Origin of the sequence: Thalassospira australica, assembly GCF_044790785.1 — a bacterium.
Taxonomy (GTDB): domain Bacteria; phylum Pseudomonadota; class Alphaproteobacteria; order Rhodospirillales; family Thalassospiraceae; genus Thalassospira; species Thalassospira australica_A.
The window spans coordinates 2435001-2492671 of sequence record NZ_CP085258.1; the positions used below are offsets into that span (position 1 = coordinate 2435001).

Sequence of the window (57671 nt, forward strand, 5' to 3'; positions counted from 1 at the left end):
ATCGCCCGACAAAATACGGGCACGCAAATCTTCGGTAACCTGATCGGTAATCGTGCGGCGGGTAAAGCGCGGTGATGCGGTCATTTTTGCTCTTTATCTCTGTCCTGTGCGGTATCGGGTCCGGCTTCATATCCCCGAACGTCACCGCCCCTTTTCCTAGTCATACCGATGCGTTGGTTTAGGCGCAATATAATTGCAATCATGCCGCTACGGTATCAGGGGCTTGTGAACAGAAACCGGACCCGATCAAACGCCTATTTCACGATAAACCCATGCGCGTAAGGATCACGATCATCAATGAAAATCGTGTTGTAGCCATGCTTGCGTGCCCAGCCCTCGATCCCGGGCACAACCGCGTCATAGTCGCCGACCTTTGTTTGCTCCACGACAGTGACACGGAACTGCGATCCGATAATGCTTTCATGAACCAGCTCATGCGCCGGGTCCCACTGCCCCTTGCCAACCAATTGTGCCAGACGGGCAGATGAGCCCGTCCCGCAAGGGGATCGATCAATCCCCTTATCCCCATAAAACACCGCATTACGATGGGTGCTGTCAGGCTGGGTCGGTTTTCCGGTCCACTGGATATGTGACAGGCCCTTGATATCCGGGTGAAGCGGGTGAATGAACTCGCCAACCTCGTTCAGGCGACGACGAAGTTCCGGACTGATGCGCTGAAAATCACCAACCGTGTATTCAGCCATGTCACGGAAGTTTTCCTGTGGCTCGACAATCGCATAGAAATTGCCGCCATAAGCAACATCAACCTTGATCGGGCCAAGATCGGGGCAATCAACTTCGATATCGGTTTTATACAGGAAGGACGGCACATTGGTCAGCTTGACCGACTCCACGTAATCGCCAACCTGTTTATATTCGGCAATCACCAGCCCGGCTGGTGTTTCAAGACGCAGCACGCCCGGGGTTTTCGACTTTACCAAACCTTCCTCGATCGCCATGGTGACCGTTCCGATCGTACCATGTCCGCACATCGGCAGGCAGCCGGACGTCTCGATAAACAGGATGGCAACATCGCAATCATCGCGGGTCGGTTCGTAAAGGATAGAGCCCGACATGATGTCATGGCCGCGCGGTTCGAACATCAGTCCGGTTCGTATCCAGTCATATTCCGCCAGAAAATGCGCACGCTTTTCAAGCATGTTTGCACCTTCAAGCTTTGGTCCGCCGCCGGCAACCACACGCACCGGATTGCCGCAGGTATGTCCATCAATACAAAAGAAGCTGTGTTTTGCCATTTGGGGCGGCCTTATCCTTGGAAACGATCAATACGATACGGGGTCATGTTAACGGGGGCAGTCGCATCACTCATCAGATCAGCGATCAGCCGTCCGGTGGTGGCCGCCATGGTCAGGCCAAGATGGCCGTGACCGAATGCGAAGAAGACGTTTTCATGCTTGGGGCTTGCCGAAATCACCGGCTTGGAATCCGGCATTGACGGGCGGAAACCCATCCATTCGGTGCCACCATTGGCGCTGAGTTTCGGAAGAACTTCCTTGCCTTTGGCAAACAGGGCCTTGGCGCGGTTATAATTGGGGGCAGCAACCAGCCCGCCAAGTTCAACGGCACCACCCACACGAATGCCCATTTCCATTGGCGCCAGAACAAAGCTGTCATCGGCACAGATGATCATGCGCGACAGCCTGACACCATTATAAGGCACCGTTGTGTTATAGCCCCTCTCCGTATCAAGAGGCACGGATGATCCAAGTCGCTTGGCCAGCGTTTTTGACCATGCGCCGCACGCAATAACAACCTTGTCGAAGGTAATCTGATCACCTTGTGCCGTCATCGCGGCTCGTGGTTTGCCATCCCGGTAAACGAAATCGGTAACCTCGGCATTTCGAAAATTTCCACCGCGTTCCAGAAAATGTTTGTAAAGGCCGGTAACGATCCTGAACGGGTCAAGAACCCGCCCCCAATCTTCTTCCATCACACCGCAGTCGAAGATCGGTGCCAGATCAGGCTCAATATCCATGACCTCATCCTTGGTCAGATCACGAATTTTGACACCATTACGACGGCGAAGATCAATTCCGTATTCGGCATCGCGGCGTGTTTTCTCGCTGCGATAAACACCCATGGCGCCTTCTTTTTTAAATACCGCATCGGAAAGACCTGCTTCTGAGATCACCGGATCGTAATCTTCCCAGGCGCGGTTAAGAATTGCGGCAAGTTCCGTCGCAATCTGCTCTACCCGGCCTTTCGAACTGGCGGCCAGAAAACGGATCAGCCACGGCATCATTTTAGGCAAATAGGACCAACGCACCGAAAGCGGCCCCAACGGGTCCATCAGCCAACCGGGCACATTTGCCCAAACGCCCGGCATGGCAATCGGCGCACACTCCGTAACCGCAATGCCGCCCGCATTGCCAAAAGATGCCCCCATTCCCGGCGCGCCACGATCGACAATCGTGACATCATAGCCCTTCTTCAAAAGAGCCAAACCAACATTGACGCCAATGATCCCGGCACCAACAACGACAGCATGCATGCCTGTCGGGGTGGAGGATTGTGAAGCAGAAGAAGGTTTTGACATATTCCGAAGCCCTGCCTTTTGGTGCGCGCTTTTATCTTTGTTTTTCGTCTGGTCTCAGATGGCAGCAAACTCCCCTGCGAAAATCGGAGGAGAGTTTGCTGTTGCCACCAATCATACACAGATGCAATCACGCCTTGCGGGTCGGATGCAATGAATGCGTTGATTGCAAACCGAATTAAAGTTTCGGGCGTGTATCGATGGCTTTCTGAATGGTTGCGCGGATGCGCTCCATTTCCTCGCCAACCAGCGGCAGACGCGGGGCACGGACATGGGCTTTGCCCACGCCGGTCATTTCCTGTGCCAGTTTGATATACTGAACAAGCTTGGCATGAACATCCATGTGCAGGACAGGCGTGAACCAACGATAGATTTCAAGAGCTTCCTTGTATTTTCCCTCGGAAAGCAGCCTCCACAGTGCAACCGATTCCTTCGGGAAGGCATCGGTGAAACCGGAAATCCAGCCAACGGCCCCCAGAATCTGAGTCTCCATGACAAGGTCGTCCATGCCACAGAACAGAACGAAACGATCACCACAGGCATTATAGATGTCGGTGATACGGCGCGGATCGCCCGAGCTTTCCTTGATCGCGACCAGGTTTTTCACGTCGGCAAGCTGGTTGAATTCTTCAGGCTTGATATCGATGCGATAGGCACCCGGGTTGTTATAGATCATGATCGGCAGCTTGGTCTTAGCCGCGACGGAACGGAAATGCTCGATATTTTCGCGCGGATCGGCGGTATAGATCATGCCCGGCAGAAGCATGAAGCCGTCAGCGCCAAGTTCTTCGCATTTCTGAACATAGCGAATGGCGGCCTGGGTCGAGTTTTCGGCAACGCCCGACAGAACCGGTATGCGGCCATTGGTAACTTCGACAGCAAGTTTCAGAACCGCGATTTTTTCTTCCGGTTCAAGCGCTGCGTTCTCGCCGACCGAGCCCAGCATGACGAGACCATCAACACCGGCTTTGATAAGCGCTTCGATCTGATGGGCGGTCATATCGTAATCGATTGAACCGTCTTCATTCATCTGGGTGGCAACGGCGGGGAATACGCCAGTCCAGTTTACCTGCATGAAAAATAACCTCCTGATTTGGTCGCGTGCCCACTATCGGGTCAGACCGTTTAATCGCCGAAACCCGCACATCCGCAAGTCTAAATCTAATTTATGTATATTGTATACAAAAATAGAGAACCGAAGGCAATGGAGAATTATAGCAGAGCAAAAAGGCAGAAGGATCATAACAAATCCTTCTGCCTCTCAATGTACAAAGCCCGACATTTGGGGTCTTTACGTTTGATCATAGGTATAAAGCCGCAAATTGTAGCTATCATGTTTCCACAGTCTCGCCTAACGCCAGATCTGGGTTACCTGAAATAACTTTGAGTGTTTCATGGATAATCACGGCATCGCATAGTTCCTGCTCGACCATGATCCGTGCGCTATCCCCTAGCTCCTGACGTTTTGCATCGTCTTCCATCAGGGATTCGATCGCATCTGCCAAAGCAGCCGCATCCATCGGAGGAACCAGCAAACCGGTTTTATTCTGCTTCACGATCTCACGACAGCCAGGCACGTCGCTGGCCACCATGGCAAGGCCACAGGATGCGGCTTCGAGTAACGATTTCGGCAAACCTTCACGCCAAGAAGGTAACACAGCCAAATCAGATTGCTGTAAAAGTTCGGCAATATCTCTGCGCTTTCCCAGCCATTCGACAAGACCTTCGTCCTGCCATCCCGCAAGACTTGCCTCATCTGCACTATCGGGATTCGCCTGATCAACATCTCCTACCAACAAGATGCGATAATCACGCTTCCTGTCTTTCAATATGCGGGCCGCTTCGACAAGTTCGGCAAGCCCTTTGGACCACAACATCCGCGCAACAAAGATTGCAGTCTTTCGTGGATCACTTCTTTCAACCAGCTTGGTTGGCGAAAATTGTGAGGTGTCGACCCCGGACCCACGCACCAACCACAGTCGTTTTTTGCTAAACCCAAGTCCACGCATCAGATCCAAGTCATCTGAATTCTGAACGACCACATGGATGGATGGAAATTGTGCATAAATGCGCATCAGCATGGAAACCACCGAACGAGCCAGACATGCCTTGCCCCCGTTCGATACAAACATGAACCCGAGCCCAGTAACCATATTAACGGAACGGCGAACGCCGACCAATAATCCGGAAAATGCAGACAAAACAACACATTGAATTGCAACATTGATAACGACATCTGGTCTTTCTCGCCGAATCAAACATGCAAGTGTCTTGATCGTTTTCAGTGACTTCAAAGGGCTAAGTTCACCGCGGGCAATCGGTATATCGATAACACGAAAGCCCTCGGAACGAAGGTTGACTGCGGCATCATTTGCATTACATGCAATAATCACCTCGTTACCACGCACAAGTGCGGCACGCCCCAAACCGAGACGATGAGAAACGAAATACCAGTCCTCACTGCACACAAACATCAGTTTACGTTTGCGCTGTACCGAGACATTTTTTTTCATACTGCGGTTTCCGTGATTATGACACCGGCTTTGCTAAACGCCTGTACAAATTCCGTCAATGACGGATCGACCTGTACGAACCGATATGATTTAATTCTTGCACTAAACTTCATCCATAACGTGCATCGGGACGGTATTATGACGGATATGCGGGCATTGTTGCGGTTTCCCGGTGAAAGACGGATTGCTGTGACCGATTGTCCCGTTCCCGCCCTATCGCCCGGCACCATTCTGGTCCGTACCGAAATATCCGTCATCAGCAATGGCACCGAAAGGCAGCAGGCAAACGAAACCAGAGCATCCCTGATACGCAAGGCGTGGCAACGACCGGACCTGGTCGCATTGACCGTTGAAAAGCTTCGCCGCGACGGCGCATTGGCAACCATTAATACCGTAAAGGAGCGGCTTGGCAGGCCGATGGTAACCGGATATGCCAATTGCGGGCTCGTTGTGGCAATGGCCCCGGATGTCACTGAATTCGATATCGGACAGCGTGTCGCCTGTGCCGGTTTGGGGCATGCAAACCATGCCGAATACAATATTGTCCCGCGCAATCTGGCCAGTCCTGTCCCAAACGCGATTACCGGCGAGAAAGCTGCCTTTGCTACCCTTTACGCCATTGCCCTGCACGCCATCCGGCAAGGCGAGCTTGTTATCGGACACAGGGTTGCCGTGGTCGGCTGCGGACTGATTGGTCAATTGGTGACCCAAACAGCAATTGCAGCCGGCGCAATCGTGACTGTGGTTGAACCCGTCCCGAAACGCCGTGAAATGGCGATGGCAAGCGGAGCCAGCAACTCATACGCGGAAATCCGGAACGCGCCAGCCGATCAATTTGACGCTGTTTTGATTTGCATCAGCGGCAATGAAACGGGCACCATAATTGAAGCTGCGGCAAAGCTTTGCCGGGATCGCGGCATCATTGTCTGTGTTGGAGACATCGCGCCAAAGGCATCCCGGAATATCCTTTATCGCAAGGAAATCACCATACGGCAGGTGCGGTCCTATGGTCCGGGCCGATATGACCCGAACTACGAGCAATCGGGGCAAGACTATCCGATTGGCCACGTACGCTGGACCGTGAAACGCAATATGAAAGCAGCCCTCACCCTTATTGAAAGCGGCAAACTGGACCCGACCCCGCTTGTTTCGCAACAGATTGATCTGGAAGATGCCGCCGATTTTCTAGCAGCCGCGCCAACAATGGCAACCATCATCCGCTATCAGAATGCTGATGACCGCCCAAAATCATCCAAACCGGCAACACAGATCAAAACAACCGGTACAATGCGGATTGGATTGATCGGTGCCGGGAATTACATGACAGGCACCCTGCTACCGCGACTAAGGCGACATGAGGATACCGCAATCAAAGCCATCGTTTCGCAGTCCGGGCTTTCAGCCCTTGCGATCAAGCGTCAGCTTTCCGGTGCGACCGCACTGTCCGTCGCCGATGACATTCTTGCACATCCGGATATAGATACGGTTTTCATTGCCACACGCCATGACAGCCACGCTGAACTCGCCTGCAAGGCATTAAATGCCGGGAAACATCTCTGGCTGGAAAAACCGCTTTGCGTCAGTCGGGAACAACTTGAATCATTTAAACAAATTGCGGAACAAAGTAGCCAGCAGGTCTTTATGGTCGGGCACAACAGACGCTTCGCACCAATGACGGCAATGCTGAAAAAACATCTGCCAAAAGGCAAAATACAGTTTCGATATCAGGTTCGCCCTGCTCCTGTCCCGACAGATCACTGGGTTAATCGACAAGAACAGGGCGGGCGAACAATCGGCGAAATCAGCCATTTTATCGATCTGCTTTCAGCCCTTGCCGAGACTGAACTGCTTGGATTGCAGTGCGACTGGATTAACCGCGAGGCCGGGGACAGCATTTGGCATATGTCCTTCGCCGACGGATCGCGCGGCGAAGTTTCCTATCTACACGCCGCCAGAAGGAATACACCAAAGGAAGTACTGGAGGTATCTGCACCGGGCTTTGCAGCAATCATGAGCGATTGGCGAAAACTGGTGATAAATGGCACGACAGTCCTGCGAAAACCATTATTGACCAGTCCGGACAAGGGGCATGACGATGCCATTGCCGTCTTTCTCGATGCAATAAAGTCAGGAATCCACGATCCCCGCATACCGGGCATCGACGCAGAAATACATCTGATGGATCAGATTCTTGCAGCCGCCAGCGGCGATGGTCAATATGGCCCAGCATAAAGCACAATAAGCGGCAGCGTTATCACACTAATCAGCGTTGTAATCAGGATCGTAGTCGAGGAGCGGTCGATGCAGACGTTATAGCTGCCCGCAATAATGGCAACGTTCGCGCCAGCAGGCAGGGCCGCAATTAGAACCACAATGGTCAGCCACAGCGGTTGCAAATCAAAAACAAAATAGGCAATCAGTAACACAAGAACCGGCTGCACAAACATTTTCGCAACCGTGCACAGCATGCTTGCGGACATATTGCCACGAACGGACTGCCCATAAAGCCCCGCCCCGACCAGAAGCAACGCGATTGTGGGGCCCGCCGTCCGGAATCGCTCTAACGTTCCATCAATCATTTCGGGCAGTCGCAGATCAACCAGGGATGCCAGTACACCCAGAATAATCGCGACGATAATCGGATTGCGCAGCACCCGAACCACACTGCGCGCAACGTTTGGCAACCAATGCCCGCCGCCGGAACGCGAACCTTCCACGATCATCACCGTCAGCCCCAACAAGGTCAGCGGATGGATCGACAGGATAATCAGAAGCGGCACAAGGCCCTCTTCCCCGTATACTGCCTGAACCAGCGGAATGCCCAGCAACACAATGTTGGAGAAAACCCCGCCCATTGCGGTGATTGCCGCCTCGTCCGTTCTGGCCTGCAGCCATGCTCGCGCAACCATAAACACGAGAACGAAATTAAGCAGAGCCCCGGCATAATAACTGCCCCATAAACGCAAATCGAAATGTGCACTGATGTCGGATTGTGACAGGGTTTGAAACAGCATTGCCGGAATAAAGGCGCTCATTGCAAGCCGGGCAAGGAATGGAATGCCTTCGCGACTGATAACGCGGAAACGGGTTAAAAGATAACCGCACAGGATCGTCAAAAAAACAGGTCCGACTTTTCCAACGATCAGATCAAGCATCTTTTCCCCCAGCCGCCCGGTGACAGCCCCAAACGGTCGCCCCTGTAATCAATAGCAGCAGTTCAATGAAAGTACGGGTGCGCATCCCGCAAAAGAAAGGACGGTACCGCAAGGTACCGTCCCGATCTTACAAAGCAATTTCGACAATGACCAGCCTGTAAAACCGGCTGACAACAACCCCGGAAATCAGCCCTGTTCCGTCATCACCCGTTTGACCGCATTTTTCCATCCAGCCAAAAGATGCTTGCGACGGCTGCCTTCAAGTTCCGGTTTGAATTCCGCGTCCATGTGCCAATTCTCGGCAATATGATCAAGATCGCGATAGATACCAGCCTGCAAACCGGCAAGATAGGCCGCACCAAGGGCAGTGGTTTCCGTCACCACCGGGCGCTGCACCGGGATATCCAGAATGTCTGAAAGGTTCTGACACAACCAGTCATTGGCAACCATGCCACCGTCGACCCGAACCGCCTTGGGCGAAACACCGTCTGCTGCCATGGCCTCGAAAAGATCAAACGTTTGATAACAAACGCTTTCAAGTGCGGCACGGACGAATTCGCGCGGACCGGTATCGCGGGTTAGCCCGAAAATGGCACCGCGCGCGTCTGGGTCCCAATAAGGCGCGCCAAGTCCGGTAAACGCCGGGACAAGATAAACCCCGTGATTATCGTCAAGCGATTTGGCCAACCCCTCGCTTTCGGCAGCCGACTTAATGATGCCAAGCCCGTCGCGCAACCACTGCACCGCTGCACCGGCAACAAAAATCGCCCCTTCGATGGCATAGCTGGTTTTGCCATTCAAACGATAACCGACCGTGGTTAGTAAGCGGTGCTGTGATGTTACTGCCTCGTTCCCGGTATTGAGGATCACAAAGCAACCGGTGCCATAGGTACTTTTGATGTCGCCCGGTTCAAAGCAGCATTGACCGAATGCGGCGGCCTGCTGGTCCCCTGCCATACCCAACACCGGAATTTCGCGGCCAAACAGTGCCTCATCCACCATTCCGAAATCTGCGGCACAATCCTTGACCTCCGGCAGCATGGATTTGGGGACACGGAATATCTCACACAGTCGGTCATCCCAGGCATTGTCGCGAATGTTGAAAAGATTGGTGCGCGCCGCATTGGTCGCATCCGTTGCATGCGACTTGCCCCCCGTCAAACGCCACAGCAAAAATGAATCGACCGTGCCGAAGGCCAGGTCACCCTGCTCTGCACGAGCCCGTGCGCCGGTTACATGATCGAGTATCCACGCAACCTTGGTCGCCGAAAAATAGGGGTCGATCAAAAGCCCGCTTCGATTATTTACATCCGTCTCAAGTTCTGGATCACGCCGTTTCAAATCATGGCAAAGTGCGGCGGTACGACGGTCTTGCCAGACGATGGCATTATAAACCGCCTTCCCGGTCTTGCGATCCCAGACCACGGTGGTTTCACGTTGGTTGGTAATGCCGATTGCCGCAACGTTGGTAATATCAATCCGGGACAAGGCTTCGCGACAAACGGCCACAACTGTTTCCCAAAGGTCTTCCGGATCATGTTCGACCCAGCCGCTATTGGGGAAATGTTGCGGGAATTCCTGCTGCGCGACGGCCACCGACCGGCCATTGGCATCGAAAACGATGGCGCGCGAACTGGTGGTACCCTGATCTATCGCCAGAATGTAGCGTGTATCGGTCATTTCTGTTTCCTCCCAAGCCGACAGTTGGTCTGTCGTACCGTCACAGCCCTTTGCGGCACCTGATTGTCACCGCGCATTCGACTGGTTCAACTGATTTTGTGTTTCTATTTAGAAAAAAATCGCACCAAAAAACAATTCGTTTTCGAAAATTTTATCAGATTTTTTGCCACCTACCCTATCCCGTTTGGCAACCGGCCCGCCAAAATGATATAGAAGACAACATGCTAACACACAGCAACCCGGTTTGAGCATTCACCAGGAAAAACGCCGCAATGATCATCGATCTGGTCTATGGCACCCGCCCCAACCTGATCAAGGCTGCGGCCCTTTATCTGGCGTGGCAGGAAAAGCGTGACGATCTGCCCTTTATCCTGCGTCTGATCGATACCGGTCAACATTGGGACCCGGCCCTTTCCGAAAGCTTGCGTCTTTCGCTTGGCTTACCTCCTCCCGAAATCAGGCTTGGAATCGGCCAGCCGGGAAGTAACCGGAGCACACTCGTTCAGAATGCAGATGATGCCTATTGCCGGATGCTCGGCCAATCACCCGCACAGGCAACGATTGTCATTGGCGATGTTAACGGGTCTTTGGGTGTCGCGCGCGCTGCAAAAAGGAATTCCATTTACCTGATCCATCTTGAAGCCGGATTACGAGGCGGGCTTGATGCCGTTGCCGAAGAAGCCAACCGGACAGAAATTGACAGCCTGTGCGATATGCACTGGGCCCCGGATGAAACCGCCGCCAACAACCTCTATAAGGAAAGCATTCAGGCAAATGGCATTCACAATGTTGGTAATATCGTAATTGATGCAATGCTTCGCTTCGGCGGATCACCAACAGCTATCCGGTCTTTATCGGTGGAAACAGGTCCCGTTCTGCTGACGCTGCATAGGGCGGAAAATATCGATAATATTGTTCGGCTGTCCTCGATAGTTGATGCAATTATCGACCTTGCCCGCGAAACCCCAATCATCTGGCCGCTGCACCCGCGCGCACAAGGCGCCCTTGCACAAACCGGCCTTTGGCGTCGCATCCGTGATGCCGGAAACATCAGGATCGTAGGGCCGATGCTCTATCCCGATTTTCTGGCGGCTCTTGTTGCCGCACGCTATGTGATAACGGATTCCGGCGGGATGATTGATGAATGCGCCTGGCTCGGCAAGGCGGGATGCATTCTGCGGCCGACGACAGAACGCGCCACTGCACTTGACGCCTCAGCACTGGAACTTTGCGAACCGGCAGATCTGTCCCAAACAGCCACCAACCTCGCCAACCGAACAGCGCCACCGGTTCCTTTCCGGCCTGTCGGCTGGGATGGCAAGGCTGCCAACCGAATGCTTGATACGCTGATTGCTCTTGCCCGGTAAAGTTTTCCGATAAATCGCGGCACGGGATTTGCAACCTGTGATCCCATGATTTCATTTTACCGGCATTATTTTCCCACGGAGGATCGGGATGGCATTGTTTGACACTCTAATGAGCATCAGCAACACCGCGTCCAGCGCCAAGAACACCTATGCGGCAGCAAAAACCATTGCCTCAAACAGCCAGCCCCTACCGGAAGAGGACAGGGAAAAAAATGCCGACATCGCCTATATCAAGGAACATGGCTTCACGACCTATGTGAAAGAGCTTGAAGAGCGCAAGATCGAAGAAATGCGCCGCAAGATCCTTCAATCCATGGGCCTTGATGAAGAAAGTCTGGCAAAGATGGATACGGCTGCGCGTCAGGCGATTGAAAAGTCGATCTCGGAAGCGATCGAGCAGAAGCTGAATGGCGCAACACTGGCCAACAAGCAAAATGACGGTAATGAAACCCCGGCAGAACAACGTGATCGTATGCAAGCAGAAATTGCTTTCAATCCACGCATGTTTGACGTTTTTACAGCTCTTCAGTCGGAATTGTCGGATGGCTCGGTCCAGTCGATCACACCCGATGAAAAGAAAAATCAGGATAGTGCCACCTGACCGGCACAATACCGAACGAACACAAAATAGGGCGCTGTCACTTTCGACAGCGCCCTTTGTTTTGAAAGCCAAGTTTAGAAAACGGAACCTGTTTCAGTCTTAATCGTCAATACCTGCCATGCAGACATATTTGACTTCAAGGTAATCCTCGACCCCGTATTTCGAGCCTTCACGACCGATGCCCGATTGCTTGTAACCACCAAACGGGGCCACTTCGGTCGCGATCACACCGGCATTGACACCGACCAGACCGGTTTCAAGGCCTTCAGCCAGCTTCCAGATGCGGCTGATGTCACGTGAATAGAAGTATGACGCCAAACCAAACTCGGAATCGTTGGCCATTTCAAGCACTTCATCATCGCTCTGAAAACAGATCAGCGGTGCCATCGGACCAAAAGTTTCCTCACGGAAGACCAGCATGTCGCGGTTGGCATCGGCAATCACGGTCGGCTCAAAGAAGCTGCCGCCCTTTGCATGACGCTTGCCACCGGTAAGAACCCGACCACCTTTGGAAACAGCATCGGCAATCTGGTTTTCGACCTTCTCGACAGCCTTTTCCGAAATCAGCGGACCAAGAACAACGCCTTCTTCGGTGCCATCGCCCACTTTCATCGCCGATGCCTTGGCAGCATATTTTTCGGCAAATTCGTCGTAGACGGCATCATGAACGAAGATACGGTTGGCACAAACACAGGTCTGCCCGCTGTTACGGTATTTCGAGGCAATCGCCCCCTCGACCGCGGCATCAATATCGGCATCTTCGCAAACGATGAACGGCGCGTTGCCGCCAAGCTCAAGGCTGATTTTCTTGACCGTTTCGGCACACTGACGCATCAGCAAACGGCCGACCGCGGTCGAACCGGTAAAGGTCAGCTTTCGAACCGTCGGGTTTTCGGTCATTTCGGCACCAATGGTTTTGGCATCACCGGTAACAATCGACAAAAGCCCCTTTGGCAACCCGGCGCGTTCGGCCAGAATTGCCATGGCAAGGGCTGAATACGGGGTTTCCATCGCCGGTTTGACAACCATCGCACAGCCAACGGCCAAAGCCGGTGCTGCCTTGCGCGTGATCATCGCAGCCGGGAAGTTCCATGGCGTGATCGCGGCACAGACGCCAACCGGCTCTTTCAGAACAACCACCCGGCGCCCCTGTGCGAAAGTCGGGATTACGTCACCATAAATGCGTTTACCTTCTTCGGCGAACCATTGCAGGAAGGAAGACGCATAGGCGATTTCACCGCGCGATTCTGCAAGTGGCTTGCCCTGTTCTGCCGTCATCAGGTGCGCAAGGTCTTCCTGATTTTCCATCATCAGGTCGTACCATTTCATCAAAATGGCAGAGCGCTCCTTGGCCGTACGCTTCTTCCACTGCTTTTGCGCCTTTTCGGCGACCTCAATCGCGTGGGCAACAGCTTCACGGCCCAAAACCGGTACCGTGCCAAGCACTTCGCCGGTCGCGGGGTTTGTAACCTGTTCGGTTTTGCCATCTGGGGCGTCGACCCATTCACCGCCGATATAAGCCTGCTGGGTAAACAATGACGGGTCTTTTAGAGAAACCATAGGAATGCCTCCGGAATTATGCTTTGGGATCGAAGCAAGAAAATCATGACCATCATCTAGTTCGATCCGTGATGGTTGCCACATCTTCGCAAGGAAAAAGTCGTTTTGGCAATCGCAAACACCTCGCGCAACGCTTTGTAACAAGATTGCGCCCGGGGGCTTTATCGCGCCTTTTCGCAGAACCGGCTGCCAAACAGGCCTACCCCATCAGAAGGACAGTTTCACCAATCCCTGTTCGGGAAATTCTGTTGGCCTACGGTCGATGATCATCTTGTGTCCGTGAGGAACAGGTGACGACAATCATTTTTTTCGGATTCAAACGATTCTGATCAAATTTTCCGAACAAGCCGGTTCGAAACGGGCTCATTTCCGGAAACCTGATAATTCGCAAGTTTGCAAAGAATCCCGATATTACAATCCATTACAATCTCGCATTGTTATTTCGTTATCGAAAATTAGCACTCCTGATAATTTTCGCTTGCAATTATTTTTGGTGGTTCGTAACGTTTTTGAAAGAACAGAATGACAGTTGAGAACATCTGTCACAAATCAGAGCAATCAGGGAGGAAGCGGTTGCTCAATTCCGAAACATACGACATTGCCATTATCGGTGGTGGCATCAATGGCGCAGGCATTGCGCGTGATGCGTCCGGCCGCGGCCTCAAGGTCTTTCTTTGCGAGAAGAACGACCTTGCAAGTGCGACTTCGTCGGCCAGCACCAAGCTGATCCATGGCGGGTTGCGTTATCTTGAACATTACGAATTCCGCCTGGTGCGAGAGGCCCTGATCGAGCGCGAAGTGCTTTTGAGCGCTGCCCCGCACATTATCTGGCCGCTTCGTTTCGTGCTTCCCCATGTCAAAGGATTGCGTCCGGCCTGGATGATCCGGCTGGGTCTGTTCCTGTATGATCATCTTGGGGGTCGTGAAAAACTTCCGGGCTCAGAAGGCATTCGTCTGAAACAGCATGTCGCCGGTGCCCCGCTGGTTACCGGCATGGAAAAGGCATTCATCTATTCTGATTGCTGGGTACAGGATGCCCGTCTTGTCGTCCTTAATGCCATGGATGCACGTAATCGCGGTGCAGATATCCGGGTCGGAACCGAATGTGTTTCCGCCAAACGCGATGGCGATTTGTGGTCTGTGACGGTTCGAGACAATACCGGCGAACACACAATCAAAGCCCGTTCGCTGGTCAATGCCGCCGGTCCATGGTGTGCCGAAATCCTTGAAAAACGTGTCGAAGCCAAAAAGAAACAGGGCATACGCATGGTTCAGGGCAGCCACATTGTGGTGCCAAAACTGTTTGACCATGATTACTGCTATATTTTCCAGAATCCGGATGGGCGCATCGTTTTTGCCATCCCCTACGAGCAGGATTTCACCCTGATCGGCACCACAGACCGCGATTATAAAGGCGATCCGTCAAAAGTCGCGATCAGTGCCGATGAAATCAGCTATCTGTGCGAACTCGCCAATACCTATTTCTTACACAAGATTTCACCGCCCGATGTCGTCTGGTCCTATTCCGGTGTTCGTCCGCTTTATGGCGATGGCTCCGAAGACGCATCCCAGGTCACCCGCGACTATGTTCTTGAAATAGACAACGGCAACAAGGGAGCGCCGCTTCTGAACATCTATGGCGGAAAAATCACCACCTATCGCAAACTGGCCGAATCAGCGATGAGCAAACTTTCCCCTTATCTCGAGGTTGCCGATGATCGCTGGACCGATAGCGTCGCCCTTCCGGGTGGTGACATGCCAAATGGTGATTTCGAAAGCTATCTTGCTGCAATGCAAAAGAAATTTCCGTGGATTCCGGCGGTTCAACTCTACCGCTACGTGCGAAACTACGGCACACTGACCCACACCATCATTGGCGATGCATCTGGCCTTTCGGGGCTGGGCAGGCATCTTGGTGATGATATTTACGAACGCGAACTACGCTATCTGGCGGATCAGGAATGGGCACGCACTGCTGATGACGTGTTGTGGCGCCGATCCAAACTCGGCCTGCATCTGTCAAAAGATACCCAAACCGCCATTGCGCAATGGTTTGCGACTAAAACCAAATCGAATAACGCCGTGAAAACGGGCGAAGGAACGAATGTGAAATGACCCTTACGCTTGAAAACATAACCAAGACCGTGGGAGGGGAAACCCACATCGACGACGTGTCGATGTCGCTGGAGCCTGGATCATTTAACGTCCTCCTCGGGCGGACTTTGGCCGGCAAGACGTCACTGATGCGTATTATGGCGGGGCTTGAACCGCCGACCAGCGGCCGCATTCTGGTCAATGGCAACGATGTCACGGGCATGCCGGTTCAGAAACGCAAGGTCGCCATGGTCTATCAGCAGTTCATCAATTACCCGTCGATGAACGTCTATGACAATATCGCGTCGCCCCTGAAATTGCAGGGTGTCGACGCTGCCGAAATCGAACGCCGCGTAAAATCCACCGCCAAACTGATGCATATCGAACATCTGCTTGATCGCCTGCCGCAGGAACTTTCGGGTGGTCAGCAGCAGCGCACTGCCATGGCGCGCGCCATGGTCAAGGATTGCACTCTGCTTCTGCTCGACGAGCCGCTGGTCAACCTTGACTACAAACTGCGCGAAGAACTGCGCGAGGAAATTCCGAATCTTCTGGCGGAACGTGACACGATTGTCGTTTACGCCACCACCGAACCGATGGAAGCCCTTTTGCTGGGGGGGAAATGCGCGGTGATGCATGAAGGTCGCGTAACCCAGTTCGGCCCGACGACCCAAGTTTACCACAACCCGGCATTTGTCGAGACGGGCCTGATCTTTTCCGATCCGCCGATCAATCTGCTAAAGGCCGAAGTCCGCGATGGATCGTTATATCTGGCCAGCGGCCATCAGGTCCCGCTGGCCGGGCACCTATCAGCACTGGCAAACGGCCAATACACCATCGGGGTTCGCGCCAATCACCTTTCGGTCGATCAGACCAGTGCCGAATGCGTGGCGATGCAGGGCCAAGTTGAACTGGCTGAAATCACCGGATCGGAAACCTTTGTCCATGTTCATTTCAACGACGTTTCCTGGGTGATTCAGGAAGAAGGTGTGCACAACCCGCGGCTTGGTGAAGCCACCACCTTCTATGTCGATCCCAAACGTCTGTTTGCATATGACGCCAATGATCGCCTTGTGGCGGCACCGCCTGTTGAAATTCAAAACGGCAAGGCCGCCTGAGGTTGGAGAATTAAAATGGCACGTATTGATCTTAAAAGCCTTGCGCATTCGTATTTTCCCGACCCCAAAGGGGACGAGGATTACGCCCTTCGCCGTATGGAACATGTATGGGAAGACGGGGGGGCTTATGCCCTTCTTGGCCCGTCGGGCTGCGGTAAGACGACTTTGCTTAACATCATCTCCGGTCTTCTGACCCCGTCCGAAGGACAGGTCCTGTTTGATGGCAAGGACGTCACCAGATTGGCCCCCGAAGAACGCAATATCGCGCAGGTTTTCCAGTTCCCAGTCATTTACGACACCATGACCGTTTACGAGAACCTTGCCTTCCCGCTGCGCAACCGCGGTGTCGATCCCAAGCGGGTTGATGAACGGGTGCGCGAAATTGCCGGGATACTAGACCTGACCGGCAAGCTGAAGCAAAAGGCACGTGGTCTGGGTGCGGATGAAAAGCAGACGATCTCTCTTGGCCGCGGGTTGGTTCGCGACGATGTTTCGGCAATCCTGTTTGACGAACCGCTGACCGTGATCGACCCGCATCTGAAATGGGTTCTGCGCCGCAAGCTCAAGGAAATTCACAACAAACTGCGCCCTACCATGGTCTATGTGACTCATGACCAAGTCGAAGCCCTGACATTCGCCGATAAAGTCGTTGTCATGTATGGCGGCAAGGTCGTGCAGCTTGGAACTCCACAGGAACTGTTTGAAAATCCGGCCCATACCTTTGTCGGTTACTTCATCGGAAGCCCGGGCATGAACATTATGCCCTGCAATATTGATGCAGGTGCCGCCTGGATTGATGGCAAACGCATCGCCCTTTCCGACCGGCAGATGGATGCGGTTTCCAAGGCATCGGGCCCAATTGAACTTGGCATTCGCCCCGAATTCCTGCGCATTGAAACCGGTAACGGGTCAGAAGACGATAACGGGATCGAGGTTAATATCGTCAAGGTCGAAGACCTCGGCCAATACAAGATCGCAACCACCCGATTCGGCTCGTCCGAAATGAAGGTCAAGGTCAGCGAAGATCAGCAGATCACCGGCCAAAGCGGCATCCTCCGGTTTGCACCGGAGTGGACCAAGCTTTACGCCGACAGTCAGCTGGTCGCATGAGGGGATGAGGAAATGAACAAGATTACCAACAACAAGGCATGGTTCCTCGTCCTGCCGGTCTTCTTTATCGTCGCGATCAGCGCAATCATTCCGCTGATGACGGTGGTGAACTATTCGGTTCAGGATATTTTCGACCCGCAAACCCGTTTCTTTGTCGGGGCGGATTGGTTCCGTCAGGTCCTTGAAGACAACCGCCTGCATGATGCCCTGATCCGTCAGATCATCTATACCGGCAGTGTGCTGTTCATCGAAATTCCGCTGGGCATTGGCATCGCGCTAACGCTACCGCGCAAAGGCTGGGGTGTTTCGGCCTGCATGGTTCTTCTGGCCCTGCCGCTATTAATTCCATGGAACGTGGTTGGCACCATCTGGCAAATTTTCGGCCGGGCCGATATTGGTCTTGGCGGTTATACGCTCAACATGCTTGGCATAAGCTATAACTACAGCCAGAACCCGATGGATGCTTGGATTACCGTCCTTGTCATGGATGTGTGGCACTGGACCAGTCTGATTGTTCTACTGTGCTATGCCGGTCTTCGCTCAATCCCGGATGCTTATTATCAGGCAGCCAAGATTGACGGCGCGTCGAACTGGGCCGTGTTCCGGTTTATCCAGCTTCCGAAAATGCAGTCTGTCCTCGTGATCGGTGTTTTGCTGCGCTTTATGGACAGCTTCATGATCTACACCGAGCCCTTCGTGCTTACGGGCGGCGGACCGGGTACAGCAACCACATTTCTCAGCCAGTTTTTGGTCACGATTGCTGTAGGTCAGTTCGATCTTGGTCCGGCTGCAGCATTCTCGCTGATCTATTTCCTGATCATTCTGCTGGTTTGCTGGGTTTTCTATACCGTCGTAATGAACGCCGGAAAGCGGGAGGAACAATAAAATGCGGTTCCAGAAACGTCATATCGCACTTCTTCTTTATATCGTGTTCCTGTTGCTGCCGATCTATTGGCTGTTCAACATGTCGATCAAGACCAATTCGGAAATCCTGGGCGCAATGACCCTGTTCCCGGATAATCCGACGCTGGCCAACTACGCGACCATCCTGACCGACCCGGCATGGTATTCGGGCTATATCAACTCGATGATCTATGTCGGGATCAACGTCGTGATTTCGCTTCTGGTCGCCCTGCCTGCGGCATATGCTTTCTCGCGCTACAACTTCACTGGTGACAAGCATCTGTTCTTCTGGCTCCTGACCAACCGCATGGCACCGCCTGCCGTGTTCCTGCTGCCTTTTTTCCAGCTTTATTCAAGTGTCGGTCTGTTTGACACCCATATTGCTGTGGCGCTTGCACACTGCCTGTTCAACGTGCCGCTAGCGGTCTGGATTCTCGAAGGTTTCATGTCGGGCATTCCAAAGGAAATCGATGAAACTGCCTATATCGACGGTTATTCCTTCCCGCGCTTCTTCACCACGATCTTCATTCCACTGATCCGTTCGGGCATCGGTGTGACGGCCTTCTTCTGCTTCATGTTCAGTTGGGTTGAACTGTTGCTGGCCCGCACCCTGACTTCGGTCGATGCCAAACCGATCGTGGCCACCATGACCCGTACTGTGTCGGCATCGGGGCTTGATTGGGGTGTTCTGGCGGCTGCGGGTGTTCTGACAATCGTGCCTGGCGCGTTGGTGATCTGGTTCGTTCGCAACTACATCGCCAAGGGCTTCGCGATGGGTCGCGTGTAATCGGAAAACAGGAAGGAATAAAACAATGACTTGGATGGCCTGGACCCCGATTACCGCCGTGTTCTTTTCCTGCATCATCCTGATGCTTATCGGAATGGGAATATGGCAGGCGGTCTCACCGACTGTTCCGCGCCGGGGCTTTTTACCTCTGACGACAACCCGTGGGGATCGCCTTTTCATCAGTTTGCTCGGTGCGGCCTATATCCATCTTGGCTTTATGGCATTTAGCGATGCCGCCATCTGGATCGCATCCATCGTCGCCCTTTTCTGGCTCATCATCGTGATGCGCTGGGGCTGAACAATCCGGAACGGTACCGTTTCCTGCAACGGCGCTGTTCCCTTCGTCATTCATCGCGACGGGTAATGTCTTCCCCCGTCATCGGTGAACCGGATTTTTCCGGAAGTGCAATGGAAGACAACCAGGGAGGAACGACATGATCGTCAAAGCCAAAGGCTCCTCTGCCATTCTCAAAGGCAGTGCAGTTGCGGTCGCACTCGGTCTTGCGGTATTTGCCAATCCGGCAGCTGCAGACCAGTACACCGACGCGGCAAAAAAATGGATCGATAGCGAATTCCAGCCGTCGAGCCTTGATAAAGATGCCCAGATGGCCGAACTCGAATGGTTCATCAAAGCAGCCGAGCCGTTCCGCGGCATGGAAATCAACGTGGTGTCCGAAACCATCACCACGCATGAATATGAAAGCAAGGTTCTGGCCAAGGCCTTCTCGGAGATCACCGGGATCAAGCTGACCCATGACCTGATCGGTGAAGGCGATGTGATCGAAAAACTGCAGACCCAAATGCAGTCCGGTCGTAACATTTATGACGCTTACATCAATGACTCCGACCTGATCGGTACGCATTCGCGTTACGATGCGGTCGTTCCGCTGACCGACTTCATGGCAGGCGAAGGCAAGGACGTTACCTCGCCGACGCTCGACCTTGAAGACTTCATCGGCCTGTCCTTCACCACCGGTCCGGATGGTAAACTTTACCAGCTTCCCGACCAGCAGTTCGCGAATCTTTACTGGTTCCGCTATGACTGGTTCCAGCGTGAAGACCTGCAAAAGCAGTTCAAGGACAAATACGGCTATGACCTGGGTGTTCCGGTCAACTGGTCGGCCTACGAAGACATCGCCGAATTCTTCACCAATGACGTGAAGGAAATCGACGGTAAAAAAGTCTATGGTCACATGGACTACGGCAAAAAAGACCCGTCTTTGGGTTGGCGCTTTACCGACGCATGGCTTTCGATGGCTGGCGCCGGCGACAAGGGCATCCCGAACGGCCTTCCGGTTGATGAATGGGGTATCCGCGTTGAGGGCTGCGCACCTGCAGGTTCCAGCGTCACCCGTGGCGGGGCGGCAAACGGCCCTGCGGCTGTCTACGCTCTGACCAAATACATCGACTGGCTCAAAGCCTATGCCCCGCCAGAAGCAGCCGGCATGACCTTTGGCGAAGCCGGCCCGGTTCCGGCACAGGGCCAGATCGCCCAACAGATCTTCTGGTACACCGCCTTCACCGCCGATATGGCGAAAAAAGGAACCCCGGTTGTAAACGAAGATGGCACGCCGAAATGGCGTATGGCACCGTCGCCGCACGGGCCGTACTGGGAAGAAGGCATGAAGCTTGGTTATCAGGACGTGGGCTCCTGGACCTTGATGAAGTCCACCCCGCCGGAACGCCGTCAGGCAGCGTGGCTGTACGCGCAGTTCGTAACCTCGAAAACGACCTCGCTGAAAAAGACCCTGACCGGCCTGACCCCGATCCGTCAGTCTGACCTGGACACCCAGGCCATGAGTGACATCGCGCCGAACTGGGGCGGTCTGGTTGAATTCTATCGTTCCCCGGCCCGCGTCCAGTGGTCGCCAACCGGTACCAACGTTCCGGATTACCCGAAACTGGCTCAGCTCTGGTGGCAGAACGTTGCCGAAGCTGTAACCGGCGAACGGACACCGCAGGAAGCCATGGATAACCTCGCAACGGCCATGGACCGCGTTCTGGAACGTCTCGAACGTGCAGGCATCGGTGGTGAATGCGCACCTAAACTGAACGAGGAACAGGACGCCCAGTACTGGTTCGACCAGCCTGGTGCTCCGAAGCCGAAACTTGATAATGAAAAACCGCAGGGTGAGACCGTCAAATACGACGATCTGATCGCGGAATGGAGTGCTGCCCAGCAATAACCCGGGCTTCACAACTGGGGGTGCCGGGGGTGATTTATCATCCCCGGCCGTCCCACCAATTTCTCCAACAACTTATTTTTTCGTACCAATTTCAAAACACGATCCGGCTTTTATGGATCGATAAAAACCGAAGACATCCGGCAAACCGGATGCAAGGTCCCTCACAGGGAATGTCTGGCTCATGGCGGGCAAGACAGGGAGGAAACAGTGAATACCGCGATTAAAAAACGTCGCGCTGGCCTTGGCATTCAAGGTCGGCTCATGGCTTCTTTTGCCCTGATTCTGGTGCTGGCCGGTATTTCATCGGTGGTTTCCTGGATCTCATTTGGCAACAGTCGTGCGCTTGTCGCCGACATCACCACCGACAGTCTGCCTTCGATCATCCGGCAGATGGAACTTGCCATGGATGGTGTCGGGCTGGCAGCTCAGGCTCCGGTTCTGGCCACATCACGCAATGCAGATGAACTGACTGAAACCGAGGCACGCCTCGATACCCTGATCCGCAATGCCCGCAGCCGCCTTGACGAAATTGCCGCAACCAATCCGGAACCCCTGATGTTGCCGGTGGCCCCGGCTGTTAGCGAAACGGACGTAATCGTAGGCGACGCCGAAACCACGGCACAAACCCTTGCCATCGATGCGATTGAAACCCTGACCGCACAGCTTGACGATATTGTCACTCGCCGCAACACGCTGCATGAATTGACCATGCAGCGGCTTGAACTTGAAAAGCAGCGCGGTGATCTGACCCTTGATATGGTCTTTGCCTATAGCGACCTTTCGGAATTCATCAATCCGCTGGTCGAGGTTGTCGATATCGATGTCTCGCGCGGCATATCGCGAGTTGCCGGGGGCAACAACGATGCGGCGGGTGAACTTGAAGAAACCATCAAATTTTCCCAATTGATTTCCGAAATCCGTGCCAATGTGAACCTTGCATTCGGCATGTTGACTGCGGCCATCGCCGTGCCAGAAGGCGATGCCATGGACGAGGTCCGCAATCAATGGAGCTGGGCGGAACTGCGCATTTCGGATGCGCTGGAAAAACTGCCCGATAACAATGATGGCACCCAGATCAAAAAACTGGCCGAGGCATTGCTGGTTTATGGCGCAGGCAAAGACAGCGTTTTTGATCTGCGCGAAACCGAATGGGACAACCAGTACAAGACAGAACAGACCCTTGACGCGACCCTGACCAGCGCCGAAGCACTAAGCGTATCCATCTCACAACTGGTCGATGCCAAACGTCTTGAGGTCGATAGCAGCGCTGCCAATGCCCTGTCGCAGGTGGTTCGCGATCAGCAGGTGATCGCCTTGATCGGTATTGCGGTTGTGGTGATCTCGCTTCTGATCCTGATTTTCTATGTCCGTGGCAACCTGATCAAACGACTGCTGCGTGTGATTGACGGTATGCGTCGTGTTGCAAATGGCGATCTTTCGACCGAGGTTCGCGATACTGGTCGCGATGAAATCGGTCGCATGGCCGAAATTCTGGGACAGTTCCGCGAAACCAGTCTTGCCGCCCAGCGGGCCGAGGAAAATGTCGCCCGTGAACGCGAAATCGCCGAAACTGAGCGGCGTCGCGCCATGCTGGAACTGGCCGACGCGTTTGAGGCATCGGTGATGCAGGTCGCAAAGGATGTGTCACGCGAAGCAGAAAACATCCAGACCACATCCAATCAGGTGCGCGAACAGGCCGAAATCGCCTCCAGCAATGCCACCGGCGTTGCCGGTGCGTCCGAGGAAATATCGATCAATATGGCGTCCGTTTCCGACGCGGCACAATCGCTGTCTGAACGCGTGCGCGATACCGGCCTTCGTGCCCAGCAATCGGTGAATGCCGCCACCAACGCGGTCGATGCCGCCCGCCACACCAGCGAAACCATGCACGAACTTGAAACCGGGGCGCAGGAAATCGGCGAAATCCTTAACCTTATTCAGGATATCGCCGCCCAGACCAACCTTCTGGCCCTGAATGCAACAATCGAGGCCGCCCGTGCAGGCGACGCTGGCAAAGGCTTTGCCGTCGTCGCACAAGAGGTCAAAAACCTTGCCAATCAGACCGGTACGGCCACTGACCGGATCGCCCAGCGCATCACCGGTATCCAGACAACAACCGGTGTCGCGGTACAGGCCATCGCCACCATCCGCGATAGCATCACCGGCATTCACGAAACGGTCGGCGAAATGTCTGCGGCCGTCGACGAACAGCAGGAATTCGTCGCCGAGATCGCCAGCAACGTCGAACAATCCGCCACCGCCGCCAGCGAAATGAATGGAACGATTGCCCAGATTAGCACCGCCGCAGACGACAATCTGCAGGCCGTCGATGGCCTGCGTCAGGCAACAGATCGCCTGCGCCTTCAATCCGACGATCTCGGAAAACGCGTGCGCGATTTCCTTGCCTCCATCCGGTCCGAGCAAACGGCAACAACACGCCACCAAAGCAACGAAACCACCGATGAAGCCTCCCTCCCGTGAGCGCACCTGTCCGGGGCCCGATAAGGATGCCCTTCCGCCGAACATCACGGTCGGGTCCCGGAATTTTTTCGCCCGGTTTCATTGGTCAACAAAAAACGATACACAGGAAACAGCATGAAAAATTCGATCGCGCATATCCTGAAGTCCTCGGTTGTCACGGCAGGCATCACGCTGTGCCTGATGGCGACGGCAACCGCTGCATCTCCGCTTGATGAAGGGGTGAAATCCTATCGTCACGGCAATTTCGAAGACTCGGCCAAAACCTTTGCCCCCCTTGCCAAACAGGGCAACGCCACCGCGCAATATCTGCTGTCCTGCCAGATGATCAACGGCATCGGCGTTCCAACCGATCAGTCTGCGGGCTGGGCCATGATGGAAGCCGCCGCCAATAACGCCCAACCGGATGCCAGCATGGTTCTTGCCCGCCGGTTGGAAGCTACGAACGGTGACAAGGAAAACATCAAGTCACTTTATATGACCGCCGCCGAACAAAAGCAGACACAGGCCATGCTGTGGCTTGCCCTGGATGCGATTGATCAGGGGCATACGGCGCGTGCCAAAGAACTCCTGACGGATGCCTGGAACGAAGGCGACCCGCGCGCGGCAACCCTGCTTGCCACCCGCTTTGCCGAAAATGACGAAGACCGCATCAGCTATCTTTCCGCTGCGGCAGAAAAGGGCGAACTGCGCGCTGCTGCCTATCTTGCCGAAATTTCGCGTGAAAAGGATGATCGCGTCGGGGCTGTTGGCTGGTGCGCGATTGCATCCGGCCTGCCCGGCCATGCGGCCAATGTCGACTGGAAAGAAATCGGCATGGCGGTTGAGCGAACCTGCGCAAAATATGACGAGGACCTTAAACCCGCTGCACGCGCGCAAAATCGTACCAATGTCGACCAGTTCCTGTCTGACTTCTTTTCCGACTACAAAGCCTGGAAGCCTTGGCGCCCCTGCGCTGTTCGCTGATTATCGATCAGTCAGATTGATCAGGCTTGCCAGCACGGCATCCATCGCCTTCAGGTCGGTTGGCGTATTGATGTTGATAAAGGACTTACCCTGACCCGGCCTAACCGGGAAATCGACGACAACAGCATCGGCAACGCGCAACACCCCGCCAACCCGGCGGTCACCTGACGCCAATTGCCACATAATAATCTCGTCCGTATTGCGATGCCAAACGGCCGAAAGATAATGATCCCGCCCGGCATGGCTGGCGAAGGCTGCTTTTTTACCGGCATCTGTCGCGGCCTTGATCAATTGCAGGGTCATATCATCGGGCACAATCGGGCAGTCGACCGGGAACGATACCAACCAGTCGATATCATCGGGCAATGCCGACAATCCCCCCAGAATACCGCCCAACGGCCCGTGCCCCGGTTCGGGTTTGTCCGGAATGACTGGCAAATTGAATGCCGCAAACAGCGATGCGTCTTCGTTACTTGCAATCATCAGATGATTGCATTGCCGGGCGGCTGCGCTGATCGTATGCGCGATCAAGGGCTTGCCTGCCAACTCACGGAACGGCTTGTTCCCACCCATGCGTCGCCCCGCCCCCCCGGCAAGGATCAATCCGGCAGCTTTGGGGTGATCGGATAGGTTCTTCGCATTGGTTGACATGGGCAGAATAACGTCCGTTCATTTTGATCAGGATGGCATGGCAGCATTGCCCACGGGGCATTTGCCGTGGGGGTATTTTGCCCCTATATCCAAGTCAAAGACAATGACAGCTTGCTGTCACGCGATCGGACGACCGAATACGCCTGATGATGACGACCGGGGACGGCCCCTTTGAATTAGGAGGCCGTTATGGCTTGGATTGCATTGCTTTTGGCCGGAATTCTCGAAGTCTGTTGGGCTGCTGGTCTTAAATATTCTAATGGTTTTACCAGACCCGTTCCGACAATTTTCACCCTGATTACCATGGCCGGAAGCTTCTGGCTTCTGACCTTTGCCATGCGCAGCATTCCGCTCGGCACCGCTTACGCAATATGGACCGGGATCGGTGCGGTTGGAGCGGTTATATTTGGCATAATCGTCCTTGGCGAAACCCTCAGCCTTGCGCGGATCATGTCCATTGGCCTTATCCTTGCGGGGATCATCGGGCTAAAGCTTTTCCAACCGGCCTGAATAAAACGGGCGGACCTCAGGCCGCCCGTTTTCCAAATCCCCTCGAGTGCGGCTTCAATCACACGCCCGCCGGAATTCCGCTGCGTTCCACCTTGCGCGGAGACGTGAGCTCCTTCCATTTCGAAAGCGCCTTGTTGACAGCCGGGTAAGGTTCGCGCGGGACGAACTCCCCATCACCGCATTTACCAACGACGATGCCCTCTTCGGCCGCAATCCGACCACGGCTGATGGTATAGCGCGGCAAGCCCGTCACCTCATGCCCTTCGAACACGTTGTAATCGATTGCCGATTGCTGATGTTCAGCCGTAATCGTTTTTGATGCCTTCGGATCCCAGACAACAAGGTCAGCATCCGCACCGACAAGGATCGCCCCTTTACGCGGATAGACATTCAGGATTTTTGCGATATTGGTCGAAGTCACGGCGACAAATTCGTTCATCGTCAAACGACCGGTATTGACTCCATAGGTCCACAGCAACGGCATGCGGTCTTCAAGGCCGCCCGTACCGTTCGGGATTTTCGTGAAATCGCCAACGCCCATACGTTTCTGCTTCGTGGTAAAGGCACAATGGTCGGTCGCAACGACCTGCAAACTGCCCGATGCCAGACCGTTCCAAAGACCGTCCTGATGCAGTTTGCTGCGGAAAGGTGGGGACATGACGCGACGGGCCGCGTGATCCCAGTCCGCGTTGGCATATTCGCTTTCATCCAAAACCAGATGCTGGATCAGCGGTTCGCCAAACACGCGTTTGCCATTGGCCCGTGCGCGACGAATGGCTTCATGCGCCGGTTCACAGGACACATGCACGATATAAAGCGGCACATTGGCCATGTCGGCAATCATGATCGCACGGTTACACGCCTCGCCCTCGACATCGACAGGGCGGGAATAGGCATGTGCTTCTGGCCCGTTATTCCCTGCCTCAAGCAAGCGTTGCTGAAGGGTCGCTACCACATCGCCGTTTTCGGCATGAACCAGCGGCATCGCGCCCAGTTCCGAACAGCGCGAGAAGGATGCGAACATTTCGTCGTCATCAACCATCAACGCGCCCTTATAGGCCATGAAATGCTTGAAGGTGTTGATGCCCTTTTCCTCGACAACGATTTTCATCTCGTCAAAGACCTGCTCGCCCCACCATGTGATCGCCATGTGGAACGAATAATCGCAAACCGCCTTGGTCGATTTGTTATCCCACGCCTGAAGTGCTTCAAGCAGCGACTGATTGGGGGCAGGCAGGCAGAAATCGACAACCATCGTTGTGCCACCGGCAACGGCGGCCTTGGTGCCGCTTTCAAAATCGTCTTCGGAATAGGTGCCCATAAAGGGCATTTCAAGATGGGTGTGCGGGTCTATCCCGCCGGGCATGACATAGCAGCCGTCGGCATCAAGAACCTTGTCCCCGGTCAGGTTCTGACCGATCGCGGCGATCTTGCCATCTTCAATCAGGATATCGGATTTGTATGTCAGATCGGCGGTAACGATTGTTCCGCCACGAATAACCATGGACATGGGTGGCTCCTTGTCTGTCAGTCTGTCGTAAGGCCCGGAACGTTGCGGGAAAGCCCGGCATCCCTGCCCGTTTCCAGTTTCGTCAGATGGTTTGTCCCCCGGCAGGATTGTTGCACCTGCCGAGGGATCGGATCGTTACATTGACGCCTTGTCGGTAACGGCGTGGGTCCATGCGCCTTCCGGCTCTTTGGTGATAACCGGATCGGAACCGCCCGACAGAAGGCTATCCACGGTGCGCTGATAGGCCGCCTCGTCAAGTTTGCCATCGTCATCAAGCAGCTTGGCGATTTCCTGCATCATGCGGATCTGGTGCTTTTCTGTCTGCGCACCAGTTGCGTCGTTATCCAGAACGATCATCGCGGCGTCTTCCGGGTTTTCCTTTGCCCACTGCCAGCCTTTCATGCTCGCAGCAACAAAACGGCCCATCTTCTCGACAAATGCCTCGTCTTTCAGATTGTCTTCAAGAACATAAAGGCCGTCTTCAAGCGTCGCGACACCCTGATCTTCGTATTTGAAGACGTTCAACTGATCTTCGGTGATACCGGCATCAATGACCTGCCAGTATTCGTTATAGGTCATGGTCGAAATGCAGTCAGCCTGCTTTTGCAGCAATGGATCAACGTTGAAGCCCTGCTTAAGAACCGTAACGCCGTTTTCCCCGCCATCGGTCGGAATGCCAAGCTTCGACATCCAGCTCAGGAAAGGATATTCATTGCCAAAGAACCAGACTCCAAGGGTCCGGCCCGGGAAATCATCCGGGCTTTCAACACCGGTTTCCTTAAGGCAGGTCAGCATCATGCCCGACTTGGCAAAGGGCTGTGCAATGTTGACCAGCGCAACACCCTTTTCACGCGATGCCAGTGCGGATGGCATCCAGTCGACGATCACGTCCGCACCACCACCGGCAATAACCTGCGGCGGGGCAATATCCGGGCCGCCCGGATTGATCGTGACATCAAGATCGGCTTCTTCGTAAAAGCCTTTGTCGAGCGCCACATAGTAACCGGCGAACTGTGCCTGGGTTACCCATTTAAGCTGCAGGGTGACTTCGTCCGCTGCCATCGCCGAAAACGATGCCATACCGACACTTAACCCTAACGCAGTCGCAAATATTTTCTTCATTCGTCGATGTCTCCTCAGGTTATTGTCAAGTCCTCCCGACGGGCCGTCTTTTGATGCCTTTAATGGCGACGTACCCGAAATGACGGATGCCATGACGTCGCCTTTCTTTCGACGTAGGCCACAGCTCCGTAAAAGGCGGTCCCCGCCAGGGCCGCCAGTGCGATTTCCGCCCAGACCATATCGACATTCATCCGCCCGACTTCGGTCGAGATACGGAACCCCATGCCAACAATCGGGGTGCCGAAAAATTCGGCAACGATGGCGCCAATCAGCGCAAGCGTGGAATTGATTTTAAGCGCGTTGAAAATAAACGGCATTGCGGCAGGCAACCTAAGCCGGAACAGGGTAGACCAGTAACCCGACGCATAAGTCGCCATCAGATCCTTTTCGAGTGCCCCAGCAGCAGCAAGCCCCGTCACGGTATTCACCAGCATCGGGAAAAACGTCATGACCACAATCACGGCTGCCTTGGATTGCCAGTCAAACCCGAACCACATCACCATGATCGGCGCGACGCCGATGATCGGCAAGGCCGACACCATATTGCCCAGCGGCAAAAGACCGCGTTTCAGGAACGGTACCCGGTCAACCGCAATCGCAACGATAAAGGCACTGCCACAACCGATCACATAACCGCTAAGCACAGCCTTGATGAAAGTCTGATGGAAGTCAGCCGCCAGAATATCGGTCGAATTGACAAACCGTAACCCGATGGCGCTTGGTGCAGGCAACAAAACCTGCGGCACGCCGAAACCGGCCACGATCACTTCCCAAAGGAACAGCAACCAGAAGCCAAATGCGATTGGTACCAGAATATTGGCCGATTGCTGTTTGGCAGTTTCAAGGCTGCGATAGCGTGCAACTGCATCAATCCCCCGCCAGACAAACGCCCAAAGCGACAGGATAAACAACCAGAACCCGGTCGCGGCATGACCGGCAATACCATGATCATAAAGTACTGCAATCGCCTGCCAGCAGCCAAACACCGCTATCGCCAGAATGATCGCCGCATACTGAATGCGCCCCACACCAAGCCAGGTAAAGGCCGCACCGGTAATTACGCATAATGCCATCGCCACGGCAATTCCGGGAATGTCGCTGACAAAGGCGATCTGTTTGCCGCTGTCCATATCAACCCCACTCAGCGGAAAGATCAAGGCCAGCAATGCCGCGACTGCCGCAACCAGACAGAACTTATCGAGTTTGATATTGGTCATCCGCGTACTCCCATTCTGGCAAGTACACGGCGTTCACACCAGCCGACCATCACCACCATGATCGCGGCAACAAAGGCCGCCGTCAGCAATGCCGACCATATCTGGATCGTCTGCCCATAGTAAGACCCGGCCAAAAGGCGTGCTCCCAGCCCTGCCTGTGCCCCCGTCGGCAATTCACCGACAATCGCGCCGACCAAACTGATCGCAATCGCGACCTTCAGACTGGCAAACAGATAGGGCATTGCCGATGGTAAACGCAACGACCAGAAGGTCTGCCATTTCGATGCGTTATAGGTCCGCATCAGATCAAGCTGGATCACCTGCGGCGACCGCAACCCCTTGACCATGCTGATCGTTACCGGGAAGAAACATAGATATGTTGAAATAATCGCCTTTGGCACCAGCCCCTTAAGTCCAATCGCGCCCAGCACAACGACAATCATCGGCGCAATGGCAAGAATCGGAATGGTCTGGGATGAAATCACCCACGGCATCAGGCTTTTTTCAAGTGTCACCACATGAACAATCCCGACCGCCAGCAGAATGCCAAGTGCGGTTCCTGCTACAAACCCAAGAAGGGTCGAGGAAAGAGTGACCCAACTATGGTAAACCAGCGACCGTTTCGACGTGATCGCGGTCGCGAAAATGGTTTTATACATTTCCTGTGCGACCTGATGCGGGGCCGGAAGGATCGGCCGTTCCTGTGCGAGCGTGTCTCCGATCAACTGGGTAGGTGTCCAGCTTTGTTCCGCGCGATTATAACGGTCAATCTGGGTTGGCGCGTTCAGGAAAATCGCACCCGCATACCAGATGACAAACAGCGCAATCAAAACCACAATCACCGGACCAGCCTGCCCGGACATCATACGCGACCAAAGCGATGTCCCGCCCATCACACCATTCATCGTTGCGGCATTACTCGTCATAGCTATGCCCCGCCCTAAGCCCTTCACGCACACGATGGGCCACTTCCAGAAATTCTGGCGTTTCGCGGATATCAAGGCCGCGATCCTTCGGGAAATCGGTTTTGATCACATCAATGATCCGGCCCGGCCTTGGCGACATCACAACGATCTTGGTAGAAAGATAGACGGCCTCGGGGATCGAATGGGTGACAAATGCAACTGTCTTGTTCGTCCGCGCCCACAGTTTCAGAAGCTGTTCATTCAGATGATCACGAACAATTTCATCCAGCGCCCCGAACGGCTCGTCCATCAGAAGCAAATCGGCATCAAAGCTTAGCGCACGCGCAATCGATGCACGTTGCTGCATCCCGCCCGAAAGCTGCCAGGGGAATTTCTTTTCAAACCCGTTCAGTTCAACAAGTTTAAGTGCCTCGTGCCCCCGCTTGATCCTTTCCTCACGAGAAATTTCCATAATTTCCAGCGGCAGGGTCACGTTGCGTTCAATCGAGCGCCACGGCAAAAGGGCCGGTGCCTGAAACACATAACCATAGGCACGATTTTCGCGTGCTTCCTGAGGTGAAACACCGTTGATCGAAATATCGCCACCCGTGGCTTTTTCCAAATCGGCAATCACACGTAACAGCGTGGTCTTGCCGCAGCCCGACGGGCCGATAAAGGAAACGAACTCGCCGCGTTCGATTTTCAGATCAACATCAGACAGGGCATAGACCGGCCCGTCAGCGGTTTGAAAGGTCAACGACAGTTTTTGAATATCAACAACTGCGTCGGTGGATGCGGGCATTTGCGCCACATTATTGACGACTGCTTTTAACGTCATGGGGTATCCCCTGATCGAATGTCTCTCTAAAGCCTCCCTCAGGGTCGTTGCCCTGAACCTTGCCGACTTGTCTTTTGCCCGGTCATTTGGCGCCGGATTATAAAATGTCGGTCAAAGCAAAACGGCGAGCGGGGCAGATGCTCCGTTCACCGTTAAATCTCAGTTGCCGTCAGTCAGGCGGGTATAGGTCGAAGGCCGACGGTCGCGGAAAAACTGCCATGTGTTCCGGACTTCACGTACCATGGACATATCCATGTCATGCACGATCAGTTCGTCCTCATCGCGCGATGCTTCCTTTTCAATCACGCCGCGCGGATTGACAAAATAGCTTTGACCGTAAAACTCGCCGATATCCCAAGGCATTTCGCGGCCAACACGATTGATCGCCCCGATATAGCATCCATTGGCAACCGCCGATGCAGGCTGTTCCAGCTTCCACAGATGTTCGGAAAGCCCCGCCACGGTTGCCGAGGGGTTGACGATATACTCAGCACCATTAAGCGCCAGCGCACGCCACCCTTCAGGAAAATGCCGGTCGTAGCAGATATAAACGCCAAGTTTGCAATATTGGGTATCAAACACCGGCCAGTCCGAAACGCCAGGTTTAAAGAAGAACTTTTCCCAAAAACCGGCGACCTGCGGGATATGGGTTTTGCGATATTTGCCAAGATAAGTCCCGTCGGCATCAATCACGGCGGCGGCGTTATAATATACACCGGTAATTTCCTGCTCGTAGATCGGAACAACGATAACCATCTTGTGCTTTTTGGCCAGTTCGCACATCAGTTGCGTGGTTGGGCCGTTCGGGATTTCCTCTGCCGCAGCGTACCATTTCGCATCCTGGCTCGGACAGAAATAGGGCTGGGTAAAAACTTCCTGAAAACACAGAACTTGCACACCCTGACGCCCTGCCTCTTCGATATAGGGCAGATGCGCGTCGATCATGGCCTGACGAATTTCGTCTGGCGACTGTTCGGTTGAACCCTTAAGGCTCATTTGAATCAGTCCGCCTCTCAGCATAGACATCCGAGATACCTCCTTGATCTGATATGTGCCATATGCCGGCTTTTGCCGGTCTTGTGGCTTGGTCCGGTCTGCGCCCCCAATTCCCATGATCGGACGCAAACCGGAAAATCGTGAAACGTAACGTTTCTTAGGAGCTTTCGCCCAACCTGCCCGCAATGGAACAGGGCTGAAATCAGTTCTTAGTCAATTTCCTTCAACACGTCGCGCAGCGTGCCAAACAGCTGATCGATATGAGATTTTTCTATGATCAGCGGCGGCGAAAGCGCAATGATATCGCCCGTTGTGCGGATCAGAATGCCCTTCTCGAATGCCTTAAGGAACGCGCTGAAGGCCCGTTTGGTCGGGAAACCTTCGATCCCTTCAAGCTCGATCGCACCGATCAGACCAAGGTTACGGATATCCTTGACCTTTGGCAGATCAATCAGGCTGTGAACCGCATCTTCCCAATACTGTCCAAGCTCCTTGCCCTTCTGATACAGACCTTCTTCTTCGTAGGTTTCAAGGGTGGCGAGAGCAGCAGCACAGGCAACCGGGCTGCCTGAATAGGTATAGCCGTGGAACAGCTCGATCATGTTTTCCGGGCCGGTCATAAAGGCATCGTGGATGTCATCGGTTGTAAAGACTGCCCCCATCGGGATCGTACCGTTGGTAAGCCCCTTTGCCGTCGTCACCAGATCAGGCTGAACACCGAAATAGTCAACGGCAAACGGGGTGCCAAGGCGACCGAAACCGGTAATGACCTCATCAAAGATTAGAAGAATACCGTGTTTGGTGCAAATTTCGCGCAGGCGTTCCAGATAGCCCTTTGGCGGGATCAGAACACCGGTCGATCCTGCAACCGGCTCGACAATTACAGCCGCGATGGTTGACGGATCATGAAGCGCACAAATACGTTCCAGATCATCGGCAAGAAACGCGCCATGTTCCGGCTGGCCGCGAGTAACGCCGTTTTCATCAGGCAGATAGGTGTGACGGATATGGTCAACCCCGCCCAGCATCTGGCCAAAGGTTTTGCGGTTTCCCGAAATACCGCCAACAGAAATACCGCCGAAGTTGACACCGTGATAGCCGCGTTCACGACCGATCAGACGGGTCCGCTGCCCATCCCCGCGTGCCCGGTGATAGGCAATCGCGATCTTAAGCGCAGTTTCAACCGATTCTGATCCGGAATTGGTATAAAAAACATGGTTCAGATTGCCCGGCATAAGCTGCGCCAGACGGCTGGCAAGCTCGAACGCCTTGGGATGGCCCATCTGGAATGCCGGGGCATAATCCAGTTCGTCCATCTGCGCCTTGACCGCCTCGACGATCCTGGGGCGTTTGTGACCGGCATTGCAACACCAAAGCCCGGCAGTACCATCCAGAATCTGGCGGTTGTCATCGGTCTGGTAATACATGCCTTCCGCGCTGACAAGCATACGTGGGGCCTGCTTGAACTGGCGGTTCGCCGTAAACGGCATCCAGAATGCCGAAAGATCGTTCGGTCGGCTGATTTTCGTGGTGGCTGTCATAAAAAGGTCTCCCGTACCTTTCTTGTGCTTCCCTGACATCGTTTTGGCAGGCCAAATCAATGTCCGACTTTGTTAACCACCCCGACTGAGCGATATGTCGCACATAGGGCGGTTTGGACTACACCTGATGAGGGTGCAGAAAAAATCGTTAGCACGGGAATCTCCCATGCACTAGCGCTTTAAAGTCACCGGGAACTGGTTTCGAATTTTCGACTGCCAAATGCCATTTCAGCGACCCTGATTTTTGTTTACGGCACCGAATTTCTGTTTATCTTTCACCGGTGTTGTTCAAAATTTTGGACATACCCGGTTGGTTCGGCGCGTATTTTAAGCTTGCTTTTTAGTATCTAAAGTAGAGATTATTTTAACCTGACCAAACGGTCAAGATAAATGACGCAATTTCGGGGAACGTCGATGACTGCAATCAAATCCGGGCTGAATGGCGCACACAAGGCCGCCATTCGTCAGGAAAACGAAGAGCAAATTCTCGCCGCTGCCGAACTGGTTTTTGCCGATTACGGCTTCAAGGGCGCAACCACTGCGCGGATTGCCGAAATTGCCAACGTGCCCAAGGCAAATGTGCATTACTATTTCAGCACCAAAGAAGCCCTTTATCGCCGTATCATGGAAGATGTCTGCGATCACTGGCTTGAAGCCGCGATGCAGTTTGACAACAGCCCCAACCCTGCCAAGGCGCTTCGCGGTTATATCGAGGCCAAGATGGATTTGTCTCGCGCCCGCCCGCACGGTTCGCGCGTTTGGGCACATGAAATCATCCGTGGTGCAAAATTCGCCAACGATTATATCTCGACCACGGTCAAAAGCTGGCTCGACGGTCGCGTTGTGGTGATCCGCCGCTGGATCGCCGAAGGCAAGATGGACGATATCGAACCCTATTCGCTGATGTATATGATCTTTGCCACCACCCAGCATTACGCCGACTTTGCCCGCCAGATTGAAATCTTTAACGATGACCAACCGCTTAGCGACGAACAGTTCGCCGAGGCCAAGGAAAATGTGGTCCGCATCATCCTCAAAGGTGTTGGTTTGATGTAAAAAAAGACCGGCACAAAGGCCGGTCCAGTCTGGAGTATTCAGGGGAGGTTCTTGATATCGCCTAAACCGATTGCGTCATGACCGTTTCATCGGCCTTGGCCAGAACGGCATGCAGAAGAACCTGCCCGCCTGCATCCGACCAGTGCTTGTGAACTTCCTCGATCTCGTTATGCGAAATGCCATCAACACACGGGATAAAGATCATTGCGGTCGGGGTCACCTGCGACAGATAGCACGCATCATGACCGGCACCCGACACAATCTCGCGCGCTGAATATCCGCCGATTTCAACAGCATTGCGGACCGCATCGACACAGGTTTTGTCAAACGGGACCGGGGCGTAATAGAAAATCTGTTCCAACTCGGTTTTAAGGCCGATTTCGGATGCGATCTTCTCCACCCCTTCGCGAAGAGCCTTATCCATATCGGCCAGAATCCCGTCATCGGGATGGCGGAAATCAACCGTAAAAAACACTTCGCCCGGGATCACGTTACGTGAATTGGGGTGTATCTGCATCATCCCAACCGTGGCACAGGCAAGCGGCGAACGATCCAGACCGATCCTGTTGACCAGATCAACCACCCGAGCAGCCCCCAGCAATGCATCCTTGCGGGTTTTCATCGGGGTCGGGCCAGCATGGGCTTCGACGCCGGTGAACTTGATTTCATACCAGCGCTGCCCTTGTGCATCGGTCACAATACCGATATCCTTGCCTTCATCTTCAAGGATCGGGCCCTGCTCGATATGCGCCTCGAAATAGGCCCCCATCGGATGGGCGTCAATCGTGGCTTCGTCATCGCCAAGGTAACCGATGCGTTTCAATTCCTCGCCCATTGTCTTGCCATCAACATCGGCCCGTGAATGACCGTATTCAAGGTCGAAAACCTTGGCAAAAACGCCCGATGCGACCATCGCCGGGGCAAAGCGCGACCCTTCCTCGTTGGTCCAGCAAACGACTTCAAGAGGTGCTTCGGTTTCGTATTTGGCTTCGTTCAGTGTCCGGATTACTTCAAGCCCCGAAAGCACGCCGTAAACACCATCATATTTGCCGCCTGTCGGCTGGCTGTCCAGATGACTTCCCATCACCACCGGTGGCAGATCGGGGTTGCGACCTTCACGACGGGCAAAGATATTGCCCATCTTGTCGATGCGGATCGTACAGCCCTCGGCCTTGCACCATTTGATGAACAAATCGCGGCTTTCACGATCAAGATCGGTCAGCGCCAGACGACAAACGCCATCCTTGGCGGTTTTGCCGATCTTTGCCATTTCCATCAGGCTGTCCCAAAGCCGGTCGCCATTGATCGACAGATTACGTACACTTGGTTGAATGGTCATCTAGATATCCTTTTGTCTGTCTTTCGGCTTCGGCGTTATTCAGCAGCCTGTCGCATCGGGTTCAACGGATGTTCCGGCCAGGTCATGTAAGGCTTGTCGGTTTTAACCGGTTCCATGGTGATGCAATCAGGGACCGGGCAGATGTGATAGCAAAGGTTGCAACCGACACATTCCTCGTCGATGACAACAAATTCGCGGTGCCCGTCTTCCTTCACATTCATCGCAATCGCCTGATGCGAAGTATCCTCGCACGCGATATGGCAACGGCCGCACTCGATACAATTGTCGGGATTGATCACCGCCTTGGTATCGAAATTCATGTTAAGCTCGTTCCAGTTCGCCACCTGCGGCACGGCCGCGCGCGTGAACTGTTCGACACTGGCATAACCCTTGTCATCCATCCACTGGCTCATACCGTCGATCAGGTCGTCAACAACCCGGAAGCCATAGATCATCGCGGCCGTGCAGACCTGCACCGCATTTGATCCCAGCGCCATGAACTCCACAGCGTCTTTCCATGTGGTAATGCCACCGATACCGGAAATATGCAGATCGCGGGTTTCCGGTGTGCGGGCAATTTCGGCCACCATGTTAAGGGCAATCGGCTTTACCGCAGATCCGCAATAACCGCCATGCGTGCCCTTGCCATCAACAATCGGCTCGGGAACCATGCTGTCCAGATCGACCGAAATGATCGAGTTAACGGTGTTAATCAGCGACACGGCATCCGCCCCGCCTTTTAACGCGGCCTCCGCCGACCAAAGGATGTTGGTGATGTTTGGCGTCAGTTTGGTAAAGACTGGAATATCAACCGCATCCTTGACCCAGCGCGTGACCTGTTCGACCATTTCAGGCACCTGCCCGATGGCCGATCCCATGCCGCGTTCGCACATGCCATGCGGGCAGCCAAGGTTAAGCTCAATGCCATGTACGCCGCTTTCGGCGATTTGCTGGGCAAGGTCCTTCCACGCCCGTTCTTCAATCGGGGCCATCATCGATCCGATGATAACATGATCGGGATATTCTTTACGGCATTCCCGGATTTCCTGAAGGTTGACCGAAAGCGGCCGGTCGGAAATCAGTTCGATATTGTTGATACCAAGCAAACGGCGATTCTGGTCATGATGCGCGCCGTAACGCGACGATACGTTGACCACCGGCGGATCAATCCCCAGTGTCTTCCAGACAACCCCGCCCCATCCGGCCTGGAATGCGCGGACAACGTTGTATTTCTTGTCGGTCGGCGGTGCGGAGGCCAGCCAAAACGGGTTCAGTGAATCGATCCCGGCAATTTTGCAGCTTAGATCAGCCATTTTCTCTCTCCCTTTCTGGCTTATGTGGTTTTGAGGAACGCATCAATGGCAATTGCGGCCTGTTTTCCGTCTTCGACCGACTGAACTGTCAGGTCCTCGCCACTTTTGATGCAATCCCCACCGGCAAAGATGCCAGAGGCGGTTGTCTGGTAATTTTCATCGACCACGATCTTGCCACCGGCAATTTCCATTCCGGCAAGGTCATCTGTTTTGATTTTCTGACCGATGGCCTTCAGGATCTGATCGGCGCGGATTTCAAATTTCTCGCCGGTGCCAACAAGCTTGCCGTCCCGAAGTTCCGTTTTCTCGAACTCTATGCCGATCAGTTTGCCATTGGCCTTGATCGCAACCGGTTTGGCCCAGTGGCGCACGACCACGCCATTGATCTTGGCCAGTTCCTGTTCATATTCTGTGGCCGACATATGTTCAGCCCCACGGCGATAGACCAACGTGACCTCGTCTGCACCAAGGCGTTTGGCCTGGATCGCGGCATCAACTGCAGTGTTGCCGCCGCCGATCACGATCACATTATTACCAACCGGCATGTCGGATTTCGGCTCGGTCTGACGAAGATGCTCGATAAAGGCAATTGCATCATCGACACCGTCAAATGCCTCTCCCGGCAGGCCAAGCTCGTTGGTCGCACCAAGCCCCACACCGACAAACACAGCATCATATCCGTCACGCAAAGCCCCAAGACTAATGTCACGGCCAAGCGCCTTGCAATATTCGATCCGGATGCCACCAATGCCCAAAAGGAATTCAACCTCGCGCTGGGCGAAATCATTGGTCATCTTGTACGCGGCCAGGCCATATTCATTAAGCCCGCCCGGCTTTGCCTTGGCCTCAAATACCGTTACATCATGTCCCAACATCGCTGCCCGATGCGCGCAGGAAAGCCCCGCAGGACCGGCACCGACCACCGCAATCTGTTTGCCGGTCAGAGGCGCGCGCTTGAACGGATGGGGCAAATCCCCCCGTGCCATCAGATGGTCAACCGCGTAACGTTGCAAACTGCCGATTTCAACGGCAATATCTTCGGACACATTGCGTACACAGGCCTGTTCACACAGCACCTCCGTCGGGCAGGCGCGCGCACAGGTGCCGCCCATGATATTGGCCGACAGGATGGTTTTGGCCGCCCCGTCCGGGTTGCCGGTGCTGATTTTACGAATGAAGCCCGGAATATCGATTGATGTCGGGCATGCCGTAACGCATGGCGCGTCATAGCAATACAGACAGCGATTGCTCTCGGCCATGGCCTGCAAGGTGGAATAAGGCGGATGCAGATCCGAAAATCCGTCATCGGCATCATTATGGCCGATATGGCTTGAAGCCCGGGCCGCACCTGATTTCGAAACTTGCTTGCCCTGCAAGATGGTCATGTTTTGTCTCCCTGCCAAAAAGGCGTCCTCTCCTAGCGTCAGCGAGAGACAAAACAAGAATGGCATCCTCAAAAGACTAGCCGCCCTGGAAGCCGGAAAGGGCTTCGGATGGATTTATGGCGTATGTGGACGGGCGGGCCCGGCCAACTCTGTGTCTTCTATCAATGACATTCTTGGCGTATCCGTCCGGCATATTGCCGGACTGTTTCCCAGTATTCGATCTGCCGCGCTTTTATGGAGTTTGGGTTATTCCCGGTTGATTGCGCGTACAGATGCCTCTCTCTGACCCATACAGCATGTCCAATCCTGATCATTTGGTCAAGATTAAAAATGCACGCAATTAAACTTGCAGTTTTATCCTGCATTTCTGCGCTTTTCATCTTGCGACAGCCGGAAGCTATAACGAATAGCTGTCCTTGACCGCTTCCATCACGACAAAGGTCGATGTGTGCGACACATATGGCAGTTCGGAAATCTTCTCGCCCAGCACACGTCGATAATCGCCAATATCGCGGCTGCGCACCTTGATCAGGTAATCAAACGCCCCCGCGATCATGTGGCATTGCTCGATTTCAGGCACGTCCCGAACGGCCTTGTTGAACGCATTAAGCGCCTCGGTCTTGGTATCGGTCAGGATCACCTGAACAAATGCAATATGGCTTGCCCCCATTTTCTCCGGATGAAGGATCGCCCGATAACCAAGGATGTGTTCACTTTCTTCCAGCCGTCGTAGACGCAGGGCACAGGGTGTTTTCGAAAGTCCGACGCGATGCGCCAGATCCGTAACCGTAATCCGGCCATTCATAGCAACTTCGCGCAGAACAGCCAGATCAATCTTGTCCAAAACACCCATTTGGCACCTCTAATGTAATTAAATTTCCTATTACAACGCAAATAATAAGTGAAATTACCCATCCATCAAATCAACTTTGGGAAAAACCACCTGTCCTAAAGTCGTATCATTAACCAACGGCAGCAAGCCGCTGGCCCGGGTCGCACAGGCATCAGCGACCAGCGGATGTCGGCAAGACCGGATCAAGTCCGGCGTAACGGGAGTGGAAAACCGACAACGAACAACTATCGCAAAAAGGGACTTCACCATGTCACAGACACCATCCGTAAAGCCGATCCTGATTGGCTATGACGGGACAGAGGCAGCAGACCGCGCGGTTCAATTTACCGCCAACCGGGCCGCCGCCGAAGGATGCCCGGTACATGTCATCTATGTTCTGGAATGGTCGCCATACAGCTTTCTATCGGCCCAGGAACTTGAAGAACGCCATCAACGCCGAACCGAAGAACTTTCCCGTGCCGAGGCGACGCTGGCCCCGGCACTTCGTGTTTTTACCGACCGCAATATCCCAATGACCTATGAGGTCAGATACGGCCATTCCGGCGAACTGATCTGCCAGATCGCCAAGGAAAAGAAGGCGACACAGATCGTCCTTGGCCGAAAGGGCGGCACAGCCCTGGGCGCGCGATTACTGGGCAGCCTTGCCCTGACACTGGTTCAGGCCAGTCCCGTGCCCGTCACCGTGGTGCCCTGAACACCACCGGGTTTGCAGTCAAATACATAAAACAATCAAAATCGGAGAGTTCTCATGTCTTGCCAGTACAGAGTCCCGGCGTGGGCCGCGGGCATAACGGCGACTATTTTTCCCTTCATGGCGATGGCGCAGGAAGGATCACTTGACCAGCGCATCAACGAAACCGTTGCACCGATCTCAAATGTCATTGCCGGTACAATTTTCTATTCCATCCCCATCGCGGGGAATGATTTCCCGCTCATCGTCGGCTGGCTCGTGATTGCCGCCGCCATTTTCACGCTTTATTTCGGCTTCGTGCAGTTCCGCAAATTCGGCCATGCGATTGCACTGGTGAAGGGTGATTATTCACATCCCGATGACGCGGGCGAAGTTTCGCATTTCCAGGCATTGGCGACGGCCCTGTCAGGTACCGTTGGCCTTGGCAATATTGCCGGTGTTGCCGTCGCGGTTTCCATCGGCGGACCGGGGGCGACATTCTGGATGATCCTTGCCGGTTTGATGGGCATGGCATCGAAATTCACCGAATGCACATTAGGGGTCAAATATCGTAATGAATATCCCGATGGTCGCGTATCGGGCGGGCCGATGTATTACCTTTCCAAAGGCTTGGCTGAAAAAGGCAAACCCGGACTGGGCAAGGCGCTCGCCATCCTCTTTTCGATCTGCTGCATCGGTGGTGCTGTTGGCGGCGGCAACATGTTCCAGGCCAATCAGGCCTTCCAGCAGGTTGTCAATGTCACTGGTGGTGAAAACAGCTTCCTTGCCGGAAGCGGCTGGTTGTTCGGCCTGATCATGGCTGTCATTGTCGGCTCGGTCATTATTGGCGGCATCAAATCGATTGCCAAGGTCACCGAAAAAATCGTGCCCTTGATGGCAATCATATATGTCACCGCCGGGCTTGTGATCATCATCAGCAATATCGGCATGGTCGGTCAGGCATTCAGCGACATTTTCGTCGGGGCCTTTACCGGGGCCGGTGTGGCCGGCGGGGTCGTGGGTGCCTTGATCCAGGGCTTCAAACGTGCAGCCTTTTCCAACGAAGCCGGGATCGGCTCGGCCGCTATCGCCCATTCGGCGGTACGAACCAAGGAACCGGTGACAGAGGGTTATGTCGCCCTGCTTGAACCGTTTATCGATACGGTCGTGATCTGCACCATGACCGCCCTTGTCATCACGATTAGCGGCGAACTCAATTCCGACCTGACCGGGGTTGAACTGACATCCGCAGCATTTGCTTCGGCATTTACATGGTTCCCGCTGGTGCTGGCCCTGGCCGTGGTCCTGTTTGCCTTTTCAACCATGCTGTCATGGTCCTATTACGGCCTGAAGGCCTGGACCTATCTTGTGGGTGAAGGCAAAGGCAAGGAGATCATCTTCAAACTGTTCTTCTGCCTGTGTGTCATCGTGGGGGCGAGCATGAGCCTCGGCCCCGTGATCGACTTCTCGGATTCCATGATCTTTGCCATGGCTATCCCGAACGTCATCGGCCTTTATCTGCTGATGTCGGTGGTACGCGGCGAAGTGAACCAGTACTGGGCGAAAATCGACCGCGGCGAAATCCGCAAGGTCGACAAATCCGCTGCTGCCGAAGCGGAAGCCTGATGATCTGATATTCAAGTTACCCCCTGCTATTATGGCAGGGGGTAATTTTCAGATTGCATCAATTGGCGGGCTTTGCAGATAAGCCAGCAGTAAATCGGCAACCGCCACGAAACTGTCGACATGGGCCCGTTCATGCCCGTGTGACGCATCAAGCCCGAAGCAGATCAGAGATGCTCGCGTGTCGTACCCGGCTTCAAGTGCTGATGCAACGTCACTGCGATAGAACTTGAACACGTCACGTGAATGCTCGATCCCGTTGACCTCGCACAAATCCAGTAAATGACGGTTCAGCTTTCGATCAAACGGGCCGGACATATCCATCATTGCGATGGTGACACCAAACTCGTTGGTATTCTGGCCCGGTGCAAATGTGCCATTATCCACCGCAACCAGTTCGGCAATATCGTCATACAAGATATGTGGGGCACCAAGGCCGACTTCCTCGGCAATGGTGAACAGCACATGACAATCGACCGGCAATTCGACGTTCCCCTGCTCCACCCCCCGCACGGCCGACAGAACGGATGCAACGCCCGCCTTGTCATCAAGATGGCGTGACACGACAAAACCGCTTTCGGTGAACTCGGCATTGGTATCAATCGCCACCATATCCCCGACATTGATGCCAAGGGCGATAACATCAGCACCATTGGAAACCCGCGCATCAATGCGCAGTTCAAGCTGTTCCCACCTGACCGGTTGACTATCTATTTCCGTATTGAATGTATGTCCCGACGCCTTGATGGTCAGGATGGTGCCGCGAAAGGTTTTGCCATGGTCGGCGTGGACGGTTACACGCGCCCCCTCGGCAAAGCGCGATGACCAATGTCCGATGGCGGAAACTTCCAACCGGCCATTATTCTTGATCCGTTTGACCATCGCCCCCAGCGTATCGAGATGCACGGCGACCGCCCGATCCGGCGATTTTCGTTTCCCAGCAAGATCAGCGCGGATCGCCCCGCGCCGGGTCAATTCGAACGGCACGCCCATTTCACGCAGTTCGTTGCACACAAATGCAACAATTTCGTCCGTCATGCCCGTCGGGCTATGAATGGCCAGCATCTTTGCCAGAACAGAACTCAGATATTGGCGGTCAATATGCGGGGCAGACATAATGTCTCCGTCTGGGTTGGATCAGTGTTTGGTTACAATCGACGAAAGAGCCTGCAATTCGGCACTTGGCGGCACATCGCGCGGCAGATCGATATTGCCAGCCCGAAGGAACCGGTTTTCGACCTCGGCCTCCTGTTCTTCCATCAACCGCTGGGCGGCGCACATATGCTGATATGTTACGGCACGTGCCGTTTCGCCGTCGGCATTGCGTAATGCCTCGATCAAACGGAACTGGTAATTGCGTCCGGTTTCACGCAGTTCCGTGTTGGGCTGATCGTAAATCTTTTTGCAGACCGTCAAATTCATCAGAAGGTCGATCATGAACCGGCACACAAACGCAAGTAACGGATTGGGGCATAGATCAACCAGCACAAGATGGAATTCGAGTTCCTTGATACGCTGACGGTGAGCGTCCTCAATCGTACGCGGTTGGCTGGCGTAATATGTCATGACTTCTTCAAGGCGCAGGAAATCGGCCTCTGACATGCGCCCGATACAGGCCGCTGCCATCTCGGGTTCCAGCAGGATGCGAAGCTCGTAAATGTCGCGGATGGAAAGGTTCTTGAAGAAAAAGTAATTCCCTAAAAGTTCAACCGCCCGACCTTCCGAAACCGTATCGATGAAAGCTCCACCACCCGGTCCGGTCCGGGTCGCGATCAATCCCTGTGTTTCCATGGATTTAAGCGCCTCACGTACCGTCCCCTTTGATGCACCAAGAAGGGCGATCAGTTCGGCTTCCTGCGGAAGACGATCACCGGGACGCAGTCGTTTCTGTGCGATATAATCCTTCAATGCATCGGCAATGACATCGGGCCGCTTGCGGTCGCGCTTGCGCGGACGCGTCACCAGATTGATATCCTTGGCTTTCCCTTTAAGCGGGTTGTCAGTCATAAAGGCTCCCTTCTCCCGAACTGCCGAATGGCCTGTCTGTTTGTTTTCATTCTTATGTCACCGGATTGATCGGGTGGAAACAGGCAGCTGCGTGGTTGTCGATACGATAGTTCGCTTCGGGAACTGTCGTGACACAATCATCTTTGGCACGTGGACATCGCGGAGCAAAGGAACAACCAGGTGGCGGGGCCAATGGATCGGGCAGTTCGGCACTCGCATCTTCGACCGTCAGGCCGCGTTTGCCCGGCACCGGCGCACTATCAAGTAACAATCGCGTATAGGGATGGCACGGCTTGTGAAACAATGCCTGACCGGGTGCCTGTTCAACAATACGCCCGAAATACATCACCGCAACCCGGTCACTGACCGCTTCGACAACTGATAAATCGTGACTGATAAAGATATAAGTCAGACCGAATTGCTTTTTCAGATCTGCCAAAAGGTTCAGAACCTGCGCCTGAACCGAAACATCCAGTGCCGAAACCGGTTCATCCAGAACAATAATTTCCGGATCAGCAGCAAGCGCACGGGCGATGCCGATACGTTGCGCCTGCCCGCCAGAAAATTCGTGTGGATAACGATCAAGAAATTCCGGTCGAAGATTGACCGCATCCATTAGCTCGACCATACGGCGATCAAGTGTATCTCCGGAAAGCCCGCGCAGATAACGCAAAGGGGCGGCAAGCGTTTCACGGATAAGCTTGCGCGGGTTCAATGAACTGATCGGGTCCTGAAACACATATTGAATACGCCGCGAAAGCGCGTGGCGATCCTTCGCAATCAGGTCGTTCATATCCGCCCCGGTCAGGGTGATATTGCCCTCGCTTGGCCGGTCCAGCCCGACCAGCATGCGCGCTAGGGTCGACTTCCCGCAACCGGACTCACCGACAATGCCGAGTGTTTCACCCTTTTTGACCGCGATATCAATACCGCGAACGGCATAAACACTTGGTTTCCTGCCGCCAAACAATGCGCGACCACCGCCAAAAATCCGCACTAGATCACGTGTTTGCAGAACGATATCAGACATGGCTGCCCTCCATCGGTTTGATACAGCGAACGCCGTGTCCTTCACCCAGGTCATCAAAGGCGATCTCACCCATCCGGCATTTGTCCTCGGACCTGACGCACCGATCGGCAAAGGCGCAACCGGTTGGCAAATCATTGACAGCAGGTGGCAACCCCGGAATGGCCGATGTTCTGCGATCCGGTTCGCCCAGGCGTGGCACGCAATCGATCAAACGTTTGGTATATGGATGCGCCGGATGGTTCAGAACCTGTTCCGCTGTTCCCATTTCAACAATCCGCCCTGCATACATCACCGCAACCCGGTCACAGATTTCCGAAACCACCCCGAAATCATGCGTGATAAACAGAACCGACGTCCCGTGATCGGTCCGCAAATTGTTCATCAGCTTCAGGATTTGCGCCTGAACCGTGACATCCAGGGCGGTTGTCGGTTCATCGGCAATGATCAAACGCGGCTCGTTGGCCAACGCCATCGCGATCCCGACACGCTGGCGCATTCCGCCCGAAAGCTGATGGGGGTAATTGTTTGCACGATTTTTCGGATTTGGAATACGCACCATACCCAACAGCTCGACCGCCTTAGCCCAGGCCTGCCTGTAACTGACGGCATTATGGGCACGGATCGCTTCGACCAGCTGGTCGCCAACCGAAAACAACGGATGCAATGTCGACAACGGGTCCTGAAAGACATAGGCCGCCTTGCCACCCCGAATGTCGCGCACCTGGTTTTCGGGCATATCAAAAACGTCTTTGCCATCAAACAACACCCGCCCGCCGGCAATCGTACCGGGTGGCGATGCGACAAGTCCCAGTAACGAAAGTGCCGTCACCGATTTGCCCGAACCGGACTCCCCTACCAGACCGACACATTCATTTTTGCCAACATGAAAACTGACACCTCCTACCGCCTTGTAGGTATCGTCACCCAGAACGAATTCTGTACGCAATTCGTCAACTGCCAGCACCGTTTCATCGGTAATCGCTACACCGGTGCCTTTATCGCTGCGGTCAATTTTGGTCATCGGTGCCGGGCGGGCAAGCGCACCGGACTTCAGGCGCGGGTCCAGCACATCGCGAATGCCATCGCCAAGCAGATTAATGCTCATTACCAGAATAAAGATCATCGCACCGGGAATGGCTGACAAATGCTGTGCTGTCGTGACCAGCTTCCGCCCCTCGCCCAGCATGGAGCCAAGGTCGGCCTGGGGCGGCTGTGCGCCAAGCCCGAGGAAACTGAGACCCGCGGTTTCAAGGATCATCCAGCCGACCGTGGTCGATATCGTAATCACGATCACGGGCATCACATTGGGCAGAATTTCGCTTAGAATAATGCGGATATGGCCCTTGCCCGAAAGCCGGGCCGCATCGACAAATTCGCGATGAGAAAGGCCGACTGTGATACCGCGAATATTGCGCGCGAAAAACGGAATATTGACCACAGCAATCGCATAAAGTGCATTCATCAATCCCGGACCAAGGGCAGCTACAATCGCCAATGCCAGCAGGATATAGGGAAATGCCATCAGCATATCGATGCCACGCATCATGATATTATCGGTCCGTCCGCCGAAATAGCCCGATACGATCCCGATGGTCGAACCAAACAATGCCGCAACAAGGGATGCGGAAATGCCAACCGCGAGACTGACCCGCGTCCCCCAAAGCAAGCGCGACAACAAATCACGCCCCAGATGATCGGTACCCAAAAAATGCCCGTCCGACAACGGTGACAACAAACGTCGTGCCGGATCGGTGGCATCCGGGTCCAGCAGCGGCAGGATCGGAGTAACCAGGGCAAGCAAAATAACGATCGCCAGGGTCACAGCCCCGACAAGTGCAAGCTGGTTGCGCGCCAGAAGCTTGAACGCCGATGGCCGTGCCGAACGCTTTTTCACTTTCCGGGTTTGATCGGTCATTGCTGTATCACTCATGCTTTCACCCTCGGATCAAGCAGATGTTGCAGAACATCGGCAAACAGGTTGAACAGCACATAGCTGGCCGCGACCAGAACCACCCCGCCCTGCACCAGCAGAATATCGCGGGTTGAAATCGCACTGACCAGCATCCGGCCAATACCCGGCCACTGGAAAACGGTTTCGATATAAACCGCACCGCCCAAAACAAAACCGGCCTGTACCCCGATTACCGGGATGACATTCACAAGAGCAGCCTTGAAGGCATGGCGATAGATCACCCGGTTTTCATCAAGCCCCTTGGCCCGCGCCGTCCGGATAAAGTCCTGTCGCAGGACTTCAAGCATGTTTGACCGCGTCAAACGCGCAATAATACCCGTCGCAACCACGGCCAACGTTACGGACGGCAGGATCAGATGACGCAACAGGTCAGGCAAATCGCCCCCGCCATAGATCGCATACATCCCGCTCACCGGAAGCCACCGCAGTTCGACCGCGAACAGCATCATCAATAATAAGCCAAGCCAGAAACTGGGAACCGAAATCCCGATCAGGACGGCAAAATTAAGCGCCTTGTCAGCCCAACCATACTGCCGCACGGCCGAAATCACCCCGGTCAGAAGCCCAAAGATCGTGCACAGCACAAGCGACGTCCCCGCCAGAATCAGGGTTGCGCCAAATCGTTCAAGGATTTCGTCCAGAACCGGACGATTCAGGCTGTAAGATCGCCCGAAATCGCCCTGCAACATATTGGTCAGCCATATCCAGTATTGTTCGATCATGGATTTGTCCAACCCAAGATCGGCGCGTATTTTCGCAATATTTTCCGGTGTGGCATAGGACCCGAGGATCGCCAGCGCCGGATCACCGGGGATCAGTGACATAATCAAAAAAACAATGACCGTCAGTCCGAACAGGACAGGGATCATCAAAAGCAGTCGACGTAAAATATAGACGTGCACGGGATGCCTCGTCCTTGGAATACGGGAAAAAGTTTACCGGGGCGGCCATCGCCGCCCCGACTGAAAACCGGATGACCTAGTTCTTGGCGACATCATGAAGCAGCAGGAAGAAGGAAGGCTGCAATTTGAAACCTTCGACAAGGTCGCTGCTGACTGCGTTCTGTTTCCAGTTCGCGATAAAGGCCCAAGGCGCATCATCGTAAACAATTTCCTGCATCTCGCGATACAGTTTGGCGCGTTCATCCTGATCGGTTGATGTCCGGGCTTCTTCCAGAAGTTTGTCCACTTCCGGGTTGGAATAATAACCTGAATTGAAACCGCCCTTTTCCGGCCATGCATCGGTACGCAGCGCAAGATACGGCAAGGTATCCGGATCGTTGGTCATCCAGGCCATTTCGGCCATATCCGCCTTGCCTTCAAGGCCCGGATTGACTTTGCCAAGGAAGGTATTCCATTCATAGGTCTCGATCTTGACGGTCAGACCAATCTTCGAGAGATCAGCCTGAATCGCAGCCCCCATCGGGATCGGATCAAGCATGCCCGACCCACCTTCGGTAACATAAAACGTTACTTCCGCCCCTTCGGCACCGGCTTCCTTGATCAGTTGCTTTGCCTTTTCGATATCGTGCGGATAAGGCTGCAATTGTTCATTATAAGCCCACGCAAAAGCAGGCGGCGTCGGACCTGTTGCGACTTCGGCCGTCCCTTGCAAGACGTTTTCAACAAGCGCCTTTTTATCAATGGCATAGTTGACAGCCTGACGAACTTTCTTGTCCTTGAACGGGCCCTCTTTCATGTTCAGGATCAGGAACCAGAGATGCGGGCCCGCCTGTTCATAAACGTTGAAATTGCCATCACCGGCAAGTTGCGTCAGGCTGTCTGGCGGCACTTCGACCATCAGGTCGATACCACCGGCCATAAGTTCTGCAACACGGGTATTGGCATCGGTGATCGGGCGGAACACAACCGCCTCAAGCTTGGCAGGACCAGCCCAATAATCATCATTGCGGACAACCACGACCTTGGCGTTACTTTCCCATTCCTCAAACCGGAACGGGCCCGTACCAGCGGGATGCCGCCCGTAATCAGCCCCAAATTCCTTCACGGCATCCGGCGAAACCAGAAGCCCCGTCGGATAAGCAAGATTGGACAAGAACGGTGCATATGGCGCGTTCAATGTGAACTTGACCGTCAGGTCATCGACCGCCTCGATATTTTCCACCGCACTGAAGAAAAACGCCAACGGGAATGGGCCGGTATCATGTTGGGGATGATTTTCATCAAGCATGCGATCAAAATTGTATTTAACCGCTTCGGCATTGAACGGTGTACCGTCATGAAACTCGACACCTTCGCGCAGCTTGAAGGTATAAACCGTGCCATCATCCGAAATGGTCCAGCTTTTCGCCAGTGCCGGTTCGACTTCAAGCGTGCCGTCCTTGTAACGTACCAGTCCGTCATAGATATTCATGAGAATTCGGAAATCGTTGACGGCGGTCACCGCCGCCGGATCAAGCGACTTCGGCTCGGCAATTTGTCCCACCACCAGAACGCCAGGCGGGGTCTGGGCTTCGACAGTACCGAAACCGAATGCGGAAACCGCAAGGGCTGCTGCTGTCAGCACCCCTTTAAACAGGCTTTGCATGCAAGCCTCCCTTGTTGAACCTTCCTGTTACCCGGTTCGATCCGAACCGGTCAGCAACTTGTCACTTTGTTTTCTTGAACGGACGTTTCCCGTTTTCCGAACCTGTTAAAAGCTCATTCGGATGTGATGGTTGCAAACTCTATTTATAATGATAAATTCGAACTCGGCAATTATTTATCATTATAAATTAACGGGGCGCGGCAAGTCGTCTCATTGGGACAGGCAGGAAACATGACCTACACGATCATCGCCAAAGACCCGAAAACCAACGCAATCGGCATTGCCTGTGCTACCGGGAATCTGGCAGTTGGCGGTTTTGTACCGCACATCCTTCCCGGCGTTGGTGCCATCGCGACACAGGGGTTTTCGACCAATTACTGGTACGGGATCGACGGGTTAAAGTGGCTTGCGGCAGGCGAAAAGGCCGAGTCGGTGCGCGACAGATTAACGATGGCAGACGACGGTCGCGCCTGGCGACAATTGCTGGTGCTGGACGCAAGTGGTGAAACGGCAGCATGGACGGGGGATGAAAACATCCCCGAGACCGCACAGATCATGGCACGTGACTTGGTAACCGGCGGCAACATGCTGGCCCATTCCAATGTGCCGGATGTGATGCGCAATCGCTTCAATGTAATGCGGGGCTGCGACCTGCCTCTCGGTGCATGCCTGCTCGAAGCGCTTGTTGCCGGTTTTGACGCCGGTGGCGATAAACGCGGCACGACATCGGCTATGATCAAGGTTGCATTCCCCGATCAACTGCCTCTCGACCTTCGGGTTGATGACCACATTGATCCGATTGGCGAACTGCAACGCCTGTATGACAAGACGCACGAGACCGACTATCGCAAATTCTTTAACCGGCTGCCGACACCGGCCAATCCGCACCAACACTGAAAACCGTATTGCAAAACAGGGAAATACCATGCTGGGTCAATTGATTTACGACCGTCTCGACGAAGCAGCAAAGCATTCGCAACCCGGCCCCGGTGTTACCCGCCTGTTTCTGAGCAACGAACATAAATCCGTCACGCCCCTGATCCGCGACTGGATGTCAAAGGCAGGCCTTTTCAGCGAAATCGACGCCGCAGGCAATATTGTCGGTCGCGATGACAAGGCACTGGCAGGCGCCCCGACCCTGATCCTTGGTTCGCATCAGGATACTGTGGTGTCCGGTGGAAAATATGACGGCATGCTTGGTGTTGCTTTGCCAATTGCCGTCATCGAACATTTGCGTAAAACCGGTATCGAACTGCCTTTCGGTATTGAAATTATCGCCTTTGGCGACGAGGAAGGGACACGTTTCCAATCTACACTGGTCGGCTCGCGCGCCCTTGCCGGTACATTTGATCCGGCGGCGCTCAATGCCCGCGATGATCACGATATTTCCGTTGCGGATGCCTTGCGCAACTTTGGCTGCAACCCGGATGAAATCCCGGCATTAAAGCGCAATCGCCGCAAGGTAATCGGCTTCGTCGAAATCCATATCGAACAGGGCCCGGTACTTGAAATCATGGATTTGCCGGTCGGTATTGTCACCGCCCTTACCGGAATTGAACGTCACCACTTACAAATCCAAGGCAAGGCCAGTCATGCAGGAACCACACCTATGCATACACGTCAGGATGCTCTGGTTGCCGCCGCTGACATCATCCATCAGGTCGAGGCAACCTGTTCCGCGACCGAGGGTATGGTTGGTGTTGTCGGCAAGATCGAAGTCACCCCGAATGCCGTAAATGTCATCCCCGATCATGTCGATCTGACCATCGAACTGCGTGCCCCCGAACGGACCGTCCGGGTCAATGGGCGTGGCCAGATACTGTCCGCCCTGCCCGTTATCGCCAACAACCGCCGCGTTGAAATCAATGCCGTTCAGACTTACGAGGCCGAAGGCGTGCCATGCGCGGACTGGATCATGAGCGGACTTGAGCAGGCAATTGCCGAAAAAGGCATAAAACCGCACCGTCTGTTTAGCGGAGCCGGTCATGACGGTCTTGCCATGCATGACCTTTGCGATATCGGGATGATGTTTGTGCGCTGTCGCAACGGACTAAGCCATCATCCTGACGAAGCCATCACCCCCGAAGATGCCGACACAGCGGCCCGGATTCTGGCAGACTTTCTGCAAAATGCTGGCAAGCTGCGTGGCATTGAATAACCACAGAAAGCCCCCCCCCCTAGCAAGATCGCCTTGCGGGGGACAATTGTCGTGTGCCTACTCCATAACTTCCATATGCCCGTCATCCGATGGTGGTTTGCGCTTTGGCCCCTGCCAGAAGCAGTACCGGACGCAACCAGCGTTTCTTGCGTTTGGCAAAATTCTGTTCGTTACCGGCGGATGCGCCAGCATTTTCATTTTCCTCGGTCATGATACGGGGCCTTGCTTCAGTCTTTCGACATTCTGGTTTTGTCGGGGGCACTCTCGGGCGATTTTTGCGACTGCTCTGCCGCCATCAGGTTTTCGTGCATCTTCCCAAGAATGGAAATCAGCATATCCTGCATGTCCGGCGTGATACCGATCATCGCCTCTTCGCGGGCGGATGCGGCAACAACCATGATCCGTTCAAGCAACTCGTTTGCCTTCGTGGTCACATAAAGCTGCACCGCACGACGGTCATCCGGATCAGGACGGCGTTCAACCAGACCTTCCTCAACCAGCTTGTCGATCAGACGCGCCGTCGTGATGGGCTGGATTTCAAGCATTTCCGCCAATGCTACCTGCCGGATGCCTTCCTTGCGCGCGACATAGGCCATGGCCTGCATCTGCGCCTGCGTCAGGCCGAAATCCCCGGCATGGCGCATGAAATTACGCCGCATCAGTCGGGTCACGTCCTTCATCAGGAAGCCGATATTCTGTTTTGGATCGCTAAAAGACGCCAAGGACTGCCTCTGCCAAATTCGATTGGTTGATATATAATAAGTAATATATATCAGATCACCAAATGACCACAAGTCAGATAACTTCACACCCCTTATGCATGCCGTTCATGGCTGCCGATCATCGGGGTGTTCTTTGCAATTGCGGAGAAATGTGCGATTTTGATCGGCAAGCGTCGTGCGATTGTGATATGACACGCGCAAAATCACCGCCGGATCATTGAATTCCGGCGGATAGAGAGATTCCCGCACCCCAAAGAAAAGACCCGCAAGTGATGAGTAATCAATCGCGCCGTTCCGAATTGCTGATGCCCGCTGGCTCGCTCGAAAAACTGAAAGTCGCCGTCCTTTATGGTGCGGACGCCGTTTATATGGGCACGCCGGACCTCTCACTTCGGGTCAAAAGCCAGATGTCGCTTGATGATGTGGTCGAAGGGATCGACTTTGCCCATGAACATGGCGTTCGCGTTTACCTGACGCTGAACCTGTTCTCGCATAACAAGGATATCGACAAGCTGCCGGAATATGTCGACACCGTGCGCAAGGTCCGCCCGGACGGGCTGATCGTTGCCGATCCCGGTGTTTTCATGTTCGTCCGCGAACATGCCCCGGAACTTGATCTGCATGTTTCGACACAGGCCAATGTCTGTTCGTGGCAGTCGGTGAAATTCTGGCAAAGCATCGGCGCCAAACTGGTCGTTCTGGGGCGCGAGGTTTCGTACGAGGAACTGACCGAAATCCGTGCCAAATGCCAGGACATCAAGATCGAGGCCTTCGTGCATGGCTCGATGTGCATGACCTATTCCGGGCGCTGCCTGTTGTCGAACTTCATGGCCGAACGCGGCGCCAATCAGGGTGCCTGCGCCAATTCGTGCCGCTGGAAATACAAAGTCCACATGAAGCTCAAGGACGGCACGGTCAAGGAACTCCACCTGACCGAGGAAAACCTCGAAATGTTTGACTTCTTTCTCGAAGAAGACATGCGTCCAGGCGAGCTTATGGAAATCCAGGAAGACGAACGCGGCTCCTACATCCTGAATTCGCGTGATCTTTGCATCATGCCGAAACTTGAAGATTACCTGAAAATCGGCGTCGACAGCCTCAAGGTCGAAGGCCGCGGCAAAAGCCCCTATTACGCCGGGCTGGTTGCACGTGCGTATCGCATGGCGATTGATGACTGGTACGAGGACCCGGAAAACTGGTCCGCCGAAGAATATATGAAGGAACTGGCAACCATCCCGAACCGTGGCTATACGCTGGCTTTCCATGATGGCCGTCTGACCAATTACGCACATGGCTATGACAGCAACACCAATGTGTCCGATTGGGAATTTGCCGGAATGATCGAAGAAGTCGAAGACGACGCCTTCATCATGTCGGTCAAAAACCGCATGCTGCCCGGCGACGTGATCGAAATCGTCCCGCCGCGCTCGCGCCAGACCATCTTCATCCGCATGTATGAATTCATCGATGCCGCCACCGGCAAGGTCGGCGAAGCGGTTCATGCCAACACCCATCCGCGCATCCGCCTGCCGTTCTCCCTGTTTGAACAGGAAGACCCGGAATTCCTGAAGCGCGAAATCCTGCCGATGACCATCGTGCGCAAGGAAAAGGCCCTGTCCGAAGATGAATGGCAACGCCTTAAACTTGATCAGGAAGGCCACAAGATCGAAATGGGCAAAGGCAACGAAGAACGCTATGACGCCAAACGCGAAGCGCTTCAGACCGCCCTTGACGACCGCCAGAAGGAACGCTCTTTCAGAACACCGCGCGTCGGCACCAAGGGCTGCTGCGGCCGCGGTTGCAACGGCTGCCTGATCTTCTGGCATGATGAAAGCTACGCCAAGGCGCGGGAAATCCTTGCCAAGCGCAAACAGGGCGAGATGCTTGAAAAAGACGGCAAGACGATCGCGGCTGAATAGTCGGCTAAGCCATATCCAGAATCCATTGGCGTTCGAAATCAGTTAAATCGTGCGCCCCTAGACGAGCAATTGATACAAGCCTCTGCTTCAAAGATTGTTTCGTCTCTTCTGGTCGATAGAATCGTTCCGATATTTGAACAGGTATGCCCTCCTCATCCAGCTCCTTCAAAACTTCTGCTCGGAACCAACTAGTAACTCCCGAGATAAAATGACTGTAATCAACTGGCATTCCGAGTTGCTTCAAGAACAGTTCCACTAACGAAAAATGTTGTGGCAAACCGTATTCGCATGCACGAAGAAACTTAAATATGTTGTCTCTCGACTGATCTGGGCCCTTGTATCTGTCATCGATATCTAGAAGGAAGGCTTTAAAAGTCTTACTTTGTCTCAACATGTTTATTTGAAACGTAAGCTGGCTATCCGAAAACGCACCAAAAGTACTAACACGCGAGCATGTGCACACGATTTTGCACAGCGCCTGAATCTCGTGATACTGAGGCCATCCTGACCAGACCAATTCAGGAAATTCCTTGATTTTCTGAAACAGCTCCGAGCGAAGTTCCAATGCAGCATCCAATCCTATGGAAGAGGCTAACTTGAGATCATCACCCTCTAGACCGAGTTTCTCGCGATAGTATTGGAAACGGCTATCTGACCTAGAAGATCTATCTTTTTCATCAATATGAACAATGTACTCATCTGGATATTCATCATCGTCTCCAAACATCGTTGGACTAACATCCAGTTCTGAGAACTCGGGAATGTCGTTGAATACCATCACTTTTCCAACATGATGCTGCCCTAACCTCCCGGCTCTTCCGCGAATATTCGCAAAAGTGAAGAAGTCATAGTCTTCGTTATTTATCGCTTTATCAAATATCATTACTGTACGGGCTGCTGTGTTCACACCTTCAATCAGAGTTGATGTACACAACAATACCGGCAACTTTTGCTGATCAAAGTGCCTAACCATCTGAGCGGCGATTGCCCTTGGTATGCGACCGTGATGCACACCAAATCCGAACAATACTGCTCGAGACAGGAAGTTGTTGGGGCCTATGTTGCTTTGGAGCCATCTCGCGAAATCGCTAGAATCATCAGAAACAGCCATCTTTTCAGAAAGCTCAATTGCCAACTTATTGGCTTTATCAGGGGAAGACACGAAAACCAAAGCAGGCCAGTTTTCCTGCTCTCCTATCTCATCAAGCAACCTTTCACGCTTATCAGGCACATCGCGAAGGTCTAGCGTATCGACGGCAACGGTTGAAAACCTTGTACTGATAAAATTGAATTTCCAAGGTGACTCCTTTGACACAGTAACAGTGTCAATGTTTGGTCCCAAAAAGAAGAACTGACGAGACTTCTTCAGCAATTTGTACACCGCGGCATTTAGAGTTACGAACCTTTGGTCTTTCCTATGCGGGTCCAATTTGTAGAACTCGTCAACCACGGTAAGATCGAGATTACCAATATCATCTCGATAGATCAGACGTTCTTGTGTGCCCAGAAATATCGTTGGATGATCTCGAGAAACCTCACTTTGGTGCATTAAGATATCGAATTTATCTCCAAAACGATTTGAGAAACGGCGTCTAAACTCATCCAACAATGCGATCGTTGGCAACACAATAGCAACACGTTTATATTTGCCCGACGCAAGTAACGCATCTATCAACAAGCTCTTGCCAAAACTCGTCGGCGCACTCAATACTACGTTTTCACCGTCTAATAACTTCGTAAGTAATTTTACTTGTTCCCTATGAAGCGTAATTCCACCTAGTTGATCCGAAGTAACTGCGGAAGCAACAAGCACATCAGTTACGTCAGCGTTTTCCACATCGATGTAATTCCAAAGCCCTGTTGCTCTGGCCATGGAGGAGATCAACTGGTGAAACTTATTTAGCTCTTCAGGATGACTATCAACCAGAGAAAAAAGTCGCGGAACTGCTTCTAAAACGCTAGGTTCATCATCGTCAGAAGATTGTATCGCAAACGAAATCTTCTGAATCGCTTTGAAAGTCTCTTGCTTTAGCTTATCCCCGCTAAGCTGAGAAAGCTTTTCCCAGTCAACCAAATGCTCCATGTCAATCACGCCCCATTTTGCAGACCTTTGAGCAAACTATCGAATTTCGTGCTCAACTGTTCCTTTGAACCCAAAGGGACATATATCAATTTAATAGTTATCTGCAGGTTCAACCCTGAGTCTTTTATTGCTTGAAACAGTTCATTGAGCTCATCTTCAACTTCTTCAGTATACTCCTTGCAGACTTTTTCATGCTTACCCACAGCGTCACTGTCCGCAGCGATAAGTATTGGGAAGACTGCTTGCTTAATTAGTTCATCAAGAGACTCTTCCGCAGATAGTAGTGCTTGTATTTTATCGTAATGCGGAATTTCGCTCGAAACTTGCGGAGCGAGTAACAGCTTCTCATTAGTTAGAAAGCCCTGGTCAATATGGTCAAGAATAGAAGAAATAGCGGCTTTTATGGCCGACGAGCGATCCTGATAAAACTTCGCTTCGCCCAGCCATATCTCTATCTGCTCATCATCCAAATACCGAACATGTACTAGGTCGAACGCCTTTACTGGATCATTGGAAGCAGAAAGATAGTTGACCCTTGGAGCTACAGGTATCGTCCCAAAATACTTCCTACAAATTGCATGAGCAGCTATTTCACCGACTTCACCGCGCTTGCTATATTTTGGACTTGTATA

At 53.8% G+C, this 57671-nt stretch carries 49 protein-coding genes (2 of these 49 cut by a window edge); 19 read left to right on the plus strand and 30 right to left on the minus strand.

The genetic code is table 11. The annotated features are described in order from the left end of the window. The 5 genes from LG297_RS11660 to LG297_RS11680 all read right to left on the minus strand — a co-directional run. Nucleotides 1–84: the beginning of a GntR family transcriptional regulator gene (locus LG297_RS11660; protein WP_404420382.1), read on the minus strand. It extends 603 nt beyond the left edge of the window; 84 of the gene's 687 nt are visible here — the first part of the coding sequence; its start codon is at nucleotides 82–84; the stop codon falls past the left edge of the window. 170 nt (nucleotides 85–254) lie between these two features. Continuing rightward, nucleotides 255–1256 (minus strand): 4-hydroxyproline epimerase, encoded by a 1002-nt coding sequence (locus LG297_RS11665; RefSeq protein WP_404420384.1) that lies wholly within the window; start codon nucleotides 1254–1256, stop codon nucleotides 255–257. Nucleotides 1257–1267: 11 nt separating this feature from the next. Then, nucleotides 1268–2557, minus strand: coding sequence for an NAD(P)/FAD-dependent oxidoreductase (locus LG297_RS11670; RefSeq protein ID WP_404420386.1), 1290 nt, complete (start codon nucleotides 2555–2557; stop codon nucleotides 1268–1270). Between the two features lie 175 nt (nucleotides 2558–2732). Then, the gene (locus LG297_RS11675; RefSeq protein WP_404420388.1) at nucleotides 2733–3629 is read right to left on the minus strand and encodes a dihydrodipicolinate synthase family protein; all 897 of its coding nucleotides are present in this window, start codon (nucleotides 3627–3629) and stop codon (nucleotides 2733–2735) included. A 256-nt stretch (nucleotides 3630–3885) separates the two neighbouring features. Then, nucleotides 3886–5067, minus strand: a complete 1182-nt coding sequence (locus tag LG297_RS11680) for a glycosyltransferase family 4 protein (protein WP_404420390.1) — start codon at nucleotides 5065–5067, stop codon at nucleotides 3886–3888. 138 nt (nucleotides 5068–5205) lie between these two features. Here LG297_RS11680 and LG297_RS11685 point away from each other — a divergent pair, with 138 nt between their 5' ends. Then, complete coding sequence (locus tag LG297_RS11685) at nucleotides 5206–7299, plus strand: bi-domain-containing oxidoreductase (protein WP_404420392.1); 2094 nt, start codon at nucleotides 5206–5208, stop codon at nucleotides 7297–7299. On the opposite strand, the gene LG297_RS11690 is transcribed toward LG297_RS11685, so the two are convergent. Beyond that, complete coding sequence (locus LG297_RS11690) at nucleotides 7281–8222, minus strand: AEC family transporter (RefSeq protein WP_404420394.1); 942 nt, start codon at nucleotides 8220–8222, stop codon at nucleotides 7281–7283. The two genes, LG297_RS11685 and LG297_RS11690, sit on opposite strands and share 19 nt — an antisense overlap. 186 nt (nucleotides 8223–8408) lie before the next feature. Next, nucleotides 8409–9902: a glycerol kinase GlpK gene (gene glpK / locus LG297_RS11695; protein WP_404420396.1), complete on the minus strand. Its 1494-nt coding sequence runs from the start codon at nucleotides 9900–9902 to the stop codon at nucleotides 8409–8411. A 272-nt stretch (nucleotides 9903–10174) separates the two neighbouring features. On the opposite strand from glpK, the gene LG297_RS11700 reads away from it, so the two are divergent. Both LG297_RS11700 and LG297_RS11705 read left to right on the plus strand, forming a co-directional pair. Then, complete coding sequence (locus LG297_RS11700) at nucleotides 10175–11269, plus strand: UDP-N-acetyl glucosamine 2-epimerase (protein ID WP_404420398.1); 1095 nt, start codon at nucleotides 10175–10177, stop codon at nucleotides 11267–11269. A gap of 88 nt (nucleotides 11270–11357) precedes the next feature. Further along, nucleotides 11358–11870, plus strand: a complete 513-nt coding sequence (locus LG297_RS11705) for a hypothetical protein (protein ID WP_404420400.1) — start codon at nucleotides 11358–11360, stop codon at nucleotides 11868–11870. Between the two features lie 99 nt (nucleotides 11871–11969). On the opposite strand, the gene LG297_RS11710 is transcribed toward LG297_RS11705, so the two are convergent. Beyond that, nucleotides 11970–13430, minus strand: coding sequence for an NAD-dependent succinate-semialdehyde dehydrogenase (locus tag LG297_RS11710; protein ID WP_404420402.1), 1461 nt, complete (start codon nucleotides 13428–13430; stop codon nucleotides 11970–11972). A gap of 573 nt (nucleotides 13431–14003) precedes the next feature. Between LG297_RS11710 and glpD the strand changes: the two genes are divergently transcribed. From glpD to LG297_RS11755, 9 genes are all read left to right on the plus strand, one after another. Beyond that, nucleotides 14004–15545 carry a glycerol-3-phosphate dehydrogenase gene (glpD, locus tag LG297_RS11715; protein ID WP_404420404.1) on the plus strand — a complete coding sequence of 514 codons (1542 nt, stop codon included), beginning with the start codon at nucleotides 14004–14006 and terminating at the stop codon, nucleotides 15543–15545. Further along, on the plus strand, nucleotides 15542–16642 hold the full coding sequence (locus tag LG297_RS11720; RefSeq protein ID WP_404420406.1) for an ABC transporter ATP-binding protein: 1101 nt from the start codon (nucleotides 15542–15544) through the stop codon (nucleotides 16640–16642). The genes glpD and LG297_RS11720 overlap by 4 nt, the downstream gene beginning before the upstream one ends. A 15-nt stretch (nucleotides 16643–16657) precedes the next feature. Next, complete coding sequence (locus LG297_RS11725; protein ID WP_404420408.1) at nucleotides 16658–17752, plus strand: ABC transporter ATP-binding protein; 1095 nt, start codon at nucleotides 16658–16660, stop codon at nucleotides 17750–17752. 12 nt (nucleotides 17753–17764) lie between these two features. Beyond that, nucleotides 17765–18637 carry a carbohydrate ABC transporter permease gene (locus LG297_RS11730; protein WP_404420410.1) on the plus strand — a complete coding sequence of 291 codons (873 nt, stop codon included), beginning with the start codon at nucleotides 17765–17767 and terminating at the stop codon, nucleotides 18635–18637. Nucleotide 18638: 1 nt separating this feature from the next. Continuing rightward, nucleotides 18639–19442: a carbohydrate ABC transporter permease gene (locus tag LG297_RS11735; RefSeq protein WP_007091527.1), complete on the plus strand. Its 804-nt coding sequence runs from the start codon at nucleotides 18639–18641 to the stop codon at nucleotides 19440–19442. A gap of 25 nt (nucleotides 19443–19467) precedes the next feature. Next, on the plus strand, nucleotides 19468–19740 hold the full coding sequence (locus LG297_RS11740) for a DUF2160 domain-containing protein (RefSeq protein WP_297013829.1): 273 nt from the start codon (nucleotides 19468–19470) through the stop codon (nucleotides 19738–19740). A gap of 136 nt (nucleotides 19741–19876) precedes the next feature. Further along, nucleotides 19877–21628, plus strand: coding sequence for an ABC transporter substrate-binding protein (locus tag LG297_RS11745; protein ID WP_404420413.1), 1752 nt, complete (start codon nucleotides 19877–19879; stop codon nucleotides 21626–21628). Nucleotides 21629–21835: 207 nt separating this feature from the next. Continuing rightward, nucleotides 21836–24109, plus strand: coding sequence for a methyl-accepting chemotaxis protein (locus tag LG297_RS11750; protein ID WP_404420415.1), 2274 nt, complete (start codon nucleotides 21836–21838; stop codon nucleotides 24107–24109). Nucleotides 24110–24223: 114 nt separating this feature from the next. After that, complete coding sequence (locus LG297_RS11755; protein WP_404420417.1) at nucleotides 24224–25072, plus strand: sel1 repeat family protein; 849 nt, start codon at nucleotides 24224–24226, stop codon at nucleotides 25070–25072. On the opposite strand, the gene LG297_RS11760 is transcribed toward LG297_RS11755, so the two are convergent. Then, nucleotides 25073–25723: an NTP transferase domain-containing protein gene (locus LG297_RS11760; RefSeq protein ID WP_404420419.1), complete on the minus strand. Its 651-nt coding sequence runs from the start codon at nucleotides 25721–25723 to the stop codon at nucleotides 25073–25075. It lies immediately after the preceding gene. A 189-nt stretch (nucleotides 25724–25912) separates the two neighbouring features. Here LG297_RS11760 and sugE point away from each other — a divergent pair, with 189 nt between their 5' ends. Then, complete coding sequence (gene sugE, locus LG297_RS11765) at nucleotides 25913–26233, plus strand: quaternary ammonium compound efflux SMR transporter SugE (RefSeq protein ID WP_404420421.1); 321 nt, start codon at nucleotides 25913–25915, stop codon at nucleotides 26231–26233. Between the two features lie 58 nt (nucleotides 26234–26291). Here sugE and hydA read toward each other — a convergent pair whose 3' ends face one another. The 7 genes from hydA to LG297_RS11800 all read right to left on the minus strand — a co-directional run bounded on the left by hydA (nucleotide 26292) and on the right by LG297_RS11800 (nucleotide 34362). Further along, nucleotides 26292–27743 carry a dihydropyrimidinase gene (hydA, locus tag LG297_RS11770; protein ID WP_404420423.1) on the minus strand — a complete coding sequence of 484 codons (1452 nt, stop codon included), beginning with the start codon at nucleotides 27741–27743 and terminating at the stop codon, nucleotides 26292–26294. A 135-nt stretch (nucleotides 27744–27878) separates the two neighbouring features. After that, nucleotides 27879–28865 carry an ABC transporter substrate-binding protein gene (locus LG297_RS11775; RefSeq protein WP_404420425.1) on the minus strand — a complete coding sequence of 329 codons (987 nt, stop codon included), beginning with the start codon at nucleotides 28863–28865 and terminating at the stop codon, nucleotides 27879–27881. Nucleotides 28866–28924: 59 nt separating this feature from the next. After that, nucleotides 28925–30082: an ABC transporter permease gene (locus LG297_RS11780; RefSeq protein ID WP_404420427.1), complete on the minus strand. Its 1158-nt coding sequence runs from the start codon at nucleotides 30080–30082 to the stop codon at nucleotides 28925–28927. Then, nucleotides 30079–31008: an ABC transporter permease gene (locus tag LG297_RS11785; protein ID WP_404420429.1), complete on the minus strand. Its 930-nt coding sequence runs from the start codon at nucleotides 31006–31008 to the stop codon at nucleotides 30079–30081. Before LG297_RS11785 ends, LG297_RS11780 begins: the two co-directional genes overlap by 4 nt. Further along, nucleotides 30998–31789, minus strand: coding sequence for an ABC transporter ATP-binding protein (locus LG297_RS11790; protein WP_404426952.1), 792 nt, complete (start codon nucleotides 31787–31789; stop codon nucleotides 30998–31000). The genes LG297_RS11785 and LG297_RS11790 overlap by 11 nt, the downstream gene beginning before the upstream one ends. Before the next feature lie 195 nt (nucleotides 31790–31984). Beyond that, the gene (locus LG297_RS11795; protein ID WP_404420431.1) at nucleotides 31985–32821 is read right to left on the minus strand and encodes a nitrilase-related carbon-nitrogen hydrolase; all 837 of its coding nucleotides are present in this window, start codon (nucleotides 32819–32821) and stop codon (nucleotides 31985–31987) included. 209 nt (nucleotides 32822–33030) lie between these two features. After that, nucleotides 33031–34362, minus strand: a complete 1332-nt coding sequence (locus LG297_RS11800) for an aspartate aminotransferase family protein (protein ID WP_404420433.1) — start codon at nucleotides 34360–34362, stop codon at nucleotides 33031–33033. A gap of 414 nt (nucleotides 34363–34776) precedes the next feature. Here LG297_RS11800 and LG297_RS11805 point away from each other — a divergent pair, with 414 nt between their 5' ends. After that, nucleotides 34777–35418, plus strand: a complete 642-nt coding sequence (locus LG297_RS11805; RefSeq protein ID WP_404420435.1) for a TetR/AcrR family transcriptional regulator — start codon at nucleotides 34777–34779, stop codon at nucleotides 35416–35418. 61 nt (nucleotides 35419–35479) lie between these two features. On the opposite strand, the gene LG297_RS11810 is transcribed toward LG297_RS11805, so the two are convergent. The 4 genes from LG297_RS11810 to LG297_RS11825 all read right to left on the minus strand — a co-directional run bounded on the left by LG297_RS11810 (nucleotide 35480) and on the right by LG297_RS11825 (nucleotide 40308). Then, nucleotides 35480–36757 carry a Zn-dependent hydrolase gene (locus LG297_RS11810; protein WP_404420437.1) on the minus strand — a complete coding sequence of 426 codons (1278 nt, stop codon included), beginning with the start codon at nucleotides 36755–36757 and terminating at the stop codon, nucleotides 35480–35482. 35 nt (nucleotides 36758–36792) lie between these two features. Beyond that, the gene (gene preA, locus LG297_RS11815) at nucleotides 36793–38070 is read right to left on the minus strand and encodes an NAD-dependent dihydropyrimidine dehydrogenase subunit PreA (RefSeq protein WP_404420439.1); all 1278 of its coding nucleotides are present in this window, start codon (nucleotides 38068–38070) and stop codon (nucleotides 36793–36795) included. A gap of 20 nt (nucleotides 38071–38090) precedes the next feature. After that, nucleotides 38091–39455, minus strand: a complete 1365-nt coding sequence (locus LG297_RS11820) for an NAD(P)-dependent oxidoreductase (RefSeq protein WP_404420441.1) — start codon at nucleotides 39453–39455, stop codon at nucleotides 38091–38093. A 397-nt stretch (nucleotides 39456–39852) separates the two neighbouring features. Next, entirely contained in the window at nucleotides 39853–40308 is a 456-nt protein-coding gene (locus LG297_RS11825) for an Lrp/AsnC ligand binding domain-containing protein (RefSeq protein ID WP_404420443.1), read from the minus strand. A gap of 247 nt (nucleotides 40309–40555) precedes the next feature. Here LG297_RS11825 and LG297_RS11830 point away from each other — a divergent pair, with 247 nt between their 5' ends. Continuing rightward, complete coding sequence (locus LG297_RS11830) at nucleotides 40556–41002, plus strand: universal stress protein (protein WP_062958544.1); 447 nt, start codon at nucleotides 40556–40558, stop codon at nucleotides 41000–41002. A gap of 54 nt (nucleotides 41003–41056) precedes the next feature. Further along, nucleotides 41057–42604, plus strand: coding sequence for an alanine/glycine:cation symporter family protein (locus LG297_RS11835; protein ID WP_404420446.1), 1548 nt, complete (start codon nucleotides 41057–41059; stop codon nucleotides 42602–42604). 48 nt (nucleotides 42605–42652) lie between these two features. Here the strand turns inward: LG297_RS11835 and LG297_RS11840 are convergent, their stop codons facing one another. The 6 genes from LG297_RS11840 to LG297_RS11865 form a co-directional block, all read right to left on the minus strand. Further along, nucleotides 42653–43717 carry an osmoprotectant NAGGN system M42 family peptidase gene (locus LG297_RS11840; RefSeq protein ID WP_404420448.1) on the minus strand — a complete coding sequence of 355 codons (1065 nt, stop codon included), beginning with the start codon at nucleotides 43715–43717 and terminating at the stop codon, nucleotides 42653–42655. A 21-nt stretch (nucleotides 43718–43738) separates the two neighbouring features. Continuing rightward, on the minus strand, nucleotides 43739–44608 hold the full coding sequence (locus tag LG297_RS11845; protein WP_404420450.1) for a FadR/GntR family transcriptional regulator: 870 nt from the start codon (nucleotides 44606–44608) through the stop codon (nucleotides 43739–43741). Nucleotides 44609–44660: 52 nt separating this feature from the next. Then, the gene (locus LG297_RS11850; RefSeq protein ID WP_404420452.1) at nucleotides 44661–45638 is read right to left on the minus strand and encodes an ABC transporter ATP-binding protein; all 978 of its coding nucleotides are present in this window, start codon (nucleotides 45636–45638) and stop codon (nucleotides 44661–44663) included. Then, complete coding sequence (locus tag LG297_RS11855) at nucleotides 45631–47568, minus strand: dipeptide/oligopeptide/nickel ABC transporter permease/ATP-binding protein (RefSeq protein WP_404420454.1); 1938 nt, start codon at nucleotides 47566–47568, stop codon at nucleotides 45631–45633. Before LG297_RS11855 ends, LG297_RS11850 begins: the two co-directional genes overlap by 8 nt. Further along, nucleotides 47565–48512: an ABC transporter permease gene (locus tag LG297_RS11860; RefSeq protein ID WP_404420456.1), complete on the minus strand. Its 948-nt coding sequence runs from the start codon at nucleotides 48510–48512 to the stop codon at nucleotides 47565–47567. The genes LG297_RS11855 and LG297_RS11860 overlap by 4 nt, the downstream gene beginning before the upstream one ends. Before the next feature lie 76 nt (nucleotides 48513–48588). Then, nucleotides 48589–50157 (minus strand): ABC transporter substrate-binding protein, encoded by a 1569-nt coding sequence (locus LG297_RS11865; protein ID WP_404420458.1) that lies wholly within the window; start codon nucleotides 50155–50157, stop codon nucleotides 48589–48591. A gap of 231 nt (nucleotides 50158–50388) precedes the next feature. On the opposite strand from LG297_RS11865, the gene LG297_RS11870 reads away from it, so the two are divergent. Next, on the plus strand, nucleotides 50389–51054 hold the full coding sequence (locus tag LG297_RS11870) for a DUF1028 domain-containing protein (protein WP_404420460.1): 666 nt from the start codon (nucleotides 50389–50391) through the stop codon (nucleotides 51052–51054). 28 nt (nucleotides 51055–51082) lie between these two features. After that, nucleotides 51083–52315 carry an allantoate amidohydrolase gene (locus tag LG297_RS11875; RefSeq protein ID WP_404420462.1) on the plus strand — a complete coding sequence of 411 codons (1233 nt, stop codon included), beginning with the start codon at nucleotides 51083–51085 and terminating at the stop codon, nucleotides 52313–52315. A gap of 82 nt (nucleotides 52316–52397) precedes the next feature. Here the strand turns inward: LG297_RS11875 and LG297_RS11880 are convergent, their stop codons facing one another. Next, nucleotides 52398–52526 carry a hypothetical protein gene (locus tag LG297_RS11880; RefSeq protein WP_404420464.1) on the minus strand — a complete coding sequence of 43 codons (129 nt, stop codon included), beginning with the start codon at nucleotides 52524–52526 and terminating at the stop codon, nucleotides 52398–52400. 16 nt (nucleotides 52527–52542) lie between these two features. Continuing rightward, on the minus strand, nucleotides 52543–53037 hold the full coding sequence (locus tag LG297_RS11885; protein WP_404420466.1) for a MarR family winged helix-turn-helix transcriptional regulator: 495 nt from the start codon (nucleotides 53035–53037) through the stop codon (nucleotides 52543–52545). A 272-nt stretch (nucleotides 53038–53309) separates the two neighbouring features. On the opposite strand from LG297_RS11885, the gene LG297_RS11890 reads away from it, so the two are divergent. Then, on the plus strand, nucleotides 53310–54956 hold the full coding sequence (locus LG297_RS11890) for a U32 family peptidase (RefSeq protein ID WP_404420468.1): 1647 nt from the start codon (nucleotides 53310–53312) through the stop codon (nucleotides 54954–54956). A gap of 4 nt (nucleotides 54957–54960) precedes the next feature. Here the strand turns inward: LG297_RS11890 and LG297_RS11895 are convergent, their stop codons facing one another. Beyond that, nucleotides 54961–57039 carry a DEAD/DEAH box helicase gene (locus LG297_RS11895; protein WP_404420470.1) on the minus strand — a complete coding sequence of 693 codons (2079 nt, stop codon included), beginning with the start codon at nucleotides 57037–57039 and terminating at the stop codon, nucleotides 54961–54963. A 5-nt stretch (nucleotides 57040–57044) separates the two neighbouring features. Continuing rightward, a protein-coding gene (locus LG297_RS11900; RefSeq protein WP_404420472.1) for a DUF1837 domain-containing protein crosses the window boundary here: on the minus strand, nucleotides 57045–57671 show its 3' portion. The gene runs 138 nt beyond the window's last position; 627 of the gene's 765 nt are visible here — the last part of the coding sequence; its start codon lies beyond the right edge, outside the window; the stop codon is at nucleotides 57045–57047.

Coding starts and splice junctions, on each gene's coding strand:
- LG297_RS11665 (WP_404420384.1), bottom strand. CDS start 1,256: ATGGCAAAACACAGCTTCTTTTGTATTGATGGACATACCTGCGGCAAT.
- LG297_RS11670 (WP_404420386.1), bottom strand. CDS start 2,557: ATGTCAAAACCTTCTTCTGCTTCACAATCCTCCACCCCGACAGGCATG.
- LG297_RS11675 (WP_404420388.1), bottom strand. CDS start 3,629: ATGCAGGTAAACTGGACTGGCGTATTCCCCGCCGTTGCCACCCAGATG.
- LG297_RS11680 (WP_404420390.1), bottom strand. CDS start 5,067: ATGAAAAAAAATGTCTCGGTACAGCGCAAACGTAAACTGATGTTTGTG.
- LG297_RS11685 (WP_404420392.1), top strand. CDS start 5,206: ATGACGGATATGCGGGCATTGTTGCGGTTTCCCGGTGAAAGACGGATT.
- LG297_RS11690 (WP_404420394.1), bottom strand. CDS start 8,222: ATGCTTGATCTGATCGTTGGAAAAGTCGGACCTGTTTTTTTGACGATC.
- glpK (WP_404420396.1), bottom strand. CDS start 9,902: ATGACCGATACACGCTACATTCTGGCGATAGATCAGGGTACCACCAGT.
- LG297_RS11700 (WP_404420398.1), top strand. CDS start 10,175: ATGATCATCGATCTGGTCTATGGCACCCGCCCCAACCTGATCAAGGCT.
- LG297_RS11705 (WP_404420400.1), top strand. CDS start 11,358: ATGGCATTGTTTGACACTCTAATGAGCATCAGCAACACCGCGTCCAGC.
- LG297_RS11710 (WP_404420402.1), bottom strand. CDS start 13,430: ATGGTTTCTCTAAAAGACCCGTCATTGTTTACCCAGCAGGCTTATATC.
- LG297_RS11720 (WP_404420406.1), top strand. CDS start 15,542: ATGACCCTTACGCTTGAAAACATAACCAAGACCGTGGGAGGGGAAACC.
- LG297_RS11725 (WP_404420408.1), top strand. CDS start 16,658: ATGGCACGTATTGATCTTAAAAGCCTTGCGCATTCGTATTTTCCCGAC.
- LG297_RS11730 (WP_404420410.1), top strand. CDS start 17,765: ATGAACAAGATTACCAACAACAAGGCATGGTTCCTCGTCCTGCCGGTC.
- LG297_RS11735 (WP_007091527.1), top strand. CDS start 18,639: ATGCGGTTCCAGAAACGTCATATCGCACTTCTTCTTTATATCGTGTTC.
- LG297_RS11740 (WP_297013829.1), top strand. CDS start 19,468: ATGACTTGGATGGCCTGGACCCCGATTACCGCCGTGTTCTTTTCCTGC.
- LG297_RS11745 (WP_404420413.1), top strand. CDS start 19,877: ATGATCGTCAAAGCCAAAGGCTCCTCTGCCATTCTCAAAGGCAGTGCA.
- LG297_RS11755 (WP_404420417.1), top strand. CDS start 24,224: ATGAAAAATTCGATCGCGCATATCCTGAAGTCCTCGGTTGTCACGGCA.
- LG297_RS11760 (WP_404420419.1), bottom strand. CDS start 25,723: ATGTCAACCAATGCGAAGAACCTATCCGATCACCCCAAAGCTGCCGGA.
- sugE (WP_404420421.1), top strand. CDS start 25,913: ATGGCTTGGATTGCATTGCTTTTGGCCGGAATTCTCGAAGTCTGTTGG.
- hydA (WP_404420423.1), bottom strand. CDS start 27,743: ATGTCCATGGTTATTCGTGGCGGAACAATCGTTACCGCCGATCTGACA.
- LG297_RS11775 (WP_404420425.1), bottom strand. CDS start 28,865: ATGAAGAAAATATTTGCGACTGCGTTAGGGTTAAGTGTCGGTATGGCA.
- LG297_RS11780 (WP_404420427.1), bottom strand. CDS start 30,082: ATGACCAATATCAAACTCGATAAGTTCTGTCTGGTTGCGGCAGTCGCG.
- LG297_RS11785 (WP_404420429.1), bottom strand. CDS start 31,008: ATGACGAGTAATGCCGCAACGATGAATGGTGTGATGGGCGGGACATCG.
- LG297_RS11790 (WP_404426952.1), bottom strand. CDS start 31,789: ATGCCCGCATCCACCGACGCAGTTGTTGATATTCAAAAACTGTCGTTG.
- LG297_RS11795 (WP_404420431.1), bottom strand. CDS start 32,821: ATGAGCCTTAAGGGTTCAACCGAACAGTCGCCAGACGAAATTCGTCAG.
- LG297_RS11800 (WP_404420433.1), bottom strand. CDS start 34,362: ATGACAGCCACCACGAAAATCAGCCGACCGAACGATCTTTCGGCATTC.
- LG297_RS11805 (WP_404420435.1), top strand. CDS start 34,777: ATGACTGCAATCAAATCCGGGCTGAATGGCGCACACAAGGCCGCCATT.
- LG297_RS11810 (WP_404420437.1), bottom strand. CDS start 36,757: ATGACCATTCAACCAAGTGTACGTAATCTGTCGATCAATGGCGACCGG.
- preA (WP_404420439.1), bottom strand. CDS start 38,070: ATGGCTGATCTAAGCTGCAAAATTGCCGGGATCGATTCACTGAACCCG.
- LG297_RS11820 (WP_404420441.1), bottom strand. CDS start 39,455: ATGACCATCTTGCAGGGCAAGCAAGTTTCGAAATCAGGTGCGGCCCGG.
- LG297_RS11825 (WP_404420443.1), bottom strand. CDS start 40,308: ATGGGTGTTTTGGACAAGATTGATCTGGCTGTTCTGCGCGAAGTTGCT.
- LG297_RS11830 (WP_062958544.1), top strand. CDS start 40,556: ATGTCACAGACACCATCCGTAAAGCCGATCCTGATTGGCTATGACGGG.
- LG297_RS11835 (WP_404420446.1), top strand. CDS start 41,057: ATGTCTTGCCAGTACAGAGTCCCGGCGTGGGCCGCGGGCATAACGGCG.
- LG297_RS11840 (WP_404420448.1), bottom strand. CDS start 43,717: ATGTCTGCCCCGCATATTGACCGCCAATATCTGAGTTCTGTTCTGGCA.
- LG297_RS11845 (WP_404420450.1), bottom strand. CDS start 44,608: ATGACTGACAACCCGCTTAAAGGGAAAGCCAAGGATATCAATCTGGTG.
- LG297_RS11850 (WP_404420452.1), bottom strand. CDS start 45,638: ATGTCTGATATCGTTCTGCAAACACGTGATCTAGTGCGGATTTTTGGC.
- LG297_RS11855 (WP_404420454.1), bottom strand. CDS start 47,568: ATGAGTGATACAGCAATGACCGATCAAACCCGGAAAGTGAAAAAGCGT.
- LG297_RS11865 (WP_404420458.1), bottom strand. CDS start 50,157: ATGCAAAGCCTGTTTAAAGGGGTGCTGACAGCAGCAGCCCTTGCGGTT.
- LG297_RS11870 (WP_404420460.1), top strand. CDS start 50,389: ATGACCTACACGATCATCGCCAAAGACCCGAAAACCAACGCAATCGGC.
- LG297_RS11875 (WP_404420462.1), top strand. CDS start 51,083: ATGCTGGGTCAATTGATTTACGACCGTCTCGACGAAGCAGCAAAGCAT.
- LG297_RS11880 (WP_404420464.1), bottom strand. CDS start 52,526: ATGACCGAGGAAAATGAAAATGCTGGCGCATCCGCCGGTAACGAACAG.
- LG297_RS11890 (WP_404420468.1), top strand. CDS start 53,310: ATGAGTAATCAATCGCGCCGTTCCGAATTGCTGATGCCCGCTGGCTCG.
- LG297_RS11895 (WP_404420470.1), bottom strand. CDS start 57,039: ATGGAGCATTTGGTTGACTGGGAAAAGCTTTCTCAGCTTAGCGGGGAT.